The sequence below is a fragment of the Shouchella rhizosphaerae genome (assembly GCF_036700015.1).
Classification (GTDB): Bacteria; Bacillota; Bacilli; order Bacillales; family Bacillaceae_D; genus Shouchella; species Shouchella rhizosphaerae.
Genome location: NZ_CP144921.1, coordinates 1,203,034 through 1,260,704, shown reverse-complemented (window position 1 = coordinate 1,260,704; position 57,671 = coordinate 1,203,034). Strand labels below are relative to the sequence as shown.

The window sequence follows — 57,671 nt, the reverse complement described above, 5'->3', positions numbered from 1 at the left end:
CCGTTTTATGTAAAAGGGAGAGTGGCACAAGTAAAAGATAAACAAAATAAAGGCCAAACAGTGTAGAAGCCACACGTACTGTCCGTTTGTAAGAAGGAGCAAATGTGCGCAAGACGAACAACAAAAACGAGAGCGAGAGCCCGGCGTAAAATAAATATGTCAAGCGCTTATCCCATTCACTGTTTAACGCAATAAAGTAACCGAGTACTTTGTTGTCTGATATTAGGACAGACGCTGCTGCAAAGAAAGCGGCCAATGCAAAGAAGAGGATGCCCTTTTTTGCAGGTTTGATGGCCTTCAAAATACAGGCATATATGGCATGAATGAGCATGATGGCGGCTACAGCCATTTGTAAAAGCGATTCAATAGCATTTTTTCTCTCTATGTTTTCGCTCGGACCAAAATAAAGCGAACGAGGCGTTGGCAGCCAAGAGTGGCGGTCAATCTCTTCCAGTTGAAACGTTAGCCGGATCAGTCCGTTCTCATCAGGCTGGATAGAGGCAAGAACGGTCGGCGACATTTGTCGGTTTTGCGTAGAGGTTTGATACAAGCGTTGCCCATTTGCTGACACTGAAAGAATCCCATGAGGCAAATGAATATAAAATCCATAATAGCGCTCAGTATCTTGTACTTGCAGATCGAGCTGGTACGTACCTTGCAGTTCCAGTTCCGTCGGCCCTGGGATCGTTTTAAGTGCCTGTTCCTCGCTGTGTAAAGGGATAAATTTCCATTCGCCTTCCAGTGACACATAACCAGGTTGGGAAAAAGCAAAATCGCTTAAGTCGAGTACGCCGTTTTTAGCGGTTGGCTGATCTGGCAAACCTGTCATCGCGTTCCACACTAAACGAATAATAAGCAGAGCAAGTAAAAATACACATACGATAAGAAGCTGTTTCTTAGTGGGCATAGGCGACTCCTTCAAATCCAAGCAACTTTCACCTTCTAAAAGGTGAGCCTGTTCATTTGCGATATAGGGATCATTATTCTGTTAGTTGTTTTCTGCATTCGTCATGTAGTTTGATAAGTTCAGGGGAGGGGGCGATCGCAAATTCTTCGTCGAGCATGTGGACGAGCTTATTATATTGCTTTTCGAAATAAAAGGGCTCGTTTAACGCTGCGTAAATTCTCATGAGCATACAATAGCTTTCCTCCAGAAATGGGTACATTTCTTGGATTTTTTGGCCTAGTCTAGCAGCTTGCTCGTATCGGCCTTGTTCAAACAGGTAGTCCGCCACGGCAGTCGCCGTTTCACGCCACAGGTTTTTTAAATGTTCACGTCTATTTTCAGCCCAAAGGTAATCTTCTTCGTGTAAATAATCACCTCGGTATTCATCCAGTAATGTAAGGTAGGCAGGAAGTGTGCTGTCTGAAAGCGCTGGAAGCTGGCTCCATTTCTTTTCCCATTCCAAATAATCAATGTGGATGTCGCCAACTTCTAATGTGTAGCTCTGCTCAAAGTTGTCAATACGAATGGAAGGGAATACGCTAGTAAGCGTTTTTCGGATCAAATAGACAGTCGAATACAGTTGGGCATAGGCTTTTTTGTAGTCGCTGTCTGGCCAAAAAGTCTCGATGATCACGTCTTTGCGGACATGGTGTCCAAGGTGGTGTAGCAAAAATAAAAACAACCCTTTCGCTTTGGAGGTTCGCCAATGGATATGAATCGGTTTTTCTCCAGAAAAGAATTGTAACGAAGGGAGGCAGCATATCGTTGTTTTTTCAGCAGGGATACTTTCCTGCTGTTTTTTCGTTTGTAGGCGTTCAAGCGTCTTTTTTAGTCTATTCTTGCTAATTGGTTTCATGATGTAATCGACTGCATTTAATTCAAATGCTTTGACTGCATATTCTTGATAGGCGGTGACAAACACAATTTGGATGTCAGGGTGTTTGCTTAGAACCGTTTCGGCCAGTTCCATGCCGTTTACATTGGCAATTTCAATATCTAAAAACAACAAATCTGGCGGTGTGCTCAGCACCCAGTCGAGCGCTGTAGAAGCAGAAGTAAATGATCCGGTGATTTCAACATCTCCAACCCCAAGCAGCTGGTTTTCCAAGAAAGTCAGTGCATGAGGCTCATCATCCACGAGCACAGCTTTCATACGGAGCCCCCCTTTTTTCAATGTTTTTTCTTCATTATAGCAATTTCTTCCCAGATAACCTACTGAAATTTGAAAAAACTAGTAATAAATTCGGTGTAGCGAACTATATAGGTTTTGTAGAGATGGGTTTGATACATTTCGTTAGGCTGATCAATGCCTGAAAAGGCGTTTTTTGGTGAAAATGCAAAAAGGAGGGGACAAGAATGAAGAACAAAGCTACTGCGATAGTGCTAATTTTTGTTTTGCTGGTGCAAACATTTATTGCCCAGTTAGCAGGAGCGGTGCAAGTGTATGCACAAGAGCCGGAGGCCAGCACATTTGAAGCTTTGGCTAGCCTTGTTGATGAAAACGGGGAGCCATTAACAGAAGAGGCCACACTAGCAGCAGAAGACCAAGTGCATGTAAAGATTGATTGGTCATTAACCGGACACACACAACAAGAGACATACCACATAAAGTTGCCAGAGCAATGGCAGCCAGACAAGATTGAATGGAAAGACGAAGGACATGGGGACGAGATGGTTACATACTCGCTAAATGGAACAGAACTGACCATGTCTTTCCCTGAGCAGGAGGAAGCTGTACAGGCAAGCGGCACGGTTGAACTTTCTGCTTATTTTTCGCAAGATGCAATTGGTGAAGCCGCGGAAACCGATCTTGTCTTTCTAATTGGAGACACAGCGCAAGTCATTCCAGTGTCTTTTCAGGTAAAAGAAGAACTGGAGCAGGAGCCTGTACAAGAAGAGGCGCCAGCGTCTAGTGAAGAAGAACAAGTAAACGAGGAAGGCGACACGCCTGAATCGAAAGAGCAAGCGCCAGAAACGGAAAAAGAAGAGGAAACGCCAGTGGTAGACGAGGAACAAGTCGCTGCTGAAGAAAAGCAAGAAGATGCAAGGAAGGAAGAACAAGAAGAAGCAAGTAAAGAAAAGGAAGAAAATGTAGAGGCGAATGATCAAGAGGCGGACACGACAGAATCAGCGGAAGCCGATGTAGTGAGCCAGGCAGTTGTCGGGGAAATCGAGAAAAATATTATTACAGGCATCGTCCTTCGGGATGGGGACGGCAATTTGATCAACGCTGATGAAAATCCAGGAAACAAGCCAGCGCTCGGTGATGATGTTCAAATCGAAATCACCTGGGAGCTTCCAAATGGCCATGGTTATGGAAGTGGCTCGACATTTACGTTTTCCTTGCCAGACATTTTCCACGTTTACAATGACGTGAATGGTGAGCTCACATTTGGAGATACAACAGTCGGTTCTTTTACGTTAAAGGAAGATGGCACGGTTGTTATGACATTCAACGAACAAATCGAGGAATTATCGAATGTCCATGGGCTGCTCAACTTTCGGACAATTATTCGTGAGGACCTTGTAGGCGACGTCGATCGCGAAGTCGTGTTTGACGTCAAAGATGAAGTGGTGGCCAACATTCCAATTTCGCTCCAACCGAAGGCAGGATCGGCCATCGATAAACGGGGGCAAGTAAACCGTGCCTACAATGCAACAGAAATTGAGTGGACTGTCGATTTTAACAAACAGTTAAAATCAATCAATCAAGCTGTGCTGAAAGATCCGATTCAACAGCACCAAGCATTGAAAAAAGGTTCAATTGAAGTCTATAAACTGGATGTCCAGCTTGACGGCACTGTTAAGCAAGGCGAGCGGGTAGACCCGAGCGCGTATACGGTCACAGAAGACCCGTTTGACATTCAGTTTGGCGATATTTCTTCTGCTTATCGGGTCGTATTTTCCACAGAGATTACCGACGAAGACGGCACGAACTATGCCAATAAAGCGACATTAACAGGCAAGAATAGTGAGGATCTGTCGGCAGAAGCAAGTGTAACAACAAGACGCGGCCAGGCACTAGCAAAGCGCAATGCAAGCTACGATCCAGCTACACAAACGATTACGTGGGAAATCCATTATAATTACAACGAAAAATCGATTAAACAAGCAGACGCTCTGTTGGTCGACTCGTTTAGCGAAAGCCACGACTTGATTGCCGATTCAATAAAAGTGGAGCGCATTACCCTTGATGAGAACGGCAACGAAAAAGAAGCATCGAACGCAGACAATTATGCAGTAACGCCAGGGCAACACGGTTTTGAGCTGAAGTTTACAGAAGACATCAACGATGCCTACAAGATTACGTACAAGACGAAAGCAAATGAACGGGTCTTGGAAGACGGCAAGATTGATAACATTGTTCAATCAGGTGGAAGAGAAGCAAAGGGAAGCCAAGGAACGAGCCAGCAAGTGCTCCATAAAGGCTATTCCAACATCAACTATAAAGACAAAACGGTCCAATGGCGCATTGACTTTAACCGCGATGGCTATGAAATGAAAGACGTGTTCTTTACCGATTCGTTTACGAACGGTGGGTTAGAGCTAGAAAGAGATTCGTTTAAAGTGTTGCGGAAAGGGACAGAAGTCAATCCATCGGAATATACGTTGGAAGAAACAGATGAAGGCTTTACGCTCCGCTTCCATGAACCAATTTCCGAACCACATCAGATCGTATATACAACGAAGTTCCACTACGACGAGCTGAAAGGTGACCAATTCCGAAACCACGTTCATATGAAGTGGACAACGGAAGACGGGAAAACGTGGGAAAAAGAGGCATCTTCAGGTTTCAAACCGGACACGTATACAACGAACAATGGCTTTAAAAATGGTTCTTATAATGCAGTGACGAAAGAAATCACGTGGACAGTCGGCATTAACTACGACTTAAAGAACTTGACGGTAATGAACGTCACAGATTACATCAAAGGAAAACAAACGCTTGTCGAAGGGTCGATTGAAGTGTATCGAGCCGAATTAACAGGCGGCAACAACGGCATTAGAAAAGGCGAGAAACTGAGTCCAAGCGAATATGAACTAGATTTGCTTTCAGATGAGAAGCCAGGTTTCCATGTGCGTTTTCCAGGCGAACGCGACGACGCTTATATCATTGAATACAAAACAAGTGTGGAAGGCGAGTTAATCGTCGACCGCTATGACAACACAGCTACCCTTAGCAGTGAAGGGCGAGAGCCAGTTGATTTAAACGCCCATGTGACTGTTCAACATGGTGGCAGCTATGTTGAAAAAGGTGGCAAACAGAATGGCAATGTCATTGATTGGAACGTTGCCATTAACGCTGGCCAATCAAAAGTGTCCGATGCAAAAGTCATCGACCAACAACAAGCGAACCAAATCTTGCTTGAAGACTCGTTCCGCCTGTATGCAACAACGGTCAGCGGGAACGGGCAGTTTGCAAAAGCAGAAGAGCTGGAACGTGACAAAGACTATACGCTTGAAATCAACACGGCTGATGACGGATCGCAAACGTTTGTCCTCTCCTTCTTAGAGGACATCACCAGGCCGTATATCCTCGAATACCAGTCTTACATTAATGCAAGCGATGGCGAGGAAATTAGCAATACGATTAAATTTGAAGGCAAACAAATTACAACTGAAAGAACGGACTCAAGTGAAACGATCAAAGTCCGGCTCACTGATGGCGGCGGCAGTGGCTCAGGGAAACGCGGCAGTCTCGAAGTCATTAAATTCGACGCCAACAGCAAGGAAGTGTTGCCAGGTGCACGCTTTACGCTGTATGACAAAGAAGGCAAAATTGCTTTACGCACTGTCGTGACAGACGAAGACGGCAAAGCGATATTCCGGAACTTGCGCTACGACAATTATTTGTTAAAAGAAGACAGTGCCCCTGATGGGTATGTTGTCGGTATCGATGCAAAAATCGTAAAAGTAGACAGCGAAACGACAACAATCACGGTGGAAAACAAGAAAATCACCCGTGACGTTGCGTTAACCAAAGTTGATGAGGAAACAAAGCAAACGCTAGCTGGCGCGGAGTTTGCATTAGAGAAAAAAGCAGGCGACAATTGGGAGACAATCGAGGAAGGGCTTGTGACGAACGAAGACGGCCAACTTGTATTAACCGAATTGGAACCTGGTGACTACCGGTTTGTAGAAACGAAAGCGCCTGTCGGTTATGAACTTGACAACCAGCCAATCGAATTCACGATTGACGACAAACAGACAGAACGAATTCTTTTAACAAAAGACAATGTCATCATCAAAGGCAGCGCTGTTTTGAAAAAAGTCGACGCAGCCACTGGTGAACCACTTGAAGGCGTATCCTTTAAGCTCGTCCAAGACGGAAAGACAATAAAAGAGGGGCTTGTCAGTGACAAAGATGGCTTCGTAAAAGTAAGCGGCCTTCGTCCAGGATCCTATGAACTGATCGAAACGACAGCGTTAGAACATTACAAGCTAGACCCAACGCCGATTCCGTTTGAAATTGAAGCGGGCCAAGAGAAAGAACTCACTATTGGCGAGAAAGAGAATGCTCTTGTCACAGGCGGCATACGTTTGACAAAAGTCGATGGCGATGACAATCGCCTTGCCCTGCAAGGAGCCGTGTTTGCCCTTCTTGATGAAGACGGCAATGTCTTAAGGGAAGGGCTAGAAACAGATGAATCTGGCCAGTTGACGATTGAGCAACTCGCTCCTGGCAACTACCAGCTTGTCGAAACGAAAGCGCCTGTTGATTATGAACTCGATGACACGCCAATTCCTTTTACAATCGAGAAAAGCCAACAGGAAACGATTCAAGTTGAAAGAAAGGTCGAAAACCACTTAATCACGGGAGCAGTCGAACTGAAAAAACAAGATAGCAAAGACGGCTCAGCTTTAGAAGGAGCGGAGTTCTCCCTCTATACAGAAGACGGTGAACTTGTAGAAGAAGGCCTTGTTACCAGTGAGAACGGGACAGTGTATGTTGAAGGCTTGAAGCCAGGCAAGTATTACTTTGTCGAGACACAAGCACCTGCCCATTACCAAGCTGATGATACAAAGCGTCCTTTTACAATTGAACGGAGCCAGCTTGAAAAAGTAGAGCTCATCGTCGAAAACGTACTCATCCCAGGTGCGGCCACATTAATCAAAGTCGACGAAGACAATGAAAACGTCCGTCTAGAGGGGGCCGTTTATACCCTGGAAGATGAAGAGGGAACGGTCATTGAAGAAGGGTTAACCACAGATGAAGAAGGGCGAATTGTCGTCACTGACTTGCCTCCTGGCGTTTACTATTTTATTGAAACGAAAGCGCCTGAGCATTATCAGTTAGACAATACGCCAATCAAAATTGAGATTGAAAAGGGCCAACAAGAGGCCGTTCAAGTCAAAGCGGTTAATACACTCACAACGGGCAGCGTTGTGCTTGAAAAGCATGACAGCGAAAGCAATGCGCTGTTAGAAGGGGCGGAGTTCTCGCTTGTTGACGAAAATGGCAATACGGTCAAAGAGGGACTCACGACAGACGCAAACGGCCGCATTGTCGTTGAAGGATTAAAACCAGGCAAATATGCATTTGTGGAAACAAAAGCGCCTGCCGATTATCAGTTAGACGAAAAGCCAATCCCGTTCGAGATTGTTCGCAGCCAAAAAGAAGCACTCGTTGTGGAAAAGAGCAACACGTTAATTCCAGGTGCCGTTGAATTGCTGAAAGTCAATCAACATGATACAGCCGAGACATTAGCGGGAGCTGAATTTACGTTGCTTGATGGCGAAGGGAATGTTTTAAAAGAAGGGCTAACTACGGACGAAGAAGGCAAGCTGCGCGTTGAACAACTTGCCCCAGGCACGTACCAGTTTATCGAAACGAAAGCGCCACAAGGCTTTGAATTGTCAAGTGAACCGTTGCCGTTTGTGATTGAACGGAGCCAGCAAGAAACGCTAAAAGTTACTGCGTTCAACGAATTAATTCGCGGCAAAGTCGAGTTGAGTAAGGTTGACAGCGATAATCAAACAATCGCCTTAAAAGGGGCCGAGTTTGAACTGCGGACGAAAGCAGGCGAGTTTGTTGCTTTGTTTACAACCAATGATGAAGGCAAACTGTTAATAAACGGCATTTTGCCAGGGGACTATGTGCTCGTCGAAACGAAAGCACCTTTTGGCTATCAACTTGATGCCACACCAATCAATGTAACAGTTGAACGTGACCAAAAAACAGCCGTTTTGGTCACAAAAGAAAACACGCTTATTCCTGGTTCGGTCATTGTGGAAAAAGTTGACGCAGCTGACCAACAATTGCTGTTAGCAGGAGCCGTGTTTAGCCTTTTGGATGAAGCCGGGAATGTGTTGGAAGAGAACCTTATGACTGACCAACATGGAAGACTGGAAATCAACAACCTGCCGCCAGGCGACTATCAACTTGTCGAAACAAAAGCGCCTGAGCACTATCAGTTAGATGCCACGCCGATTGTGTTCACGATTGAGAAAGGCCAGACTGTTACGCCAGTCATAACGGTTGAAAACACGCTTATCCCTGGGGCAGCGGCATTGATTAAAGTGGACCAAGACCATGGCGATATCCGCCTTGCTGGTGCGGAATTTATGCTGACTGATGCAGACGGAAATGTGGTAGCAGAACAACTGGTGACAGATGAAAATGGGCTCGTTGCCGTTAGCGATCTAGCACCAGGCACCTATTATTTCGTGGAAACGAAAGCGCCGCTCCATTACGAGCGTGACGCAGAACCAGTGGCGGTTACAGTAGAAAAAGGGCAAACGGAAGCAGCGGTTGTCAAGAAAAGCAATACGTTGATTCCAGGGGCTGTTGTACTCGAGAAAGTCGATAGCAGCGACCATTCTACGTTGCTTGCAGGAGCAGAGTTCCGCCTCGAAGACGAACAAGGAACTGTGATCCAAGAAAAACTGGTAACGGATGAAACAGGACGGATTATTGTCACCGACTTAAAACCAGGCAACTATCAATTCGTAGAAACAAAAGCGCCAAATGGCTACGATTTAAATGAGGAAGGGCTAGCCTTTACGATTGAACGGAGCCAAGAGGCTGCTGTTGTCGTCAAAGCTGAAAACACGCTCACGCCAGGAAGCGTCGAAATTGTGAAGGTTGACAGCAGCGATGGCGCACGTTTGGAAGGAGCCGTCTTTACCGTGCTAACAGAGGATGGCGACATGGTTGCAGAAGGGCTGACAACCGATGAATCAGGCAGCGTACAGCTTGATGGGTTAGCGCCAGGCACATACCAACTTGTTGAAACAAAGGCGCCAGCTCACTACCAGCTAAACGAAACGCCGATTGCGTTTGAAATTAGCAAGGGCCAAACAGAGCGGCTTGTACTAACAGTTGAAAATACTCTCATCCCACCAGGTGAGGAACCAAAAGAACCACAACCGCCTAACGAGCCAAAGCAGCCACCGACAGAACCAGGCGATGGCCAAACGCCAACTGGGCCACAAAACAATAACGGCGGCACAGGAACAGGCAAGACAGGGACACCAAAAGCAGGTGGCAGTGATCCAAGTCCGCTGCTTTCAAAAGGAGCACAGCCTGCTTCAGGGGGACAATTGCCGCAAACAGGCGAAACCGAAATGTTCATGTTTATGGTTGCCGGATTGTTGCTGATGGCGATTGGCGCTCTTACACTAGTGAACGGACGTTTGGCAAGAAAAAGGGGATAGAAAGAAGGGGCATTTCTTGCGAAAAAGGACACTTTTTATAGGAATGTTGCTCATCATTGCGGGACTGGCGCTTGTCGCTGTCCCGCTAACAAAAGAGTGGCAGCAGGCAAATGGAGTGGCTCAACTAGAAAAAGCGCTAGCCGCTGTCCAAACGGGAGAAACGATTGAAAAGACGGATGATTCACCATCCTCTTGGACAAAAGAACAGTTAGAGGCAGTGATGGAACTGGAAATCCCTGCAATTGACTTAAAGCAGTATATACTTGATGAAACAACGGATGAAAACTTGGCCTTAACGCTAACGCAAATAAAGCAAGAACAAGTGCCAGGAGAAGGAAACTTCGCGGTCGCGGGCCATCGTGGCTACCGAGGCGACAGGCATTTCCGGCAATTGCCAAATGTGCAAAAAGGTGATGAAATTCGCCTTCATACCGATGACGGCAAAACGTATATTTATGTGGTCAAGAGCACGGAAATTATCGAACCAACTGATGTAGATGTGTTAAACGATGGAGAGCAGCCGGAAATTACATTAATTACGTGTACGCTGTCTGGCCAGCAGCGTGTAGCGGTGAAAGGCGATTTGATTGATGTGATTGAAGCGTAGAGAAAGAATCAAACAGACGAGCGACGGTTAGTGCCAACCGTCGCTCGTCTTATTTTTTTAATTCACGTTTCAAATAGCGAATGCCGAGAATAAGAAAATAACCACCAAGCCCAAAGAAGCCGAACAAAAACACGATTGCAAAAATCTGATAAAGGGCTGTTCCGATTGAAAATTGGTCCAATGGTAGACTTCCTTTCCTATCATTTTAAGAAGCAGCGAACAGACAGGCGTTGCACGGGAAAGGCGGTAGCCTGCTCATTGCTGATGAACGAGCTGTTAAGCGCTTTTATCCGCACTGGATCAGCATTAATGGCCTTTTTTCTTTTTAAGCCTGCGAAATAATTCGAGCTGTTCACCTAAAAATTCTTTTTCTTCCTCATCTAAATTCGTAAACGTATAAGCAGAGCCGTTTTCTTTTACTTTGTCTGACGGGGCGGTTTTGATATCTGTCTCTCCCGCAATATACGCAATGGAAACATTATATTTCTCGGCGAGCTGCTTTAATTTGGCAATCGAAGGTTCGTTGCGGCCTTGTTCGTAAAAACCGTATGCACTTTCCGTAATGCCAAGGAACGAAGCGACTTCTTGTTGCGTTAGCTGGTGAGCTTTCCGCAGCTCTCGTAAGCGGTCATTCAGTTCAGCCATAAACAAATCCTTCCTATTTGTTATTGTCACAATTATACAACTAAAAGTTGGGTAAAGGAACAAAACGAACATGAACACTCTGTAAAATTGGGTAAAACACTTGACTCCCTAATTTACGTTGGCTAAACTGACTATAAATGGGAGCGCCTTCCTACATAACTCCATGACTTGCACGTGCTATTAAGGGCATTCGGTACGGCCACTGCCGTGTATCCTCTTACGAATTGAAGGCGCCTCATTTTGAAAAGACTGATTTTATTGACAAGGAGGTGAAGAAGTGGCGGATATTCCCTACAGCGTCTGTTCCTGTTTATACACGGGCATCCAAAAAAGCATTGCTTTTCTGACAATGCAAGCCAATGCCGTGGAAGCATCAAAGGAGTGTGTATGGAAAAGGTATGACGACCAGCTGTATCACGAAGTAAAAGAAGCGTTGCAATGGCACCGCCAACATTGTATGGCTGATACGAGCCATTTAGAAGAAGCGTTACGTGTTTTCGAAAACGCCTATAACCAAGTACATGATAAATAGGAGCAGACGTCTTTCTCTGTAAGGTCGTTATGGTACGACTGCGTATTAATAAAAACGGTACCATTAAAAGCTAGCAAAAGTGGCGATTGCCACAAAAGCCCCACTTCAAGCAATCCGACTGAGCAAGCAGTGGGTCGTTCACGTGTGAAAAAGAGGTTGACTATGAAAGATGCATATCTCATTTTAGCGGTTGTAGGATGGTGGCTGTCCGGATGGTATGGGACCAGTCGGGGGAAACCAACATAGCGAAGAAGAATACCTAGATATAGAGTCGCTTGAAGAGCGCGCTCTGCTGTTGGCTTTTACAATCGAAGCGCTGTCTGCTAAAACGATATAGGAACACCAAATAAACGCAAGCGTCACAGCGATTGAGACGTTTGCGTTTTGCTATCCATTTCATGTTCTCATCAAAAAAGAAAGAAACCAGACAGCGTGTGGCTGCTCATCCGCTGCGGCTCTGCGAAAAGCCTCTTGGACAATTTGCTGAGAAGCTCGGTCAGCTGCTATTAGGTAGAAATCCACTGTATTTTGTTCATCGTTGAATGCAAATGTTAACCCATCCCGATAGTAGGCTGGGCATTCTTCCGTTATCTGTGGTCTTGGCTGTCTGTTCGTCAACTGTATGGCAGAAACGCGGATAGGTGTCTGTCTTTGTTTGTTACTCTTGTTTCTGGTGTGTAGCGTACGCAATTAGGGGGAGACAGGAGCAAGAGCGGGCTTAAAAGAGAGAAATGGTCCCGTGCTAGCAAAGTTTGCGCTAACGATCGATCGAGGAATACGGGTGGGAGCGGGTAAAAAGAAAGGGAGCTGACCAATAAGTCAGCTCAATTACAATAGACCATCTTATCTATATCATCAGGCTAAATAGGTTAGCTTCTCACTGCTTAAAGAAACAAAGCAATAATCAACAAGAGAGAGAAAAGCAGAAAGGCGCCATTTAAAATGAGCCCAATGATTTTGACAGATGGTTTAGCGGCTTTAAACGCGAACAAGACTCCAACAATAGAGAGGAACGTCCATAAGCCAATCGTATATGTCGGTTCAAATTGAAAAAGAGTGCTCACATAATACAAAATAACGTTTAAACAAAACAGGATAATGGCTATCATCAATCTTCACTACTTTCCTTTAAAAGTCTACGTGCTCTTTTAGTTGATCAACTCGGGGGATTCTTTCTTATATAATTGGCGATCGACAAGTTCACGATAAAATTGGTGATGCTCGATTAATTCATCGTGTGTTCCTTCGCCTGTTATTTCCCCGCTTTGGACAACAACCAATTTGTCTGCATGCTGCACGGTCGACAATCGATGGGCGATTACTAGCGTTGTCCTAGAAAGCATGAGTTGATTGAGCGCTTCTTGTACTAAAAATTCCGAATGGCTGTCTAGATGGGCGGTGGCCTCGTCTAACAGTAAAATTTGCGGATTTCGCAAAATGGCTCGAGCGATCGCAAGTCTTTGTCTTTGCCCACCAGATACTAAAATGCCTCTTTCGCCCACTTCCGTTTCTAAGCCGTTTGGCAAAGAGGTAATAAACGAAGTCAAATTTGCTTTTTCTAAAGCTGCGTGAATGTCGGCATCGCTGCTTTTTTCAGCATGCCCATAAGTAAGGTTGTAGCGAATCGTCCCCGCCATTAGCGGAGAATCTTGGGCGACATAGGCGATCTTTTGTCTCCACTCCTGGACATCAAAGTCATTGATTGGTTGGTTGTCGTACTCTATCGTCCCTTCGCTTGGTGGATAAAATCGTTCTATTAATGAGAATAAGGTGGTTTTACCTGCACCGCTAGGGCCGACAATCGCCGTTACTTCACTGGCATTGGCGGAAAAGCTTACATTTTTCAGGATTTGGCTGCCATTCGGATAGGAGAAAGACACATTGGAAAATCGAATGCCATTTACGCGGGCAACTGTTTCTTGATTGTGCGGATAAGATACACTAGCCGCTAATTGAGATTCCAAATTCTCCTCCATAATATAGGTGATCCGTTCTGTGGCGCCTTTTGCTTTTTGCAACTGCGTAAAAAAGTGGCCCATTTGTGAGATTGGAGGGATGATTTGGAACATGTAAAAAACAATCGCAACTAATGTGCCGGCCGATAAAGTGCCATTGGCCACTTGTATGCCTCCGTAACCAAAAACGACGACTAATACCAACAAGGTAATGGTTGTCATCAATGGAGAAATAATGGCCATTATTTTTCCGGTGTCCAATCCATGTTTTAACAGTTGATCGATTCTGTTGTTGCCTTGAGATGTTTCCGGGTCTTCTGCTATAGAAGATTTGACTAATCTAATATCTGACAACACACGCCCTAAATCCCCTTGAAATGATGCTGTCTCATCTTGTAATGCCTTCGACACTTTGTATGTTTTTCTACCTAGTGGTTTTAATACAGCTAGCGACACAGGGACAATTAACAATAAGAGCAGCGTGATGCTCCAATTTAATGCAAACAGGATCATAATCGAACCAATTATTTTAATGGTTCCAGATAAAAAAGGAATCAATTGATCGGTAAAAAAATTTTTAATAACATTTGTGTCATGAGTAATTCTGCTCATTGTTTCTCCGGAGCTGTTCTGGTCATAAAATGAGACTGGCAATCGTAACACTTTGTGCCATAGATCTTTGCGTAATTTTGCCACCATGATCTGACCAATGTAGATCATCATATACATGGAGATGCCTGACAGAATAATTTGTACGATAAAGACGCCTGCGATTAGGGCAGCTGTTGTACCACTGAAATTTGATTCAACAGTTATGTCCACGAGATTCATTGTTAATAAGGGGACAGCAAGAGAAAGCGCTGTTTCCATCAGGACTAAAAACAAAGCTAGCCCAAGTAGCCACAGTGAAGGGCGGTAAAGGCGCATTAGAGAAATGAACTCTTTTAATTGAATCGGTCGTTCAGTTGTAGACCCCATATGATTCTTCCTTCCTGGTCGAAAGTTTGTCTGATAGCAGTTTCTTGAAAGGCAAATTGTTTGTAAAGCTTGCAAAAAAATGCGCTTCCTCGTAGTGCTTTAAAATGTTTTTGAAGGGAACACCTTTTTTTTCTAAACATAGCCCTTTATAATAAAGAAATTGCCCGACATATGCCGTACAAGCATAATTCCTAGATAATTGCAGACCTTGTCCTATATCTTTTAAAGCAGCATCATAGTGGTGGTAGTTCAGTTCAATGATTGTTTTTTGGTACAAAATATAGATTTTTAAGTTTTTTTTGTGCAAATAGGTGTTTTTTCCTTTAATTCCTTCAACCGATGCAAGGCTTTTTTGTAAATAGTCTAACGTTTCGCTATATGAATATGTTTTCATGTGGGAATGGATAATGCCTAAATATAAATGAAACTTTGTTTGAATAGACTGTTCAAATGGCAAACAGCCAGCCATGCATTTTAATTTCATCCATGTGGTTTGAGCATCCTTTTTCCTGCATTGATATTCGGAGAACAGATGATGGATCCTTATATAATCTTTAAACCAATTAGGGAATTCCACCGCCTGGCCACAGTCAATTAATTGTGCAGTTAGCCTGTTCAGTTCCTCGTACTCTTCATGTAAAGAGAGTTGTTCAATCATTTCATAAGTGGTTTCGATGTATTCACCATTGTAGGACGTGCTGAGCGTTAAAAAATGGTCGACAGGCACCCCTAGTTTAGAAGCAATGGCTTCAAGCACGATTATGTTTGGAATGTACTTCCCATTTTCAATTTTGCTTATTGCCGATTGGCTGACAACGCTAGAGCTAATATTTTCTTGCGACATGCCTAGTTTCATCCTTAAGTTTCGGATCTCCATGCCAATTCGATTATCCATCATATGCATCTTCCTTATCATAACCTGTATTAGTTGGTTTTTTTAAGTGAGGATGGTTATCGAAAGATTATCAGGCGTTTATCAGAAATATATCAGATCGACCAAATTTCAACATGTATTTTCCAAAAAAACAGGGGCTATAGTAGTGAGTTTTTCAAAAAACAAACAAAGTTATTCTAATTGTCATAATTTATAAGAGATACTGTAAAAAAACAGGCTCAACATCGACATGGTTCATTTTTAGCCAATTAATGACTGAAAACGATATTTCCATTTTGCTAAAATGTTTTTTACAGTTAATTTGCGCCGGGGATTCCTGGCAAAAAAAATAGGGGAGGAATTATAAAATGGAAAAAGCTTTTGACTTGGATTTGGAAGTAGTACACACGAAAGCGAAGGATGTACAACCAGATTTCACAAGCGTCAGTTTCTGTACTCCTGGTTGCGGGGAAACGGGTAGCTTTAATAGCTTCTGCTGCTAAGCACAAAGACTTTTGATTATTTACATGGGATTGCCCCTCAAAAATCTTGTATTTTTCCAAAATACAGATTTATAAACTTGAGCAAGGGCAATCCTGTTTGTTTTTCATTTGAAAGGGGCGTTCATAGCGATGAGAAAAAGCGAACAATTATTATATGAGCCTGTAGACACAATCATGTTGAGAGCACCGATTTTGTCATTATCGCATGACCATCAAAACGCGTCCAAAGACGATATTATCCCTATTTTAAAAGAATACATAGAACGGCCTGAAATAAAAGAAGCACTAGCGGTTGCCAGCCCTAATTTATTTCAGTCTTTAGATAAAATTCATGGCGATCCCCGTTCCAAAAAAACGAGGAACGCTGTTTCCAGCTTGTTAAAGTTTTTAATAAGGATGTCTAGCCGGCCAACTCCTTTTGGTTTGTTTTCAGGCATTGCTATTGGTGAACTTGGCAATAAGACAGTGGGATCTTTATTAGACACGAAGCAACACCAAAAGAGAGCACGTCCAGATATGGAGTGGTTGCTTGGAGTAGTCAGCAAAATAGAAAAAAACCAAACGATCGCTAAAAAGCTTAACGTTGTTTTTAATGATGCTGTGTATCAGACGGACGATCGAGTCTACCTTCATTATTTTTCTAACTGTGGACAGTTACGAAGCAGTGAAAACCAAGAGCGAAAAGACAATATCTCGATCAGAAAAACAGTGGTGGTGGAGTTTGTCCAATCGGTAGCGAAAAAGCCGATTTCGATCTCTGAATTAATCAATCAGCTTCAATTAACATATACGAGCGCCTCTATAAATGAAATTGAATCGTTTGTATGGAATTTATTCCAACAAGAATTTCTTATCAGTGAATTAAGGCCGCCAATCGTTAACTGTGCGCCTTTATCCTATGTCATACAAATCCTTGAATCCATCCCTGAAGCGACGGAAATAGGGGCGATGTTAAAAGGAATTGAAGCCGATATCGAAACGTATAACCAATTGCCTATAGGGCAGGGATTAGATTTCTTTCAAACGCTAACGGCTAAAATGCAAGACATTCATCCTAGCAAACAGCCGTTGCAAGTGGACTTGCGCTTAACATGCGCAGAAAAGGTTAGGATAAATCGGTCAATTGGCGAACAAGTGGCCAATGCGGCAGAGTGGCTGTGGAGGCTTTCAAAAAATGAGACTGGAGTCGCCCATTTAAGGGAGTACCATGTTGAATTTCTTGAGAAATATGGGGTAAATCGAGAAATTCCTCTGCTAGATTTGTTAAGCGATGAGAAAGGTTTAGGGGCGCCGCCAACGTATAAATACCCGCCTTCAGCAAAAAGTGTCAACCCGCCTCAAATGAAGAGCACTCATCGTTTGTTAATGGAAAAATACATCCAGTGTTTAAGGGAAAATGCAAAAGAAATACCATTGACCGAATCTGACCTGCAAAAGCTAATGGATAACGACACAGATGACGTTTTTGCTCCCAATTCCGGGGAATTATTTGTTGAAGTGCTTGCTTCATCAGCAGAGGAAGTTGATAAAGGAAACTATCAGTTGGCAATAGGAACCAATGTGGGCTCCCAAGAGCTAGGGCAAACATTCGGCCGTTTCTCGGATATGATTGCTAGCGAAGAGAATAGAAATTTGATGGAAGAACAAAAGAAAATAGAGGAAACATGTACGGACGTTGAAACCGAATACGTAGAGTTGAGTTTTCTGCCCCAAAGTGGCCGTGCAAGCAACGTTTCTATTACGCATTCCACACGGAATTTACATACGACTATTGCCACCAATGCAAACGGCCAAAACAAAAAACTGTTGTTAGAAGATATTTTGGTTGGGGCGACACTCGGGAGGTTCTATTTAAAATCGAAGAAGTCGAATAAACGTCTCGTATTTACGTCAAATAACATGTTTAATTACGAGAGTGCACCAAATTGTTTTCGGTTTTTAAGGGAGGTTTCTTTAGAAGATGGAAAGGCGATTCAAGGGGTGAATTTGGGAAGCCTTAGAGAGTTCGCTTTTATTCCTAGAATTACGTCTGGAAAAGTCATTCTTTCACCGGCAATTTGGAAATTAAACGATCAAATAGAAGAATTATCTGATTTTTCTATGCCACTTGAAGAATGGATAGAGCAATTTTCAACATGGATGAAAAAAATGCAGGTACCAGAACAGGTCTTTATGGCTTATGGGGATAACCGATTGTACATCCACTTAAAGAATGCCAACCATATGCAGGAATTAAGGTCGGAACTACGGCGCAGAGGACGGGTACAGTTACAAGAAATCATCGGCGGTTATCGGGAGAAGCAGTGGGTAAAAAGCCCTTTAGGCAGACATAATGCTGAATTTATTGTTCCTTTCAAGAAAAGGCCTCATGTACCCGCAAAACCAACGGTGATGATTAAGCCAGTTGCAGAAGTGCCAATTGAATGCAGGGAAAAAGAACCGGGGACGGACTGGCTTTATTTTAAGCTTTACGGGCCTATCCACAAACAGCAAAAACTGATTTCTACACAAATTCCAACGCTTGTAGCCGAGTTAGAGAATCACAAACTCATAAATAGCTGGTTCTTTATTCGCTATTATGACAGCGAGCCCCATCTGCGGCTAAGGTTTCACGGAGATCCGAAAACCTTGTTGGCTGGTGCACTGCCGGTATTTCAAAAATGGTATGCAGCCCAGCGCCTTGCGGGGAACGTTAAAAAAGTTGTAATTGAGCCATATGAACGGGAAATTGAACGATACGGCGGCCTTTCGCTTATGCCTCTAATGGAGCGATACTTTGAAAAAGACAGTTTGCTGACATCAAATTTGCTTGGATTGAGTAGTAAGCAAGCACTGAAAGAACCGCTAGAATTAATCGCATCCATGTATGTTGTTTATTTTCTAACGGAGTACGGTTGGCACCATGAAAGGCAATTGGAGTGGATTTCCAAGTGGAGTGAGGATCCAGCTTACTCCAAGGAGTTTAGGCCTTATCGGAATGATGTGCTTAAATGGCTAGATCAAGAAGAAAACTGGAAGGCTCTAAAGGAGCAGAAAGGCTTTCTCTTTAAGCTGTTTTCTAAAAACGAAGCAATCATACATGAGCTATCCCATAATATGGAGATAACGCCGATGACCAATACAGAGGAAAGAGTTGTCGGGAGCTTGATCCATATGCATTGCAACCGCTTGCTCGGCACAGACCGTGATAGGGAGAAAAAAGCAATGGCGTTTGTGCGCCAAATTATTGAAAGTCAAAAGCATTGGAACAAAACGAAAGGGCGACCATTAAACGTATGAGGTGATCCACCGTGATAGAGAAGGTAGTTGATGACCAAGAAAAACAAGAAACGAAACGAATTATTGCCCGTTTGACCGAGAAACTAAACGATCCACAAAAAGTGGAAGAGATTGTAATGGATAAGAACAATGTCACGACGATTAGCAAAGTAAATCCGTGGGACCCTGTTTCTTTATCTCATGGTTTTGCAGGAACGATTTTATTCTTCTCTGAATTGCATAAAATGTATCCTGAAGAGAAGTGGGATCATGTGGCCCATAATCATATTGTCTACGCTAGCAACTATCTAAAAAATGGGGTCCATTCTATCTCTTTATTTGGTGGAATTACAGGATTTGCTTTTGCTGTGTTCAATGCATCTGAAAATGGTACAAGATACCAGAACTTATTGGCAAAACTGGATGAAGTGATTCGTAGGGTAGCAGAGAATGAGATCGAAGAAGAAAAACAAAGGAATGGTCTCGGCGCTCTACCAACTTTTTATGATGTGATCCAAGGATATTCTGGAATTGGAAGGTATTTGCTTGAAAGAAGAAAGGATACGCCAGCTTTTAACGGCTTAATTGAAGCGATTTTGCGCCAGTTTGTTGAAATGACTGCCACCATAATATGGGAAGAGCATGAGGTTCCAGGATGGTATGTTACGCAAGAGAATCAATTTTTAGAGAAGGATAAAAAGATTTATCCATTTGGCAACTTCAATTTGGGCCTTGCCCATGGCATCCCAGGGCCGTTAAGTTTTTTATCTTTATGTCTATTAAAAGGGATCGAGATACCAGGGCAAAGGCAAGCAATAACCACGATTGGCAATTGGCTCGTCCGTCATGCGAAAAGCAATTCAACTGGTGCCCCAGTTTGGGCCCATCGCGTAGGTGTGAAAGAAGCTATAGCGAACAAATATACCGTTATAGATGAACGGGAAGGCTGGTGTTATGGCAATCCTGGTGTTGCCCGGTCGCTCTATTTAGCAGGGAAAGCGCTGAACGATCTTCCCTATCAGGAAATGGCGGTTAAGTGTTTCCACGGTATTAAGGAAAAAACATTAGAAGAACTAGACTTGCAAAGTGCGACGTTTTGCCACGGAAAGAGTGGTTTGCTGCAAATCATGGTACGGATGAAAAACGATCTTAACATCAATGATTTTGACAAGCTCATCAATCAATTGGAAAACGGGATTAAGGAACAATATAGGGATCAGCATCCGTTGGGATTTAAAGATTTTGAAATCGGAAGCCGAACAAACGAGTTAGATAAAGCGGGCTTATTGGAAGGGGCAGCTGGCGTTGGATTGGCCTTATTGTCGAGGACCGGTGACGACAGTGATCTCTTCTGGGATAAAGCGTTTTTAATCAGTTAGGGGTGAGGATGTGCCGGAAAAGGAAGAAAAAAACATACTAGTCGGAATTTCTGGATCGATCTCTGTCATAAACATGCCCTCCTATTTAGCTTTTTTTAAACATACGTATGGTCATGTCAAGGTCATCATCACAGAGCAAGCCAATAAGTTGTTTCCTGCTTCCTCTTTGTCGTTGTTTTGTGATGACATTTTTCAGGATCACAATGAAACGATAGATCCAAATACGGCCAGCCATGTCGGGTTAGCTAGGTGGGCAGATCTATTTATTGTCCTTCCCGCTACGGCAAATAAAATCGGCCAAGTTGCTAATGGCTTAGGCATGGATCTTCTGTCATCAACCATATTGGCTTCTACGAAGCCTGTGCTCTTTTGCCCAAACATGAATGAGGCGATGTGGAACAATTTTTTTGTAAAAAGAAATATGGCGTTGATTAAAGAGGGAGGACATATTATCATCCCCCCAGTGGAAAAAGAAGCATATGAAGTGGCTTCGGGAAGCATTCGAAAAAACTTTATTATTCCAGATATGTATACCATCGCTCAAGAGATAGATAAAGCCATGGCTGTAGAAGAAAAAAGCTAGGATGCCGTACGGTACGTCCTAGCTTTTTTGTTGTTTTGGCGGATGTTGAATTTGATTTTTTTCTGATAGGGAAAAGCGATAATCATTTTTAGAAAAAGGAGTGATAGCCGATGGAAAAGATCATTGAAACAAAGAATTTAACAAAAAAAATAAAAGGAAAACCGTTAGTGGAAGAAATCAACCTTTCCATCGCCAAGGGAGAGATCTGTGGTCTTATCGGTCCTAATGGCGCAGGGAAAACGACGATTATGAAGCTGTTGACGGGATTGCTCATCCCTACAAGCGGAGAAGTGAAACTGAACCAATGGAATGTGCATAAGCAGCGAAAGGAAGCGATGCGTTCTGTTGGCGCCATTATTGAGTCGCCCATTTTCTTTGAATTCATGACGGGTCGCGGAATGCTCTTAAACCTTGCCAGACTCCATGGGTTGAACAAACAGGAGCGACAGGAAAAAGTCGCAGAAGCATTGACGATTGTTGGTCTAGATGGCCGCGGCGATGAAAAAATACGGACGTACTCTTTAGGAATGAAGCAACGTTTAGGGATCGCTCAGGCGCTGTTAGGCAATCCAGAGATTGTCATATTGGATGAGCCTGCCAATGGCCTAGATCCAATGGGGATGAGGGAATTGAGGGAATTGATTTTGCAATTAAATAAAGAAAAAAATATCACATTCTTGATATCAAGCCATTTGCTCGACGAACTCCAAAAGATATGCAGCACGCTCGTTATTATTAAGCAGGGAAATGTCCTTTTTTATGGAAAACAAGAAGAGATTTATGACAAGGCAGAGAATAATTTAGAAGATATTTTTATTGGGATGATGACATAATGGGACAACTAATCATTAGTGAATTCGAACGGTTATGGTCGCGATGGTCCATTCGGCTGCTAGTAATGACCTTGCCGCTATTAGTCATTGTTACTGGTGTTTATTTCCAAAACCATAATCGAAACAGGTCAATGGATGCTGTTGATTACGCAACCTCCTTAAATTTCCCTATTCTTAGCATATCGGAGCATTTGTTTATTACGTTCAACATTCTGCTCATTTTTATTTGTGCCTATGTGATAACCGAGGAATATCAGCAAAAACAAATCAAATTAATAGTGCTTCGTGCTTATTCCATGAGCCAAATTTTTCTGTCCAAATTCATTGTGATGGCAACTTCTTTATTTATTTGTTTCTTTCTTTATTATTTGGCTTCCTTCTTCGCTGGGCAGATCATGTTTGAGATGCCTGAAAGGTCAATTCTTTTTGTTTCTGAAGCAGATGTTACAAATACGGAGATGGTTCTTTATGGATTGAACTATTATGGCATTGCCTTTCTTACTAGTCTTGCGGCGCTCTCGTTATTTTGCTTTATCGCGATTTTAATGCCCTCTGTCAATGCTTTATTAGGAAGCGGCATTTGCATCCTTTTCTTTTCCATTGTTGGTCCGCAGCTGTTAGAGCAATCAACCGCTTTTGCCGCAGGGAGCAATATATCTTATGTGGTGTACGCCTCCATAACAAAAATTCAATACACCGGTATCTCGTTATTGCTTTCAGGCGGGGAATTGAGCGGTTGGCTAATAGCCGTTACTTCGTTTTATTTGTTGGTCTTTCTTGGGGGCGCGTATTTGGTTTTTACTCGCCGAAATTATTATGTGTAAAGGAGCCGTATGATGAAATATTTAATCATAAGTGAATTGGAGCGGCTTTGGAAGATGAGAATGATGAAAATCCTCTTGTTGCTGCTCGTAGGCATCTCCTTTTTTTCCGCTTACTTTTTGACTTGGTTCGATCTAGGTCTTTATACTGCAGATAGTGAAACGCCGTTAAATGCTGTTAACTTTTCCTGGTTTTTGTTAAGGGAAGTCTCTTTCTTTGTAACACTAGTCATCATGCCGTTGTTTTGCGTGGTTGTTTTGAACTCACCAATAAAAGCAAAAACGTACAACTTAGTGTTGTACCGTCCATTTCACCGTTTAGAGTTTTTACTGTCTAAATGGGGAACGCTGCTTCTGATTGCTGTCTTCATCACCGTGTTTATTTGGCTCATTGGTGTCATGTTAGGCTTTTTCTTTTACCAAGTTCCAGAATACGTGACTTTTTATGGTGACCTTACACGCTATTCCATACTGAATGGATACATTTATTCAGCTAAGCTCTATTTTTTGTTTTGGGCTGTCATTGCCGCTGGAATTGCTATTGCCAGTGTGATGTCGATTATGGCACCAAACCCGATTATTGCTTACTTCTTATTAATGATTGCCTATGTGGTGCCAATTTATTTTTCAAATGAGCTGACATTTTTTTTGATGCCCACTCAATCCATTTTTATTTCGCTTTCGGAAACGAACATGCCATTGCTTTACATGGTGTTGCCGTTAATTGTTCTGTTTGGCGGAGGGATTTCAAGTTTATTATGGGTAAAGCAAGATTTTAAATAAATGTTTTGTGAGGGGATAAAATGGAGCACATTCTGATTGTCGATGATGAAATTCAAATTACTTCAATTGTGGGAGAGCTGTTACAGGAAGAAGGCTACCAAACAACAGTCGCCAATGACGGAATGAACGCGATAAAGCTGATTAAGGAGCAGGATTTTGACTTAATCATCCTCGATATCATGATGCCTTATGTGAACGGGTTAGATGTTTGCCGTAGCGTAAGGGAATTTACCGATGTTCCGATTTTATTTGTTACCGCTCGAACAAGTATGAACGACCAAATTAATGGGCTAAACATAGGGGGAGATGACTACATAAACAAACCGTTTACCCATGAACAGCTACTTGCTAGAATCAAAACTCATTTAAGGCGGGAAAAACGGAAGCAACAACCTACAGATGAACTCGTCTATGGAAAAATAAAACTCGACCGGCGGACAAATGAGCTCCGCTATGGCGAAACCCCATTGTTGCTCACAAACAAAGAATTTAAAATTATGGAAATGTTAATGAGCAACCCAAGGCAAATTTTTTCGAAAGATCATCTATACGAGACGATTTGGGGAGTAGAAGCAACTGGACAATCACACACGGTGACAGAACATATCCGAAATATTCGGATACGCATTCATAAAATTGATCCAATGGCAAATCTGATCCATACTGTGTGGGGAGTGGGCTATAAACTTGAATAAAAAAAGAACGTCCATTAAACAGCAAATCCGATTAACAATAGCCAAGACGATTTTATTAAGTTTCTTCGCTACCATCATTGTCGTTTTGGCAAGTTGGGCGATTGTCATGAGCATCGATGACCGCTATTATGCCAATTACTATGAGAGCCAAGTCCCCCAAATAACCGATCAAGTACAAAGCTTGAATCGTGAGCTTGTCAATTCGCAAGCGTCGGGGGCCAAACAATTAGAAGAGATCATTCCCACCCCAGGCATGGAATACCAAGTGCTGGACGAACAAGGAACATTCTTGTACGGTTCATTTTCCGCTAACGTCAACCCAGAAGGCGTCCATTTGTTAAACAAGGTCAACAAATCGTTTTTGGAAGAGAACACCGCCACATCGTTTATTCCGATTGTCGACCAAAATGGTACATTTGCTGGCAGTGTCGTACTTCAATATAAACTGGAATCGGAAGTTGAAGCCTTATTTAATATTTTTTTTGTTTGTCTATTCCTCACGCCATTTTTCTTTATTATAATCTTTACCTATTATTATGCGAGCAAACTAGGAAAAAACTATTACGCAAGGATTCAAAAATTGATTGTCGCCACAGAATTGGTCCGAAAGCAAAATTTAGATTTTGAAATCGAGGCTGACGGAAACGATGAAATCACAAAACTTTCGACTTCATTCAATATAATGAAACAAGCGTTGCAAGACGCTCTTTACCAGCAATGGAACTTGGAAAAAAACCGTTCCGAGTTTATTTCGTCTGTCTCCCATGACTTAAAAACGCCATTGACGATCATGAAAGCAAACGCGCAAATGTTGGAGAGAAAGATAAAAGATGAGCAGCATAAAACGTATATTGCGAATATGATCGGCGAAATTGAGAGGACGGAAAAACTCGTACAAGAGCTTGGTACTAAAATGAACGACGAAGAGTCTTTTTTTGCCATTGAAACAAAAACCGTCGAACCAGGTCATTTTTTTAAAACTGAATTTGCAAAGTACAAAGATTTTGTTCAAAACGAAGGACTGACGTTTCACACTTCCGTTCTCGACTACAGAAAAACAGCGAACACGATTCAGATAGATGTGCAAAAAATAACGCAAGTGATAGACAACCTCATATCAAACAGCTTACGCTTCGCCGAACCATATGATGGGCATATTGATTGTCACGCAGAATGCCATGACGATTACGTAAAAGTGACTGTAAGCGACAATGGAAAAGGCTTCACTGAATCAGACTTGCATTACGTCTTTCAAAAATTTTACCAGAATAACGATAGTGCTGACCCTCATAAAGGACTTGGGCTTTACATCGTCAAACACATAATCGAAAAACATGGCGGAAACGTTCAAGCATGGAATGACAAAGGCGCAGTGGTTTCCTTTCAGTTACCTGCTGTCCCGAAAAACAGCCACTAGCATTTTGCGCTAGTGGCATTAACTTTCAGTGGTTTTAATCAAAGCACACAATTCCTTGGTTTTCAATCGCTTCGGCACGGGCATCGCCAATTCCTTTAATTCGTTTCATGTCATTATAAGAGGAAAAGGGCCGGAGTTGAATAATTTGTGCGGCTCGGTCTGGACCAATTTCATAAATCGCTTGCAGCTCAGACTCGGAAGCACTGTTGATTTTCACCGTTCCAGGCCCACAACTATCGGTACTTGCGCTTTCTGAAGACTGTGCAGTCTCTGTTTCAGTGGTAGCGGTTTCATTTCCGTTATTAGTCGAGGCACTGGCCACTTCTTCTTCCAACTTCGAGATAGTCGTTTCCTTCTCTTCAATCGTTTGCTCTTTTTCTTTGATTTTATCGTCTAATGCAGCAAGCTTGTCCTCATAATCTTCACTAATTTCAGCAGTGATGCGTTCTTCCAGTTCTTCCTCGATCTGTTCCCGAAATTCCTCTTCCCATTCGAGTTTTGCTTCCTCTAATTGCTCTTCAAAAGAACCGTCAACGTCGCCTTCTTCCGCCTGTAGGAGCTCCAACTGCTCTTCAGACTCTTTTAATGATTCCTCAGCTTCCTCTAACGCAACAGTCAATTCTTCCATTTCCGTTTCTCTGTCTTGTAAGGATGCTTCTAAGGTTTCGATTTTTGCTTGCGAACGATCTAGTTGGGCGGACTGGGCTTTATTTGGATCTTGCGTACTGTCATGTAAGATAGAAGTAACAATAAGTACTGGAATCACGTATAAACATACTCGACTTCTTGACGGTAGCCGGATCAAGCTCGGTTTAATCAATCCTAGAATAAAAGTAAATAGGGAAAGTGCCGCCAAAATGAAAAATAACGTATTCAAGCTAGTTCCTCCTTTGTGGTGTAATATGGTAATTGTAACAAACTATCAGACTATCGTCATGGGTTAATTTGCGTAGGGGAGGAGTTGATTTGTTTATGAGTTCTTATATAAGGGACGCGCACTATGATGCACAGCCATGTTCTATTCAAAATAAGTATTGTGTGAAACGATTGATAGGTGTACTTTTTTTAAGGACGGTGTGTTGATATGAAAGATTTTCTTTCGAGCGCTTTTCTTATTTGTGGTTGGCTTTGTATGGCTATTAGTGCCTATCTACTGTTTTGGACAGTGGTAACTCCTTTATGGGCCATCATCCCTTTTCTCGTTTTCATTAGTATGGGCCTGTTATGTCTTCGTATTTCTAAAAAACTAAATAATAGAAGACAATGAACGTTTTTCTCTCAATAGTGAAAGATCTAAGGTAGCTAGAAAAACACTAGTGCCGAGTCTCTCATAACTACCTTAATCAATTGGTATAACTACTGGTAACGTTTACTGATTTGAAGTAAACTAATGGAAAATGAAAGTGAATGCGAATGTTTATGATTAATAGTCTATGGTTTGAAACATCGGGAATTGCTTAAATAATTAATAGGAGAAAATGCGTTATGACGATATTAATCCTAATTGTACTATTGGGCTTTTTAGTGGATTTTTGGAAGGCTAGACAACAAAGAAATGAAATAATAAAACAGAACAAAGAGATGATTGCCTTGTTAAAAGAACTAACGACAAAGAAATAATTTTGTGAAAATGGAAAAGTCACACTAAAATAGGAGAGTCTTTGTGTGTAGGTAAAAGTCATTTTGAACCATAAGCTGCCTGTTTCTCACCAAGAGATGGAAAGAACGATTACGGTTACACGCGACTTTGCCGATCTCAATCAGAGAATCATGATCTACGTTAGATCAATTTGAAGTGTTGAAAGAGAAACACTTCACATACCTTGAAAGTAACCAGTGTTTTTTTAACTTACGGTTTAGAAGCAGATGCACAAAGCATCTGCTTCTATTAATCTCGTTACGCATCCAACCCCTCTATAAGCCTCACCATATTCATGCGATTGTGGTACCCAAGGAGGTTGCCCATTTGCCTGCTTGGTTCAGCTACACCTTCCTGAAACATTTCAATCCAATCCTGTTGTCCGTTTTCTTGATACCATCGCGTTCTCTAAGATCGGACATTGCTTTATCGTAATTATAGGAACGAATCAACCAATTTTAGTGTGATACGGTTGTTAAACTAAGCCATCTTGTCCTCTGTGTCATAACGTATATGGAGGTGATGATGAGATGGCAAATAAACTATTGGTATTTGCAGATACTGGGATCGATGATGCGATGGCGATTATTTACGCCTTGCAGCATCCAGACGTGGAACTGGCGGGCATTGTAGGTGATTTTGGCAATGTAAGCCGCGATCAGGCATTGCGCAATGCATCGTATTTGCTAAGTTTGGCCGATCGGAAAGGGGTCCCGGTTATTGCTGGAGCGACTCGAGCGCTAAATGGAGAAGAACCGGAATTCTTCCCGGATATTCATGGAGAAGAAGGTCTTGGGCCGATTAGGCCGCCCGTTCCAGCAGAGCGTTATGCGAATCGAACCAATTTTAGCCGCTTGTTTCAAGTAATTAAAGAGAATCCAAATGAAATAACCATTGTCGTTCTCGGCCGTTGCACGACGCTGGCAATGGCTTGGATGATTAACCCTGCCGTTATGAAACGGGTGAAAGCAACGTTTCTCATGGGAGGCGCATTTTTAGTGCCGGGAAATGAGACTGAATTAGCGGAAGCCAATTTTTTAGGAGATGCCACTGCCGCCAATTTTGTTTGTGCACATGCGCCAAATGTAACCATTGTGCCGTTGAATGTGACGAGGGATGCGTTGCTAACGCCAGCCGACGTCAATTTGATTGACTCTAAAGCAACGACGCCACTGCTTCGTACTATTAAGCCGATGCTTGACTTTTATTATGAGTCTTATCAAGTTCTCGAACCTGGTATTCAGGGAACGCCGCAGCATGATCTAACAGCATTGATGGCGGCAATGGAGGTCCCGAATTTGTTAAGCTATAAACGGCGCAACGTTCAGGTTGAAGATCAAGGCCGCTACTCCTCTGGACTAAGTGTCGCTGATTTTCGCCCTGCCTCAGCCGCATGCAGTGGACCTTACTGCCCACGTATAGCTGTTCAACTAGATTTTTCTGTTTTTCGGGCAAATGTGCTTGATATTTTAACAAGAAGCTAAAGCAGCCCGACAACAAATCGTTGCTAGGCATTACGCATTCTTCTCTTCCAAAAATCAACGTCCATTGTGTTGAAAAAGTGTCACTTACATCACAAGCTCTGATCCTTTTTCAGCTAGAGATGCTTTCTTATAGAGAGGGAAGGGATGCAAATGCTGTTCGATCAATTAAAAGGTTTGAGATTGATAGGGGCGTTGTAAATTGAAGTAGAAAACAGTTAGAGACACGGTCGAGGAGATCCGAGCTGACTTGAACTCTTTTTTCAACCTTCCTTGCAGCCGCATCTCCTCTCATGTTTTTATTTCGGTGGACAAGAGCCTTTCGAAAATGAGTCGCATCATTTGAACAAACGATTTGCCCATTCCGGAGTCTGAAGCACTTTTACGTGAAAAGGGGGAAACCGTTTTTGTTTTTTAGCCTTCAGTAGTCAATTGTGGATAACGATTAAATGAAAGAAATAGTCATTGACAAACAAGCACTTCCGTCATATATTATCTGTAACCGGTTACATGTGTTAGGAGAATGAGTATGACGACAATTAAGGATGTTGCGAAATACGCTAAGGTTTCCGTGGCGACCGTCTCGCGCGTGTTAAACCAAAAAGGCTATGTCAGCAAAGAAGCTGAACAGGCTGTGAAGACAGCTATTGAAACGTTAAATTATAAACCAAACGCTGTAGCGCGTACACTTTATCATAAAACATCAGGAATGATTGGGTTGCTTGTCCCTGATATAGCAAACCCTTTTTTCCCCGAACTTGCCCGAGCGATTGAAGATGTGGCACTCAAGAAAGGCTACACGGTTGTGCTGTGCAATACTGATAACGAGTTAAAAAAAGAGCAACATTATGTCCACGCTCTTCAACAAAAGTATGTAGACGGGCTTATTTTAGCGACTGGCACTGGGACGTATGAACACTATGAGACACTTGACTTGCCTGTAGTTGCGTTGGACCGTTTTGTTAGCGCCAACATTCCGACTGTCGTATCTGAAAACAAAAATGGGGCAAAGGCTGCTACGGAGCACTTAATTGAACAAGGTTGTGCATTTATAGCTCATTTGCGTGGACCGAAAGGCCTGAATCCTGCTGATGAGAGATACGAAGGGTTTAAGGAAGTTGTTGAAGCAAATGGAATTGCTCATATCATCGTGGAGACGGGCTTTCAAATAGAGCAAGCGGAAGAAGCCGTTCGTGCTTTGCTTGAAAAACACCCGACAATTGATGGTATTTTTACAAGCAGTGATGTAGCAGCGGCTGGAGCGATGAAAGCAGCTCATACATTAAAACGCTCGATTCCAGAAGACTTACAAATTGTAGGCTTTGATGGCATTTTATTTGGCAATATGTTGGTGCCTTCGTTAACAACGGTACAACAGCCGATATACGAGATGGGCGAACTGGCGATACAACTATTGGTGCAACTAATAGAAAAAAGGTCTTTGCAGTCGTATTGGCATGAACTGCCGACGACTTTAACCATACGAGGAACAACAAAAGGAGGTGGTGCCTAGTGGTTAAACGAAAAGTGGCTGTCATTGGTAGCATTAACATGGATATGGTGACGAGTACGGACCATGTGCCAGCTCAAGGAGAAACCGTAATGGGAAAGGGCTTTAAAACAGTGCCTGGTGGTAAAGGGGCAAATCAAGCTGTGGCTGCAGCTAGGCTTGGTGCTGACGTCCGCATGATAGGGCGTGTGGGCGATGATGCCTTTGGCGAGCTGCTTAAGCAGGGGCTTCAAGATGAAGGTGTTTGTGTGGATCATGTGGAACCCGTTACACACTGTAGTTCCGGAGTAGCTACGATTCTGCTTTCAGATGGGGATAACCGAATTATTGTCACAGCTGGAGCAAATGAATATGTGAACGAAGCATTTTTATCCACATGTGAAGAAGTGATTGCAGACAGTGATATTGTGTTGATTCAATTGGAAATTCCGTTAAAAGCAGTTGAGTATGCAATTGCCCTTTGTAAGAAACATCAAGTACCGGTCATTCTTAATCCAGCGCCAGCACAGAAGTTATCGCAACAAACGTATGAGAATAGTACATGGATTACGCCTAATGAGTCAGAGCAGGCACAGTTGTTTGCAAATACGAATGTTCATTTAAAAGAGAAACTAATTGTTACCCAAGGTGCTGCTGGTGTGATGTGGACAGAGAATGGGGTGGAACAACGTATTACTGGTCATCGCGTTATGCCAGTAGATACAACAGGTGCAGGTGATACCTTTAACGGCGCACTGGCTGTTGCGCTTGCAAGCGGAAAGCCAATGCGAGAGGCGGTGATGTACGCTAATGCAGCGGCAGCGTTATCGGTACAGTCATTTGGCGCTCAGGGCGGGATGCCGAGTAAAGAAGAGGTGGCTGCTTTTCTGTTGGAAAGACAGTAGTGTCTTTTTGCAGGAAGGATCAACCTATCAAGCATTCAGGAGGATCAACCATGAAGAAATTAGGCATCTTAAATCGTGATATTGCCCGGGTGCTTGCGTCGCTAGGGCATACAGACCAAATCGTCATAGCAGATTGCGGATTACCAATACCGTCTAACGTTGAATGCATCGATCTTTCCATTAGGTTAGGTGTACCAAATTTTGTTGATGTTCTAACAGAAGTATTGGCCGATATGGAAGTGGAGTTAATGATGGCGGCAACAGAAGTTAGAACAGAAAGCCCGTCCATTCATCAGGAACTGGAAAACAGGCAAATTTCGATTCGTTATTTGCCTCATGATGAATTGAAAGCGGAAACAAGTAAAGCGAAAGCAATCATCCGTACAGGCGAATGTGCACCATACGCCAATGTCATCTTACGCGCAGGGGTTATTTTCTAAAGAAGAGGTGTGGCTATGATTGTTGAAATGAGCCAGATAAGCAAGTCATTTAGTGGAAACCACGTGTTGAAAAATGTGTCTTTCACGCTTGAAAAAGGAGAAATTCACGCGTTAATGGGCGAAAATGGTGCTGGTAAGTCTACCCTTATGAAAATTTTAACGGGCATTTATCCAAGGGATGAAGGGGTTGTCCGTGTGAAAGGGAAGGAGGTTGCCTACACGCACCCAAAAGATGCGGAAAAAGACGGAATTGCTGTCATTCATCAAGAACTCAATATTTTGCCAGAGCTGTCAGTTGCAGAGAATTTGTTTCTTGGCAATGAGTACACCGTTGGAAAAACGGGTTGGCTTAAAACGAAAAAGATGAACGAATATGCTGAACAACAGCTGGCCGAGCTTGGTCTTAAAGTAAAAGCTTCGGACCGGGCAGGTGCTTTATCAGTCGGGAAGCAGCAATTGATTGAAATTGCCAAAGCCCTTATGACAAATGCAGACATTATTATTATGGACGAGCCAACAGCAGCGCTAACAGACCGGGAGATTGATACATTGTTTACTGTTATTCGTGGCTTGCAGGAGAAAGGCGTGACTTTCGTTTATATATCCCATCGAATGGAAGAAATCTTCTCCTTGTGTCAACGTATTACAGTCCTTCGTGATGGAAACTATGTGAGCACGAAAGTCATTGCCGAGACGAGTTTTGATGAGATCGTCAAATTAATGGTCGGTCGAGAGCTTGGAGGTCGCTACCCTGATCATGATTTAGAACCAGGTGCGGTAAAACTCGCCGTAAAAAATGTGAGTAGAAAAAATGAATTTGAAAGCGTTACCTTTGAGGTGCGGGAAGGTGAAATCTTTGGTATTGCTGGTTTGATGGGGGCGGGGCGCTCAGAAGTGGTGGAAAGCATTTTTGGCTATCGGCATTTGCATAGTGGCACGATTGAAATCGATCAAAAGCCAGTTGTATTTAAACGACCGGTTGATGCAATTGAGAATGGCATTGCCTTTGTGCCAGAAGACCGAAAAACAAAAGGACTTATCGTTAATTTTTCAGTTCGGGACAATCTCTCCATAACGAACTTAGCAACCGTTTCTTCGGGAAGCATGATGTCTTTTACAAAAGAACAGGCTCTTTATCAAGAACTTGTAAAGAAGTTAGGTGTTCGTACCTCCGGCCCCCACCAAAAAGCGAAATCACTGAGTGGAGGAAACCAGCAAAAAGTGGTTATCGCTAAATGGCTTGGTATGAAGCCGAAAGTGCTCATTTTGGATGAACCAACTCGGGGCGTTGATGTAGGTGCGAAAAAAGAGATCTATACAATTATGAATGAACTGGCCAAGCAAGGTGTGGCAATTATAATGGTTTCTTCAGAACTGCCGGAAATTATCGGCATGAGCACACGCGTTGCCGTGATGTTTGAAGGCAAATTAATGAAAGTACTTGACCGCAATGAGTTATCAGAAGAAACGATTATGCACTATGCGACGGGAGGAGACAAACATGTTCACCAATAAACGAGTCAAGGCATTAACAGCGACGCTTGGTCCATTTATCGGCCTTTTCCTTATCATATTAATTATTAGCATTCTAAACCCAGGATTCTTATCAGCGCCGAATCTCCTCAATGTCCTTCGGCAAGTATCCATTAATGCGCTCATTGCATTTGGAATGACGTTTGTCATTTTGACAGGTGGGATTGATTTATCAGTTGGTGCAATTCTTGCTTTTTCTGGAGCGGTCACTGCAACCTTACTTTCGTCAGGGATGGACCCGATCTTAGCGATCTTAATTGGATTGCTTGTTGGAGCAGCACTTGGTGCAATAAATGGCATAATCATTGCAAAAGGAAAAGTAGCACCATTTATTGCGACACTGGCGACGATGACGATTTACCGAGGCGCGACCTTAATGTTTACAGATGGCAGGCCTGTATCAAACTTAGGTGATTCTACATTGTTCCAAATGCTTGGAGGCGGCTACTTTTTTGGAATTCCAATGCCGGCGATTACGATGATGATTAGCTTTGTTATCTTGTACTTGATTTTAAAGAAAACCACATTTGGCCGTCGCGTATATGCAGTTGGTGGCAATGAGGAAGCATCGATTCTATCAGGCATCAAAGTCGACCGAATTAAGATTTACGTATACTCTCTGACTGGATTTTTGGCAGCCGTTGCTGGTGTGATTTTAACGTCGAGGCTAAATTCAGCTCAACCAACGGCTGGCACGATGTACGAACTTGACGCGATTGCTGCGGTTGTGCTCGGGGGAACGAGTTTAACAGGTGGAAAAGGGTGGATTGTCGGAACGCTTATTGGTGCCTTAATCATAGGAGTGTTGAATAATGGGTTGAATTTGCTTGGTGTCAGCTCTTTTTTCCAGCAAATGGTTAAAGGAAGTGTCATTTTACTTGCAGTCTTGCTTGATCGCAGAAAAACAGCTTAAGGAGTTCTGGTATTAGGATGGCTCTTAACCTATCAATATCAGTTGGTGTTTATGTCAGGAGATAGCTTAACTTTATAGAGGGAGGATTTACAATGGAAAAACGACAATTATCGGTTGCAATGATCGGAATCGCTGCACTAATGGCGGCTTGTTCAATGGAATCTCCAGTTTCTGAGGAATCAGAGCCAGTAGACGGTTCCGATGGTGGTGCAAATGATGGTGAATTTACAGTGGGCTTTTCCATTTCAACAATGAACAACCCGTTTTTTGTCACTTTAGAAGAAGGGGCAAAAGCGAAAGCAACTGAACTTGGGTTGGAAATGATTTCAGTCGATGCGCAAGATGACAATGCCAAACAAATCAATGATGTGGAAGATTTAATCCAGCGGGGAGTAGATTTAATTCTTGTGAACCCAACAGATTCTTCTGCAGTGGCAGCAGCTATTGAGGCAGCGAATGCAGCGGACATCCCTGTGATTACTGTTGACCGTGCAGCTGACAGCGGTGAAGTTGTCACGCATATTGCATCCGATAACATCGCCGGTGGTGAAATGGCTGGTGAATTGTTGCTTGAGCTTGTTGGCGAAGGGGCGACTGTCGCTGAACTTGAGGGCATCCCCGGCTCATCGGCGGCACGTGAACGGGGAGAAGGATTTAACAACGTCGCAGATGGGAATTTACATGTAGCTGCAAAACAAACGGCTAATTTTGATAGAGCAGAAGGTTTGGCAGTGATGGAAAACATCTTGCAAAGCAATCCCGACATTGCTGGTGTGTTTGCCCATAATGACGAGATGGCGCTCGGTGCACTCGAAGCTGTATCCGCTATTGGTCGTGACGATATTGTGGTTGTTGGATTTGACGCCACAGATGACGCTGTAAACTCTGTTGAAAGCGGAGGTTTGGCAGGAACCGTTGCTCAACAACCAACGCTAATTGGAGAAGAAGCGTTGGAGGCTGCATTCTCTGTTCTGAGCGGAGAAGAGATTGATGACTTTATTCCTGTCGAACTTAAATTGGTTCAACAGTAGAAGGAGAAAGGCTCGGTGCGTACGTGCCGAGCTGGTTGATCGCTTGGAACGGCTTAAATAATGGTAGAGGTATTCCACTAAAATACCTTGATTTATTAAAAAGAGATAAAAAGAATTGCAGGCGAATAGAAGCAGATGCACAAAGCATCTGCTTCTATTAATCTCATTACGCATCCAACCTCTCTAGAATGTTCACCACGTTCATGCGGTTGTGGTAGCCAAGGAGGTTGCCTGTTTGCCTGCTTGATTCAGCCCGATCCCGAAACACTTCAATCCAATCGCGGCGTTCGTTTTCTTGATAAGGGAATGGTTGTGAAATGCCTTGGTGTTCTCTAAGGTCGGACAGGGCTTTATCGTAATTAAATGTCAGGGTAGCGAGATCTTGGTGGCTAATCTCTCCTGCCTGATACAACGCAGATGCTAATTCGTTTAACTCGGCAAATGTGGCGTTGCGGATATGATATTTTCCAGTAAGCTCTTTTAAATCAGGACCACTCTTTTGTTGAGGTACTGAAGTGGCTTGCGTTTCTGGCATTGGTCTCGTTGCTTTATAAGAAACCTCGTTTTTATTTGCTGCAGAAGCTCTAGTTAGAACGGAATGTGTGGCATTTGTAATGTGCATCGTCTTCCCTCGCTTTTATTGAATGTAGATAGAAGCTGACAGTGGCCGGGGCGCTTTTTTTGAGATGTGCATTCTTTATATCGGTTACATAAAAAGGGAATTAAACCTTATTATTGTTGGCATCCGACATATTCACAAACACTTTACGTTTCCTTCACCTTTCCTTTATGTGCAGTGCTTATGCTTAAGATAAGCATTAAGAGAGGGGACGATGTAAATGGCGGTTTTTCTCATTGCCATGGTCGCATATCTGGTCGTAGCCGTGTCGCTGTTAAGGCTTCCTCCCAAAAGCCTTTCCTAAATAGAGTGATGGTAAAATGGAAACTACATAACGTTTTGTATCGTCCTGAAATCTGCGGTTTGTTGCGTAACAAATCCCCCTTTAATGTTCAATGGCTATGTAAATCTCAATGTCTCCATTTGGATAATACTTTTCAAAATCGTATGTGTATGCCCTCGTTAATGTACGTGAATCCTCGCTTTCCCAAATCTTTTTCCACGTGTGAACCACACCTTGTTCATCGGTTGTGTCGACAGGGACAATTTCATAGTTTCCGTTCTTTGGTATTTTCAATGAAGGATGGCCTTGGCTATCTTCTATAGCAATGCTTAATGTATAATCCCCCTTATAGTCACTCTCATAATTATGATACACACCATAAATTATCTGATTCTGGTTTAAATGACTTGAAGCTTCCTTCCACAATCCTGCAATCTTTTCCATCAACCGATCGTCATTAAAATTATTGGTCCGCACACTGCTTATGATTGTTAGTTCCATTAGCTTTCTCCCTTCTGACGAAATGTGTCTAAAATCTTCATTCTATTAAACACGTCAATTTCCTTTTTGTTAATCTACCGATTCGTAACATGTTTAAATCGTAATTCATTAAAATTTATAATTAGAGCAGTTGAGAGCATTCATTAAGTGAAGCCATCACACATTTTTGCTTCCCGTCTTCCACGATTTTACACGAGTTTTTCGGTTGGTGTGGTTAACGGCAAAGTGCGGCATGTACGCAAACTACTAGACAGAGAAAAAAACCAACTTATCTAATGAATGAAAGAAGTTGGGTTTTTCCGTGATTTTTCTTGACTTGGTGTTCACTCCAAGTAGTATTCTGTATTTACTATTTTGAAACACAGAAAGGAAGGGTTAAATGAAGGAACATAACAAAGTAGTATTGATCACTGGAGCTAACTCTGGGATTGGATTGGAACTGACGAAAAATCTGCTATTACGAGGCTGGGAAGTGGCTGCTTTAATCCGCTCTGATTTTTCAAATGAACAACCAATCATCATTGATGCTCTTAAAAAGAACCATTTAAGAGTATATAAAGCGGATTTAGCTGATTTCTCAAGCCTTAGAAATGCACTTGACCAGATTAAAAAAAGCGAGGCTAAAATTGACTTGCTTTTCAACAATGCTGGAGTCTCTTTTGCTGAATACAAATATTCCAAGCAGGGGCGTGAACTCCATTTCGAGGTTAATACATTAGTGCCTTTCATCATTACAATGGAACTTAGAGAACTGTTACTAAAAGGGCAGGATAAAACGATAATCAACACATCTTCCAATTCTTTGTTATTTTTAAAGCAATTTGACTTAAATACAATAATCAATCCTAAAACTCCTTTTAAAAAGTTGATAGGTCCTTATGCCAACAGTAAATTGGCCCTATCCTTGTGGACGAATGGAATTGCACCAGAGCTATCGAGTGAGGGAATAAAAATTCGCAGTGTCTGCCCAGGACCAAATAAGACGAGGTTAACTAAAGGAAAGGGAATGCCAAGCTATATCCTTCTCATAAGGAATCTTATGTTTACTCCCCCAAGTAAAGGGGCTTCCCGCTTATACGATGCTGCTTTCAACAACGAGATTACCGGGATTTTTATAAACAAGGGCAAAGAAACTGCTATCAAACTCTCGGGGCATGAGGAAGAAGTACTTAATCGACTGTATGATATTTACAAAAATGAGTTTCTCGTTTTATAAGCTGCATAGTGTGTGGAATTTTAATGAAATGAAAATCAGACAGAGGGTGATGATTTGGGCACGTATTCTATTAAGCAAATTTCCGAGAAAACTGGATTAACGGAAGATGCAATCCGCTATTATGAAAAGATTGGCTTGCTTCCCTATGCAAAAAGAAAACAAAATGGACATCGAATTTACGGTGATGAAGATAAAGAGTTAATGGAATTGATTATTTGTCTAAAAAAAACAGGAATGTCATTAAATGAGATGAAAAAAATTATAAAATTGCCTATTAAGGAAAACATCAATGTTATTCCCGAATTAAAAAGAACTCTTTTAGATTATAAAGAAAAGATTATGACTCAAATACAGGATTTGCAACGTATTGTGGCGTTTATTGATAATAAGCTGGAAAGCGATTCAACTTTATTTCGGTCTAAATAGAGACAACAACGATTGTTCGCAGTTGTTTAAAATAAAGTTGATCAAAATGGCCTTATAAAGACTGATTTAACAAAGAGAAGAGAGCCTACATTTGAAAAATGTTGATCAAAGCAGGCTTTCTTGTATTTGTTTTATATAGCAATATGCCCAGGGGGAGAAGAATGACCCCTCAGCCTTGAAGGGGAAGCATGCTATTTGTTTAATTGACTCATAGGGAAGGGGTTTTGAAGCAGAGAAGCCTCGGTAAGGAATAGTTAAGTAGAGTCACTTGTCGTCCGTAGGTCTTTAGTAGCGCAACAAAAACCGACATAGAGCCTCTTGCAGGAAACAGGGCACACTTATATCCTAACAATAAGAAATATAAAAATAGACAAATAATTAGTGTTTATACATAAGCAAAACCCTGATTCGACAGAAAGGGGAAACGACAGTGAAAAAGTGGCTTACCATAAGTACACTGTGCGCAGTGTTTCTAATTGGAGGGTGCAATACAGCCAATGACCAACAAGAGCCAGAAGAAGAAGTGAATGGAGAAGAGACAGAGGAAAATCCCAGTACTGAACAAACGCCAGAAGATGATGACGCTGAACAGGAAGGGGAGAACGAAGGAGTGGAGAATAACGAAGATTTTCTAGCGGTTGAAGATGAATTTACAAAAGAGTTTTTAGTGTCTACTGATGTCGAGCCGGGTTTTCACCAAATGAGAGGAAAACTTGATGGCTTTGAGATGCTGATTCCGGAAAATGGGATTATTTCCGATCTGCTTCATGATATTGAAAACGATGATGCTGAAACGGTCATTTATACGTTTAATAATTATCGTGAAAAAAAACTATACGATGTTCAAGTTATGTACCAAAGCCATTACCCTGAAGAATTAAAACAAAGTTATTTAAATGTATTTAAACGTGCAAATAATTTCGAAGGAGAATATAAGTATGTGGAAGCAAATGGTTTAGAAATGTATTACGGGAGCTTGGAAGATAAGGATGAGTACGGCCCGTACGTGCAATATTTTAGTTACCTTTTTGCCAAGGATAGGAACCAGGCGATTTCATACTCGTATACGGCGATGTGCCAGGGAGAAGAAGAATGCACTCTTAGTTTTGAAGAGGATATCGCGATGGCGGAGAAGCTAATGCATTCCATTCGTTTGTTAGATCAATAGGAAAGGAGATTTGGGATGAGCAGTGTTTTCGATAATGAGATGGTGCAAATGAGAATTACCAATCTTGAGTATCAATTCCCGAAGATGACCGATGAGGCGATCATTGAAGCAGTTGGACGGATTTACCTGGAGGAAATGGGGGAGCCGCTTGAGGCGAAGATTCACATTGAACGAATGGAGAATTATTCTTTTACCGCAGATGCGAAAGGAACGGCAATTGTCTTGGCTGACAAAGAAGATCCTGATGATGTGAATGAAGTGGTATTTATCTCCCGAGGAAGTGTGTCACCTGAAGATTGGATCGACAATTTGTTTGGTGTTGGTGTCGGCACCGGAGGCGCTCAATATGCAGAAAACACGGAAGCTTTTCTTGAGGAAGTAGGCGAAAAAAATAACATTGATGAAGAGGTCCCCATTTATGCTCTTGCCCATTCCAAAGGCCACAACACCGTATCTGCAATTCAACTTAATAAATCGTACTTCTCAGAAGTGCACACGTTTAATGGCGCACAGGCTAATGCTGTCCAACAAATACGTTATGACAGAGACTTTAGAAGAGCGGTAGAAAGGGAATTTAACCTCTCACGATTAAATACTGAATCTGTCCACTCCATCCCCGCCGCAGAACTCGAAGCGTTTGCCCAGGAATATTACATAGACAAAGGGGCGAATATCCATCAAACCCGCTCCAAGAGTGATTTTTTGTATGCGCTTGATTCCTTTCCAGGGATGTTTGTTGTGGGCAATGTGGCAACGTACCGTACGGACCATGAGAACAAAGGATTCGTCGAAGCTGTGGAAGCGATTCCTCAAGAAGAGTTGCAGGCGTTGCTTCATTTTCTAGCCCCGTATGGCAATGTTTATGGGGAGGAAGGGGTTGCCGGTGTTATGGAAGAGGCGTTTGGTGATGCATTGGCTTATTACAAAGACCACCCAAACGCTGAGCCGCTTGATATTGGGGCGATGAAAACGACAGTTGCTGTACTCGTCGATGAGTTGGGGGAAGCGGGGTATTTGTCTGAGGAAGATGCCCGGCAGCTGAAATGGCATTTGCAAATGGTGCTGACGGAAGTAGGGGCGATCTATGAGCGGATTCATGAAGGAGAAGGACTGTCAATTGGCAGGATGATAGAAGATGGCCTGTTTGCTGGGTTATTGTATAAGTTGTCGATGGAGGATCGGATCGCAACGATCAATAAACTGTTTGACGGAATCGCGAAAGCGGCGGAAGAGCATCATAGCCTTGAAGCACTCATGAATGAAATCGCTGAAGGCAAGTCTTATCAAAATGGCGATTTGTATTTGGAAGGTTCTGCTGGTGGGGACGAAATTAAGCTGAATTTGAGCAAAACGTTAGACGCGTATGAAGCTGTAAAAAAGGTTCTTGATCAACAAGATACACTGCTGGAGCGCTATTTGGCAGTGGTTGAGCATGAGTACATGGACTTTTACAATCATAAGAAGAAACAACTGGCTGCCAAAATGAGCGTTATGGAGAGCAACTACCGGGCTTACCAGCATTTGTTGCCTAGTTCTTATGGCGGGCTCATCACCAATTTGCGTTTTCGTGAATCGTTTTTGCCGCTTGAAGGCGCGCCACTTGAAGGCGTTGCTTGGTTGGTCAAGCAAAACCGGGAGTCAATCGGAGAGAAAGCGGAGGCGATGCGCCAAGCAGTAGAAGAGATGTTTGATGTCGAACACAATGTGGCCGGCATGTTTGCTTATTTATCAGGATAAGGGAAGTGGGATTGATGAATACATTTGGTTTTAGTGGAACATATACGCTTGAACAGGCACGAACACACGACGAGAAACGAAACCTCGTGGTGGAATTGTTGCAAACGAAAATGGACATGCTTGGTGAATTGAAGCAGGAAGTGAAAGGCATTCTGGACTCGACCAAAGGGGAAATCATCTTGGCGTCGATTGAAGCGTTGGAGTCTGAGGCGGTAAAAGGACAGGAACGGCTGCAAACGGCGGTTGATGAATTGATTCGCTTTCATTGGAAGTTTGAAGACGTAATCGATCATGCGAAAACGCAGCCGTTTACGATGACGTATGCAGAAGTTCCTAAGGATTAGCGATTGGCTTTAAATAGCTGTTGGCTTGTTGGGACATCTAGTTTAAGTGCCATTCTTCTATAAAGTTAGCCGCTTTCGTCTTTGAAGACGCATAAAGGAGAAGCGTTTTGCCATTTCCTCGGCACGTCTATTCCTATAGGCTCATCGTTTGTCCGAGTCCACTGCTCCAAAGACAAAAAGCCTACCTAACAAGGTGCAGTCTATCACAGGCAGGCCTTGGCCACAGCTTCTAATTCTTTTTCTAACCCCTCCAATATAGCAGCCCGCTCTGTTGGCTTTTGTTCGTCAAACAGCAGTTGTTCAAGAAATTCCCAAATATCTTCGAGCTTCCGTCTGCCTTGATAAAAGGCCAAGCATTCTTGGTCAATGACATAGTCGGGATGGCGCTTGCGATAGTGATCCATAAACGCATTGTTGTAACATTCATCGACGACAAACATCATGTCCGCTTCTACTGGCGCGAGCTTCAGCCCTTCCCAGTCAATTAAAACCAGTTCTCCTTGTGACGTCATCAAGTTCCAATGATGCAAGTCGGTGTGGCATAATGCATAGCGGAGCGGCCGCTGTTTAAGTGTGTTAGCCCGTTTTTCGGTCGACTCAATCAATGACAGAAGTGGTTGTGAAAAAGGCGCAATGATTGTTTGAATGTCATCAGGCAACATCGCAAGCTGCTCTGTCAGCAGTTTGTATAAGGAGACGGCAAAAGGCAATGAGAAGTCTTCCTTTATCTGTGCAGTCGCAATAGGCGCTGTTTCCTCTCCGATGGCATGGAGTGCGGCGATGATTGTAGCCAATTGCTCCACTTGGTCGTTTGTTAGTTGTTGGGTACCGATTGTTTCGCCTTCGATGTGCTCGTAAAGTAGAAAAATGCCTTTGCCGTTTTCGCATTTGCATTGGCCATTTTTGGTAAGGATCGGCACTGGCACTTTGCCGTTTAAATCGTTTTGCTCGTTGAGCCAAATGAGGGCGGGCACGTATTCATCAATGAGTGCTGTCCATTTTGGCGTGGATGTTCTGCTCTTTTCGTACATTTTTAAGAAATAAGTATGTTTCTTTGTTTCGACTCGATACGCAAGTGCTGCCCAGCCGCCCTTTTGCGGAGAAATCGTTTGTGCCTGTAATTGGTACTGTTCCTGCAATAGTTGTTTTAAGCTGTCCATTGGGTACTCCTTGCACGATTTGACTTTCTTTGTTCATCATAAAAGGAAGTGGCTCGTTGTAGCAAGGCCGGCGGTGCTGAATGCCTATGGTTCAATTCGCACTCTCGTTCCGATCGGGACAGTGGCGGCGAGTTCTTCGACATCTTCATTGTGCATGCGAATGCAGCCATGGGAGACAGACTTGCCGATTGAAGAAGGATCATTTGTGCCATGGATGCCATAATGCAGTTTGGAAAGCGACATCCACATTGTTCCAAATGGACCTCCTGGGTTGGGCGCTTTGTTGACGATGACAAAATTTCCGGTTGGTGTTTGCGTCAGCATTTTTCCGACCGCAATGGGATAGATTTTTACGACAGAGCCATTGTGGAGCAAAGTCAACTGATGCTGGGAAAGGGAGACATGAATTTCATACGGGATCGTGTTTGGATTCGGAAGGCCAGGGATGACAATCGATTGGCCAATGAATAGTTGATTCGGGTTGATCGTTGGATTGGCTTGAATAAGATGGGACAAAGAAATTCGATAGTCAGCGGCAATGGACGATAACGTTTCGCCTTGCTGGACGCTATGAAAATACATTGCTTATCCTCCAATCAGTTTTATGTTGCTTCTCTATGAGTCTACGCATTCGATCCTGTCCTCTTGCATGCCCTTGTTTGGTTATGGAAAGGCTCACGTTGTTCGCTCGTAATGGAAGGCAGAAATCATTAGAACGGCTGTACACTGTTCGAAAGGAAAAGATGATGGTTAACAAATTTGCAGATAAACGCACGGAATGGAAAGAACAAATCAATGAGCAACTCATCCCTTTGGATGAAGGGGAGTGGAAGCAGTTAGATCGGTTTTTAGAAGGGAAGCAGATCGTATTACTCGGTGAAAATTCACATTGGGTGAGCGAATATTATACAAATAAAATAAAGCTCGTTCAATATTTACATGAGAAGCATGGCTTTCGTGTGCTCGTGCTTGAAAGTGGTCTTGTCGAAGCGAGCACAACTGAATTTTTTGGAAATCGAAACCTTGAATCCGCGATGAAAAACGGATTATTGGGTATTTACCATAATGAGGAAATGACTACGCTTTTTACGAATGAGGGCTTAAAGGATTTGACGATTGCGGGAATGGATGTACAGCCGATTAGCAACGACTGTTCGCAGCGTATCCTCTCGTGTGTGGAAAAAGAAATAGGCGGCCATGTGGCCAATAAACTAAAAGACGTCGAAGCGACGTTCTTTGAATTAGAACCACAAATAAGAAATGAGGTCAAGTTGGCGAAAGACACGAAGAAGCAGCTGAAACAATTGGCCGAGGGGTACGAAGAGGTGATCTCGTTAATGGAGAAAGAGATGCAAGCAGGAGTGTACTCTAAAAGGCTGCAATTGATTTATAGGGGGATCGTGAACCGAAAGCAGTGGTTGCTCGTTAACTTAAAAGGACGTTTTCGTTCGGGAAGCTTGAGAGACGTGTTTATGTATGAAAACCTCGAGTGGTTGTTTGACTACTATAAAGGCGAGAAAATCATTGTTTGGTCACACAACTATCATATTCGCAAAAACCGATCTCTTTTATTAAAAGGATTAGGAATCAAGACGGTAGGGCATTTGCTTGCAAAACAATACGCTCATTCTTTGCTTTCGGTCGGCTTTTATGCGGGCAGCGGTACGTGTTTGTCCCCTTACAAGCAACCATACGACATTTCCGTCAAAAATCAATACCATCTTGAAAAACTGCTAATGGAATTTAATCGCGACGTGCTGTTTTTGCCAGTGAATGTTGATGCAATCGGCCAAAAACGTCCTTGGTCCAAACAAAACTGGTGGCTGCTTGAAATGAAATGGCTAGGAATGGCCCCGCTCGTTATCAAGCCATACAAGTTTTATGATGCGATTTTTTTTGTTAAGCGTGTAAAACCACCAAGATATTGGGAGGATCAGGACTAAAGCTTGCTTCCATCTGTTAAAGAGCTGTTTTTCTTTCGCCAGCGTTGATAGAACGCTGGTTTTTATTTTGCTGTGGTTGCTCGTTTTTGTGCATGTTCTTGTTTCATTATCGTGTGAAAACGAGCGATGGAAGCAATTTTGACGTAGTACTAAATTCTTAAGTCATTCGATTCATTTCTGCCTTTTCTTGTCCGATAAGAAAAGAGAACTAGCCATGTATGGCGTGTAGCTAGCCAATTTTAACAACTTAGGAGGGAACAGGAAATGGAGAGGATTTCTCAACTGTCTTTACGGCACAAATTAGCGATTCCGATTGTCGCTTTAGTCATAATTTGTTTTGTGATTCTGACATGGATGAGCCAAAGTACGTTAAGCGATCAGTTGCACCGCGACTTGGAGCGTGAATTGAGAAGCGTTGGCCTGTTAACAGCATCTTCGCTTGATCCAAGTGATGTAGAGGCGGTTATGGGCGTTACCGATGAGACGGATGAAGCATTTGTCCACTTGCAAAACCAGCTAGAGACGATTATGGAAAAGCAAGGCATTATGTACTGGAGTTACATTTGGCAAATGGAGGGGGACAGCGTTATCCCACTCGGCTTTACGAAAAATTTAGAGGACGTTTATAACGTTGGCGAATCGTTCGATAACTTGGCATCGATTCATATTGAAGGCGGGCATCAAGCGATTGAATCAGGGGAACCTGTCGTCACCGATGTCTTTGAAGATGACTTCGGTACGTGGAGCACTGTCTTTAGCCCAATTGAAAACGAACATGGCGAAACAGTTGCTGTCATTGGCATCGACTACTCAGCTGAGTACATTGACAGCATTCTCGGCGAGCTACAACTTAGCCAATGGTTGACAGCCATTATGGGAACGCTCATCGTTGCCTGTCTCGTTTATTTTGTCGTGAATGGCCTCTTAAAACCATTAAAACAAGTCGTTCAAGTGACAAATAAAGTGGCTGATGGAGACTTGGCTGTTCCATCTTTAGAGGTACGCAGCAAAGACGAAGTGGGGCAAATGGCTACGGCGTTAAACCAAATGGTGCAAAGTTTGCGTGCCCTGATCCAGAATATGGCTTATGCGTCTGAACAAGTAGCAGCGTCATCGCAACAAGTGGCAGCGGCCTCGAACCAAACAGAGCAAGCTGCAAATGAAGTGGTCGCAGTAATGGGCGACATGGCGGAAGGGGCACGGGTTTCCCAGCAAGCAGCAGAAGATACGGCTAAGGCTACGGAAGAAAACGCCCAAGGGATTCAGCGTATCGCTCAATCGTCAGCAGTCGTTGCCGAGTCTGCCCAAAAGACAGCGGCAGAAGCGAGCCAAGGCAATGACATTATCCAAAATGTCGTAAAACAAATGCAGTCTGTCAGCTCGTCGGTCAATCAAGCAGGAAAAGAAGTGCAAGAACTTGGCGAACGGTCTAGTGAAATCGGAAAAATTGTTGAGCTTATTACGAACATCGCCAACCAAACGAATTTGCTTGCACTGAATGCGTCGATTGAAGCAGCGAGAGCAGGAGAGAATGGCCGTGGCTTTGCAGTCGTGGCAGGAGAAGTCGGCAAATTGGCTGAACAATCCGCAGCCTCTGCTAAACAAATTACTGATATTATCGCTGAAATCCAAACGGTCACTGAGCGTTCCGTTGAATCGATGGCTACGGGGACAAAAGATGCGGAAGAAGGGCTTGCCAGCGTTAATGAAGCAGGAGAGGTATTCCAACGGATTTTAGGAGCTGCCCAACAAGTCGCGGCCCAAGTAGAGGAAGTGTCTTCTGTATCTGAACAATTATCGGCTAATTCGGAGGAAGTGGCCGCCTCTGTCCAAGAATTAACCGGATTTGCAGAGGAAACGACCAACCGAACAGACAATGTTACGACCGTTTCTAAGGAACAGCTCGCTGCGATGAAGGAAATCGCCGCAAGTTCTGATTCACTGACACAAATGGCGGAACAACTGCAAGAATCGATGAATCAATTTAAGCTTGAGCAGCAAAAGGACGTGTTGGAATGAACGCCCTAAAAGGCAAAACAGCCGTTGTTACAGGAGCGAGCAAAGGCATTGGCCGGGCTGTGGCGTTGGAGCTGGCTAAAGCTGGTGCGGACGTGCTCGTTAATTTTATTGGCAATCCGGAGGAAGCAGAAAAAGTGTGCGCGATCGCCGCTTCCTATGGCGTACGTGCGATGAAGTGGCACGCAGACGTCAGTGATCCCCAGCAAGTGAGGGATATGTATGCCCTCGTTGATCGGGAATTTGGCAAAATCGACATCCTTGTCAACAATGCAGGAATTGCAGAAGAGGCGCCTATCATAGATATGACGGATGAAGGCTGGGACCGAATGATCCGCGTCCATCTGTATGGGACCTTTCACAATTGCCGCGAAGCCGCAAAACGGATGACGGAAGCGAAAGCTGGAAAGATCATTAACATTTCCTCTGATCTGGGGCATCTAGGTTGTGAAAAGTTCTCCCATTATTCAGCGGCAAAGGGAGCCATCAACGCATTTACAAAATCATTAGCACGTGAATTGGCTCCTCATGTGTTAGTCAATGCTGTGGCCCCTGGCGGCACATGGACCGATATTCTTGCTTCGTTTGGCGACGATTATGCAGAAGAGGAAGCGCAAACATACCCATTAAAACGGCTTGCGAAACCAGAGGAAATTGCCAAAAGTGTGCTGTTTTTAGCTTCTGATGACGCCAATTTTTACACGGGGCAAATACTTGGGCCAAACGGTGGGGCTGTCATGCCATGATAGGAGAGGACACGCAATGGAAGGAATAATCATTTTTCTCATTTACTTAGTTTTTATTTACTATATGGGCTATAAAGGTTACCAACGTGTGAAAACAGCAGAGGATTTAATCGTCGCTGGCTGGAGTATGCCCCTTTATGTCGTAACCGGCAGCTTAGTCGCGGCTTTGCTCGCTGCCCCATTCTTTTTTGCCGCAGTCGGCTCTGGCTACACAAGCGGCGGCTTCGAGGGAACCGCGACAATGGCTGGTTTAGGGACATGCATGATTCTTGGGGCCCTTATTTGGACGAGACCGCTCAGGCGCTTGCGCGGTTGGACGATTGCAGACTATTATGGTTTGCGGTTTGCCAGCAAAAAACTTGGTGCTTATACAGGCTCCGTTATGGCCGTTGCATTTGGCTTTTTTAATGCAGGCGCACTGACCGTTGGCGGAACATATGTCATTCAAACGATTTTTGCGATCGATTTTATTCCGGCCGCTTGTCTGTTTGTGTTGTTAACCGTTGTTTATTCAGCAATTGGCGGTCTATGGGCCGTTGCTTATACGGAAATTGTGCAAGGGGTTGTCGCCTTAATCGGCATTTTAGGAATTGCAGGCGTGGTCCTGTTTACGCACGGCGATTTAACCTTTCAGCCAGACTGGTGGAATGTAAGCAATTTGTTTGAAAAAGGCGGCGTTGAATTTTGGGCGCTCTATTTGGTGCTCGCCCTCGGAGACATTCCCGCTGCGGACCTTGGCCAACGTGTTGCCGGCGCCAAGAGCCCACGTGTTGCGTACTTGAGCATGATTATTGCTGGAGTGATTGTCATTAGCATCAGTTGGATACCAGGCATGTTAGGCGAAGCCTTTAAAACGATCTTTCCAAACAGCGACAATCCAGAAATGCTCATGATTATGTTCGCTGATGGCTATTTCCCGCCAATCATTTCAGCGATCTTTCTTACATCGTTGGCGGCGATGGGCATGTCAACGCTGGCTGCTTGTTATGTGGCATCGGCTGGTATTTGGACGAAGAACATTTATCTTGATTTAATCAACGACCAGCCTGATCCGAAAAAGTTGCTGCTCTTTTCTCGCATTGCCATTTGTGTGAGTGCGGCGCTGGGGCTTCTACTCGCATTAGGTTTCCAAAAAGTCATTGATCTCGCCTATTTAGCTTGGGATGTCGTGTTTGTGACATTGTTTTGGCCAATTGTCCTTGCGCCATTTTGGGGGCGTGTTAGCACAAAAGCGGTTTGGGCCAGTGTGACGCTTGGGCTCCTTTCTTACGGGGTGACGACGTTTACCGGCGTTCCCGGTCCTGAAGTAGCCTCAACAGGTATTATCGGTCTGTTAGTGGAACTGTGGCATTTGCCCGTCTTTTTCGGTGTTGTCATCTCAGGCTTGACGATCGTTATCACAAGTTTGGTTTCCCCAGCAACACCTGAAGTGCGGAACATGCATGAACTTGAAAAGATACCGACGGCAGATGAATAGCGGTAATCGCGCCCTACACACTGTCATCAATAGAAGGCTTGTTGCTTTTTTGGCAACAAGCTTATTTTTTCCTATTTAGGTTGTCTCTCCACTCTGCTATTGCCCTCTGACTAAAGGCAGCGCTGCACAATGGATGCCGCCGCCAATTTTGCGGATTTCCGTCGTGTCAATCGTCTTTGTGCGAATGCCTGCCTGTTGTAGTTGTTTAATCGTACCTGGATATTCAGAAGCAATCAAGACATGGCCAGGTGCTAAGGTGAGGCAGTTGGCGGCACGGTCTGGATCATTGGGGTCTGTATAAATCAGGCGATAGCCCCGTGATCGTAGCTCTTTCAAAAACCAATAAGGAAGCCGCTTTGGCTCGACTAGAGCGGTTTTTGTGTCGACAAGCATAAACAGCTCATCTAAGTGGATGCGGTCAGCAGGCAAGTCGACGACGATCAACTCCATTTCTTGCCATGCTAAAATGGTACGGAGCTGGTCAATGCCTGCTTGGTTCACGCGGACCGAGCGGCCAACGACAGCAGATCGTTCATCTAGCATGGTAAAGCTGCCGCCTTCGATAAATCCGTTGCCTTGAATCGTGGCCAAGACTGGCATGCCCAATTTGGCAAAAGTACGGTAAGCCGCTTGTTCTTCGCCTTGACGGATGCCTAAAGCGAGCCTTGGCAAGATGACGCCACCAGGAACAACAAGGCCTAAATCATGAACATAGATTGACTTCGGGTGATTTGGTGAAACAAAATCCAAGTCTATAACTTCTGCACCGCTATCTAGCAAAGCTTGCCGCAACTGATCATGTTGGCGATGCAATAACGCCACATCAATCGGATCTGTTCCAGTCAAATCGTTGCCGATGACACCTTGATTGTCTTGTAAAATTTGGTCGTCTATATACGTTTCATAGCTTTTGTTGTCTAGTTGTCGCAATTCATTACCGGGACGGTGAATCAGCACTTTTTGAATGGGGCCAACTGGAGAGAAGGCTCCCCATAGGCCGCCCCACACCGCTTGTTGTGCGTCTATGTCGTAAAAGGAATCGACAACCAATCGTTGTCCAGGCAAATGGTTTGAAGGCAATGGCAAGTAACATCTCTCCTTAATGTTTAAGCTTCTTTTCCTAGTGTCGACAAACGAGAATGCAGTAATACGTAAAATAAACGGAAGAGACATGGCCCAAGCTTGCGCAATTTGGATCAAAAAAAAGAAAAGACGGTTTGCTATGATAAAAGGGCGAGAGGGGGGAGGACGATCGATTACAACAAAAGCATCCAAACGAGCATTGCCTACATTGAGAGCCATTTACAGGACCCCATTTCGGTTGCGGATGTGGCAAAAAAGGCGGGCTATTCGCCGTATCATTTCCACCGTGTTTTTTTACAGGAAGTTGGGCTGAGCTTGTCTGAATATATAAAACGACGCCGCCTTTGTTTTGCAGCGAAAACATTATTGCATACAGACACACCTGTTATTGAAGTGGCATTTTCCTGTGGCTTCGAAAGCCAAGAAGCGTTTACACGCGCGTTTAAACGGCTATATGGCTTGCCACCTGCCCGTTATCGCACTCGATTTCAACCACATCAATTCATTCAGGCAAATGGAGGGAACATGATGGATTTGCAAACATCTCCGATAAAACACTGGTTTTTAAGCGGCAGTCAGCCTGCCGAATACGAGTATGGATTGGACACCGAAACCGTTCACCAAGGCAGCGTATCGGCTTATTTGAAATCGTACGCCCTTCAAGAAGAGGACGATTTTGCAACGCTGATGCAGCAATTCAATGCCAAGAACTATGTAGGCAAACGTGTCCGTTTTTCCGGTTTCGTCAAAACCAAAAATGTCACCAATTATTGTGGCTTATGGATGCGAGTCGATAACAATATGAACGATGCGCTCCAATTCGACAACATGTCAAACCGCAAGATTGTAGGAACGACCAACTGGAACCGCTATGCGATTGTGTTAGATGTCCCTGAAAACAGTGCCGTTATTTCCTTTGGCCTTTTGTTGTCAGGCAAAGGGCAAGCATGGCTCGATAGCTGCTCCTTTGAAGTCGTTGACAAAAAGGTGCCGTCGACAAACATAGAGATGAATTTTACGATGTATGATGAACCATTAAATTTGTCTTTTCAAGAGTAAGGAGTAGTAAAAAAGGAGCCTTTGCACACCGCAAAGGCTCCTTTTTTGTGTGTGGAAAAATGGGCATTGACAAAATCGTTATTTTTGTATATATATGATATATACAATATGAACAAAGTATACATTGAGATGTCGGTTACTTCAATGTATCAACGGGTAAAAAAACGGCGGGCGTTGGCACAAGTGCTTATCGGTTGGCAAACGCAAACTCAAGCTAATCGATTTGCACAGCGGATTGACTATCATCTTACAATCAAGAAGGAGAATGGATATGTCGTTTATTTTAGAAGTAGACAATTTGAGAAAACAATATTCCGATTCGGCTTTTGCCTTAAAGGGTGTGTCTTTTTCGATACCGTACGGCTCGATTGTTGGATTTATCGGAGAAAACGGGGCAGGGAAGTCGACTACAATGGGGTCTATTTTAGGAACACTCCAGAAAGACAGTGGCACCATTCACATTTTTGGAGAAGAGATGGCACCAGACAAACTACATCTAAAAGAAAATATCGGCGTTGTGTTTGATGACATCAAACTGCCTGGGGACTTAAACATTGTGAAACTAGGAAATGTCTTTCAGCGGATTTACAAGCAATGGAATCAAAAAACGTTTGACCACTATGTTGATTTCTTTTCCTTGCCAAGAAACAAGAAAATTAGAGGGTTTTCACGGGGAATGTCGATGAAACTCTCCGCTGCCGTTGCCTTGTCCCACGATGCCAAATTGTTAATATTGGATGAAGCGACAGCAGGCCTTGACCCGACGGGAAGGGATGAACTGTTAGATGTATTAAAAGGATTTGTTCAAGACGGAAAGCGGGGGATTTTGTTGTCGTCCCATATTACGAGCGACATTGAAAAAATCGCCGACTCTCTCGTTTTCATTAAGAACGGAAAAATTTTGTTAAACGTTAAAAAAGCCGAATTGCGGGAGAAATACGCGATTTTGCAATGCAGGCAAAATGAGTTTGATCTTATTCAGCAAAAGTTGATTCTCACATATAAAAAAAATGAAGACACCGTCGATGTGCTTGTGTCTGATCGGGAACAAGTGCCTTCTTCGATCACGAAAAAAGACTTTACTATTGATGATATGACGCTTTTGTTAATGAGGGGTGAAACAGCATGAAAGGCCTAGTCTTAAATCAATACTACTCTGTAGGAAAAAGCTTCTGGAATTATATCGCGTTAAGTGTGGTCATCACCGCGATTTTGCTGTTTACTCAAAATGAGATGCTGATGCAGTTTGCAGCATGGTTGCCGCTCTTTTTTATGGTTACGCCAGCCCTAGAAGTTTTAAAGCATGAGTCGATGTCAGGCTGGAGTAAATTTGTGCTTACGCTGCCTTTAAAAAGGAGGGAAGTCGTACAAAGCCACTATCTTTTTTACTCAATGATGATTGTCATTGGCATAGTCATAACGGTTGCTCTATTTATGGTTGCCGATTCCTTGATTGGCCAAGTCATGACCGATTCCGCGGTGAATAAGATAATGAATGGTGTCGGCATCGTTCTTATTTCAGGCTTGCTTAACTATCCATTGACGTACCTGCTAGGGACTGAAAAATCGGATGGCATCCTTGTTTTTAGCATCATGGCTGCAGTCGGGTTGTTTTTACTAAGTTCTTGGCTATTTGAAATTTTTCTAGGCGCTGTTTCCTTTGATGCACTACAAGGGATGAATCTAGACAAGCTGTTCTCTGGAAGTTTTTTAGCGGTCACGTTTGTGCTATTCATGGCCTCCTACGTAATTGCACTGCAAGTGTATAAAAGGAAAGAATTCTAAGCGAGTAGGTGCGAACCCCAAGCGCACATGAAATCCCAGGGAGGTTCGCACCAAAATGCACTTTTAATATGTAATAATGTGTGTAAAAATGAATTAATGTGAGTGGGACCACATGGTAAAATAGGAGAGAAAAACGAAATTCACGCTTTTTTGGATGTTTCATTCCATAAATTCGTTGAAATTCGCTGTCGCACTCTTTGTGAGTGCGTGGATTGAAATATTTGCGCGAATTGCCATCATGAGAATAAAACGGTCGCACTCTTTGTGAGTGCGTGGATTGAAATCTTGTAGCTCTCCCAAGTGGATTGCATCGACTCCGTCGCACTCTTTGTGAGTGCGTGGATTGAAATCGTTACTCTCAGCAAATCAAAACAATAGAGAAGCAGTCGCACTCTTTGTGAGTGCGTGGATTGAAATTTAAAATGTGGCGTCCTAGCGGCGCCTTATACACGTCGCACTCTTTGTGAGTGCGTGGATTGAAATGCTAGTTTAGCTCGCTCAGACAGAGATAGAAATACGGTCGCACTCTTTGTGAGTGCGTGGATTGAAATGAATGCTGAAAAGTAGTAATTCCAAGCGGGTAATCGTCGCACTCTTTGTGAGTGCGTGGGTTGAAATGGCTTTACGTGGTGGATATGGACGCCTATTCCGGTCGCACTCTTTGTGAGTGCGTGGATTGAAATTAGTTATGAAGGCTTGGTTTTACCAAAATAAAAAGGTCGCACTCTTTGTGAGTGCGTGGATTGAAATTTGTATAATCCTAAACATTTCCGGCCAGAGGTCACGGTCGCACTCTTTGTGAGTGCGTGGGTTGAAATTCCTTCTGAGGCTGAACAGCTGGCGTCTGCCATGTCGCACTCTTTGTGAGTGCGTGGATATGAATCGCGCTCTTCTCAGCTGCCAAACGTTGGTAGTCGCACTCTTCATGCGTGCACACATGAAGAGAAGAACGCCCGGTTAGACTGAATCATCACCATCTATACAGCAGCCAAAACCCTTATTTTACAGCGTTTTGGCTGTTTTTTTATTTGTTTTGTTGGGCTGCTTGACAAGGTATGGCTATGTTCTGTAAAGTAGTTATCACACTAACTACTTAGAGGTGCTGATATGGAAGAGGCAGTCATTCAGGAGCTGCAAAAGCACGGTTTTTCCAAATATGAGTCAAAAGCGTATATTGGGTTATTAAAGGCGCCAGCGATTACAGGTTATGAATTAAGCAAGCGCTCAGGCGTGCCTCGGTCGATGATTTATGAAGTGCTTGGCAAGTTGCTCGATAAAGGGGCTGTGCATACCGTGCCCGCTGACCCAATTGTCTATAAGCCAGTGGACCCGCGGCAGCTATTGACGAAAATGAGGGAAGATCTTGATGCTTCTTTGACCTCATTAGAGGATTCGTTAACCACTTTAGAAAGCGACCAAAAAATCGATGTGGTGACAAGGATTGTCCAGTATGACCATATCATTAGCGAGATGCGCTCCATGATTCGGGCGGCGAAAAAAGAGTTATGGTTGTCAATTTGGTCGCCAACGGTGGCAAGCATTGAGGACGTGTTAAAGGAAAAAGAAACGGACATTCCGATTTTTACTGTGCTGTTTGGCGATGAGAGCAAGTCATTTGGGCATACGTACCACCATAACTATATGGCACCTAACATTGTCAGTGAACGAATGGGTGGCTCTTTGACCATTGTCATTCGTGATGAAGAAGAAGCGTTAATTGCAAAATTTAGCGATAAGGGTTCAGAATGGGCTGTTAAATCAATGGACCCTGCTTTAGTGCTCATTGCTACAGAATACATTCGCCATGACATTATGGTAGAAGAAGTGACCAACGCATTTGGACCAGAGAAGCTCGATGCTTTATGGAGAAAACGTGAAGATTTGATTCACGTTATGACCGGAAAAAGCAGCTTGTGATAAGCGTAATGCTCAAAGCAAGCTGTTTATTTTGGAGGAATTTTTAGTAGTTAGTAGTATAACTTCTAGGAGATGTACGATGAATGCACATGTGAAATTTAGTTTGGCTATGGCGATTTTCGGTTCAATTGGATTGTTTTCCGTAAAGGCTGGTTTACCATCGTTAGAGCTTGTATTTGTTCGCTGTTTGTGTGCGAGTGTGATGCTAGGCGCAGTACTATTGTTAACGAATAGGAAAGGAAGAGAGGAACAGCCGCCAAGAAGTGAGTACGGAAAGGTTTTATTATGTGGCTTGTTTCTTGTGCTTAATTGGCTCTTCTTTTTCCGTTCATTCGAAGTCATGCCGATTACGGTAGCAGTGTCGATCTATCATCTAGCGCCACTGCTTATCTTACTTTTAGGTTCATTGTTGTTTAAAGAAAAGTTGACTTGGGCAGGCATCGCCTCGATTGTGATTTGTTTTGTCGGTGCATTGCTCGTCGGCAAAGCGTATAGCCACGGCCATGTTTCGGACTTTTTGCAGACAGGTATTGGCTGGGCATTTGCTGCTGCGTTCTTCTATGCATTAACGTCGCTTGCAGGAAAAAGCATCACGGTTTTATCACCAACTAAAACAACACTAATACAAACAATGCTTGGTGCTGTATTATTGGCGCCATTAGTCGATTGGCACTTATTTTCGGGACTTTCCGCCGAGAACTGGCTGTTTATTCTTATAACAGGATTTATCCATACAGGTGTTGTCTTTTATTTTTTCTTTTCCAGTTTAAGAGAATTGCCTGCTTCGACGATTGCTATATTGGTTTTCATCGACCCGATCGTTGCAATTTTGCTAGATGTCGCCGTTCTTCACTATCGCCCCGATATCCTGCAACTTGTAGGGATTTTGCTAATTTTTTTGGCTATGGGGTACCGCCCGAAAAAATACGAACAGAAAAAGGCATGAGCGTTGTCCTGCTGCAAATAAAAGGATGGCTAGTTAATAGTGTTGGAGAGCTAAACATCAGTGTAAGTTTCCGAACGAGTTTTTGAATTAGATGGGGGCGTATGAGGGGGAAGCAGGGTTTGCCAAATGAGTTTACGAGCTGAAAAGAGGGCCTGTGATGGCAGGCCCTGTTTATTAGGAAAGGGAACCGATTAAATAAACCCATTTTCAGCTAAACATTCTAGGTAAAACTGATAGTCAGTGTCGGTCATGTCGCCTTCCTTCATGCCCTCAATCCCGATTCGGGCAACTAAGTACGTAACTAGATGATGGGCAAAGCCATATACCTACGTAAACTGTTTCGGCTTTCGCTGGCCTGTCTTTTACCGATTGGTATGAATGGCCTCCATTTCTTGATCGTAGGCGGTGCGGCAAATGTCGATGACGCCTGGGCTAATGTTGCAAAAGGCTTGAGCGCCTTGTATGACTTTTTTTACACGGGGCTCTGAAATCACTGAAGCAGGGAAGGCAAGAATTTGTGAAATGGTGATCGCCAAGTTTTGTGTCAGCTTCATGCCGTTGCTTGTCGTCATTTCTCCGTCTACGCCTTCCCAAATCGCTAAGGCAATCGAGAAAGCACAGCTGATCGCCCCTAAAAGCGTTTCGCCTAAATCAAGAAGGAGCTCGTAGGCCAGTTTGGCAATGCCTTTGTTTTTAATCTGGTTGCCCAAAGCGAGTCCGTCTTTAAGGTTAAAACCAATTTGAAACAAAGCATAAACATTTCAAACCCAAGTCGTTTTTCGTACGGTTTGTACGCCCAATCAAGGGCGTGTTGCCAGGCGCTCCATCCAAGCAGAAATTGCTTCTCCATGATAGACTCTCTATACTAGACGGTAGAAATGATCAATAGAGAGAGGGAAGCCCATTGGCTACGATAAAGGAGATTGCTGAAAAAGCAGGTGTCTCTATTACGACAGTTTCGCGAGTGCTCAAGCAAGACCCCACTTTATCTGTGACGCAAGAGACGAGGGAAAAGGTGTATGAAACCGCGCAACGGTTAGGCTATACAAAGAAACGATTTAAACATTCGTTAAAGAAAATTGCTTTCTTGTATTGGATTACGGAAAAAGAAGATTTGCAGGACGTTTATTTTCAAACAGTGAAGAAAGGCGTTGAGGAGGAGGCAAACGAACGGCAGCTTAACTTAACAACGTATTCGATCGGTGATGGAATTGAGGCGATCGACCCGCAAACAAAAGGCGTTATTTGCCTTGGGCGCTTTAGCAAGCGTGAGCTAGATTATATCCGTACGTTAACAAACGACGTGGTGTTTATTGATACCTCGCCTGATGAAGACCATTTCGATTCTGTACGGCCCCATCTCCGCAGGATGATTGAACGGATGATTGATTACTACTTGGAAAATGGTCATACAGCGATTGGTTATATTGGCGGCAATGATTTTGATGCCGATTGTGGCGGTTATATTCCCGATCGCAGAGAGCGTGCTTTTAAAGAATATATGGAGAAAAAAGGGCTTTTCGATGAACGGTTTTTGTTTGTTGGCGACCAATATGCTGTAAATGAAGGCTATGCTTTGATGAAACGAGCGATCCACTCCCTTGGCGACCAGTTGCCGACAGCATTTTGTGTAGCAAGCGACTCTCTTGCCGTTGGCTGTTTGCAAGCCTTAAATGAGGAACGGATTGCGTTGCCGGAGCGGGTAAATGTTTTTAGTATAAATGACGCCAGCATTGCCCAATATGTTTCTCCGCCGTTGACAACTTTTCGGATTGATGTAAAGCTTTTGTGCCAAACGGCTATTGACTTGTTATTAGAACGGCTCGTCGATAAAAGGACTTCTCCAAAAACGGTGCTCATGTCATGTAACCCCATCTTTCGAAAAAGTACTGGCTAAAGTGTTTCTCTATCAGCCTGAGTGTAGTAATCGACTTTGTCGACAACCTCTAGAGTCCTAAAGGGCTCTTTTTTTTGTTATTAAGTAAAATATTTTACTAAATATAGATATACAAATAAGTTTACTTTTTTCGTGAATGTTGTTATTTTATAAGAAAGCGGTTACTTTTTTGATTGAGGGGATGACAAATGAAAACGAATTGGCGAATGGTGTTGCTTAGTGGAGCAGTTCTGACCGTTGTCGCTTGTGGACCACAAGAGGACGGCGATGCTGGGGAAAGTGCTAGTGGGACATCTGCTGATAAATTGGTGATTTGGGAAGACGCTGAAAAAGCAATTGGCATTGAAAAGGCTGTTGCTGCTTTTGAAGACATGCATGGAATTGAAATTGAAGTGATTGAAAAAGAGTATGGCGGGCAGTTAGAAGATTTGCGTTTAGATGGCCCTGCTG

51 protein-coding genes and 1 CRISPR repeat array (2 of these 52 only partly in view) are annotated in these 57,671 nt (G+C 43.4%); of the genes, 36 read left to right on the top strand and 15 right to left on the bottom strand.

The window, feature by feature from the left end; translation table 11 throughout:
- Both V5G21_RS06470 and V5G21_RS06465 read right to left on the bottom strand, forming a co-directional pair.
- Window positions 1-907, bottom strand: partial view of an ATP-binding protein gene (locus V5G21_RS06470; RefSeq protein ID WP_095236534.1) — the beginning only. It extends 2,057 nt beyond the left edge of the window; 907 of the gene's 2,964 nt are visible here — the first part of the coding sequence; it begins with the start codon at window positions 905-907; the stop codon falls past the left edge of the window.
- A gap of 73 nt (window positions 908-980) precedes the next feature.
- On the bottom strand, window positions 981-2,099 hold the full coding sequence (locus V5G21_RS06465) for a response regulator (RefSeq protein ID WP_051881181.1): 1,119 nt from the start codon (window positions 2,097-2,099) through the stop codon (window positions 981-983).
- Between the two features lie 203 nt (window positions 2,100-2,302).
- On the opposite strand from V5G21_RS06465, the gene V5G21_RS06460 reads away from it, so the two are divergent.
- Together V5G21_RS06460 and V5G21_RS06455 are read left to right on the top strand one after the other, a co-directional pair.
- A complete protein-coding gene (locus V5G21_RS06460; protein ID WP_338465401.1) occupies window positions 2,303-9,604 on the top strand; it encodes a SpaA isopeptide-forming pilin-related protein in 7,302 nt (2,433 codons plus the stop codon).
- A 16-nt stretch (window positions 9,605-9,620) separates the two neighbouring features.
- Entirely contained in the window at window positions 9,621-10,211 is a 591-nt protein-coding gene (locus V5G21_RS06455; protein ID WP_338465400.1) for a sortase, read from the top strand.
- 49 nt (window positions 10,212-10,260) lie between these two features.
- Here the strand turns inward: V5G21_RS06455 and V5G21_RS06450 are convergent, their stop codons facing one another.
- Together V5G21_RS06450 and V5G21_RS06445 are read right to left on the bottom strand one after the other, a co-directional pair.
- Entirely contained in the window at window positions 10,261-10,392 is a 132-nt protein-coding gene (locus V5G21_RS06450; protein WP_257006945.1) for a hypothetical protein, read from the bottom strand.
- 125 nt (window positions 10,393-10,517) lie between these two features.
- On the bottom strand, window positions 10,518-10,856 hold the full coding sequence (locus tag V5G21_RS06445; RefSeq protein ID WP_011248401.1) for a helix-turn-helix domain-containing protein: 339 nt from the start codon (window positions 10,854-10,856) through the stop codon (window positions 10,518-10,520).
- Window positions 10,857-11,133: 277 nt separating this feature from the next.
- On the opposite strand from V5G21_RS06445, the gene V5G21_RS06440 reads away from it, so the two are divergent.
- A complete protein-coding gene (locus V5G21_RS06440) occupies window positions 11,134-11,388 on the top strand; it encodes a hypothetical protein (RefSeq protein ID WP_041824137.1) in 255 nt (84 codons plus the stop codon).
- 396 nt (window positions 11,389-11,784) lie between these two features.
- Here the strand turns inward: V5G21_RS06440 and V5G21_RS06435 are convergent, their stop codons facing one another.
- The 4 genes from V5G21_RS06435 to V5G21_RS06420 form a co-directional block, all read right to left on the bottom strand.
- Window positions 11,785-11,910, bottom strand: a complete 126-nt coding sequence (locus V5G21_RS06435; RefSeq protein ID WP_338465399.1) for a hypothetical protein — start codon at window positions 11,908-11,910, stop codon at window positions 11,785-11,787.
- 362 nt (window positions 11,911-12,272) lie between these two features.
- Window positions 12,273-12,497 carry a hypothetical protein gene (locus V5G21_RS06430; protein WP_095254353.1) on the bottom strand — a complete coding sequence of 75 codons (225 nt, stop codon included), beginning with the start codon at window positions 12,495-12,497 and terminating at the stop codon, window positions 12,273-12,275.
- Between the two features lie 39 nt (window positions 12,498-12,536).
- On the bottom strand, window positions 12,537-14,321 hold the full coding sequence (locus V5G21_RS06425; RefSeq protein WP_338465397.1) for an ABC transporter ATP-binding protein: 1,785 nt from the start codon (window positions 14,319-14,321) through the stop codon (window positions 12,537-12,539).
- Entirely contained in the window at window positions 14,305-15,216 is a 912-nt protein-coding gene (locus V5G21_RS06420; protein ID WP_167369566.1) for a helix-turn-helix domain-containing protein, read from the bottom strand. Before V5G21_RS06420 ends, V5G21_RS06425 begins: the two co-directional genes overlap by 17 nt.
- 347 nt (window positions 15,217-15,563) lie before the next feature.
- Here V5G21_RS06420 and V5G21_RS06415 point away from each other — a divergent pair, with 347 nt between their 5' ends.
- From V5G21_RS06415 to V5G21_RS06375, 9 genes are all read left to right on the top strand, one after another.
- Window positions 15,564-15,698, top strand: coding sequence for a gallidermin/nisin family lantibiotic (locus V5G21_RS06415; protein WP_073304601.1), 135 nt, complete (start codon window positions 15,564-15,566; stop codon window positions 15,696-15,698).
- Window positions 15,699-15,827: 129 nt separating this feature from the next.
- Window positions 15,828-18,977 (top strand): lantibiotic dehydratase, encoded by a 3,150-nt coding sequence (locus V5G21_RS06410; RefSeq protein WP_338465396.1) that lies wholly within the window; start codon window positions 15,828-15,830, stop codon window positions 18,975-18,977.
- A gap of 11 nt (window positions 18,978-18,988) precedes the next feature.
- Complete coding sequence (locus V5G21_RS06405) at window positions 18,989-20,335, top strand: lanthionine synthetase C family protein (RefSeq protein ID WP_338465395.1); 1,347 nt, start codon at window positions 18,989-18,991, stop codon at window positions 20,333-20,335.
- A gap of 10 nt (window positions 20,336-20,345) precedes the next feature.
- Window positions 20,346-20,918 (top strand): flavoprotein, encoded by a 573-nt coding sequence (locus tag V5G21_RS06400; RefSeq protein WP_035203438.1) that lies wholly within the window; start codon window positions 20,346-20,348, stop codon window positions 20,916-20,918.
- Between the two features lie 110 nt (window positions 20,919-21,028).
- Window positions 21,029-21,751, top strand: a complete 723-nt coding sequence (locus tag V5G21_RS06395) for an ABC transporter ATP-binding protein (RefSeq protein ID WP_095254350.1) — start codon at window positions 21,029-21,031, stop codon at window positions 21,749-21,751.
- On the top strand, window positions 21,751-22,575 hold the full coding sequence (locus V5G21_RS06390; protein WP_338465394.1) for an ABC transporter permease: 825 nt from the start codon (window positions 21,751-21,753) through the stop codon (window positions 22,573-22,575). The genes V5G21_RS06395 and V5G21_RS06390 overlap by 1 nt, the downstream gene beginning before the upstream one ends.
- 12 nt (window positions 22,576-22,587) lie before the next feature.
- Window positions 22,588-23,355 carry a hypothetical protein gene (locus V5G21_RS06385; protein WP_338465393.1) on the top strand — a complete coding sequence of 256 codons (768 nt, stop codon included), beginning with the start codon at window positions 22,588-22,590 and terminating at the stop codon, window positions 23,353-23,355.
- 20 nt (window positions 23,356-23,375) lie between these two features.
- On the top strand, window positions 23,376-24,050 hold the full coding sequence (locus V5G21_RS06380) for a response regulator transcription factor (protein WP_011248391.1): 675 nt from the start codon (window positions 23,376-23,378) through the stop codon (window positions 24,048-24,050).
- The gene (locus V5G21_RS06375) at window positions 24,043-25,467 is read left to right on the top strand and encodes a HAMP domain-containing sensor histidine kinase (RefSeq protein ID WP_338465391.1); all 1,425 of its coding nucleotides are present in this window, start codon (window positions 24,043-24,045) and stop codon (window positions 25,465-25,467) included. The genes V5G21_RS06380 and V5G21_RS06375 overlap by 8 nt, the downstream gene beginning before the upstream one ends.
- Window positions 25,468-25,501: 34 nt before the next feature.
- Here V5G21_RS06375 and V5G21_RS06370 read toward each other — a convergent pair whose 3' ends face one another.
- Window positions 25,502-26,344 (bottom strand): ComEA family DNA-binding protein, encoded by an 843-nt coding sequence (locus tag V5G21_RS06370; protein ID WP_338465389.1) that lies wholly within the window; start codon window positions 26,342-26,344, stop codon window positions 25,502-25,504.
- Window positions 26,345-26,952: 608 nt separating this feature from the next.
- On the opposite strand from V5G21_RS06370, the gene V5G21_RS06365 reads away from it, so the two are divergent.
- The 8 genes from V5G21_RS06365 (at window position 26,953) to rbsB (ending at window position 34,898) form a co-directional block, all read left to right on the top strand.
- On the top strand, window positions 26,953-27,087 hold the full coding sequence (locus V5G21_RS06365) for a hypothetical protein (RefSeq protein ID WP_255222650.1): 135 nt from the start codon (window positions 26,953-26,955) through the stop codon (window positions 27,085-27,087).
- 549 nt (window positions 27,088-27,636) lie between these two features.
- Window positions 27,637-28,590, top strand: a complete 954-nt coding sequence (locus V5G21_RS06360; RefSeq protein WP_095326493.1) for a nucleoside hydrolase — start codon at window positions 27,637-27,639, stop codon at window positions 28,588-28,590.
- Window positions 28,591-29,116: 526 nt separating this feature from the next.
- Window positions 29,117-30,100, top strand: a complete 984-nt coding sequence (locus V5G21_RS06355; protein ID WP_011248387.1) for a LacI family DNA-binding transcriptional regulator — start codon at window positions 29,117-29,119, stop codon at window positions 30,098-30,100.
- Window positions 30,100-30,981 (top strand): ribokinase, encoded by an 882-nt coding sequence (gene rbsK, locus V5G21_RS06350; protein ID WP_035203411.1) that lies wholly within the window; start codon window positions 30,100-30,102, stop codon window positions 30,979-30,981. Before V5G21_RS06355 ends, rbsK begins: the two co-directional genes overlap by 1 nt.
- Before the next feature lie 50 nt (window positions 30,982-31,031).
- Window positions 31,032-31,421 (top strand): D-ribose pyranase, encoded by a 390-nt coding sequence (rbsD, locus tag V5G21_RS06345; RefSeq protein ID WP_011248385.1) that lies wholly within the window; start codon window positions 31,032-31,034, stop codon window positions 31,419-31,421.
- A gap of 15 nt (window positions 31,422-31,436) precedes the next feature.
- Entirely contained in the window at window positions 31,437-32,936 is a 1,500-nt protein-coding gene (locus tag V5G21_RS06340; RefSeq protein ID WP_095326490.1) for a sugar ABC transporter ATP-binding protein, read from the top strand.
- A complete protein-coding gene (locus V5G21_RS06335) occupies window positions 32,902-33,867 on the top strand; it encodes an ABC transporter permease subunit (protein WP_372513872.1) in 966 nt (321 codons plus the stop codon). Before V5G21_RS06340 ends, V5G21_RS06335 begins: the two co-directional genes overlap by 35 nt.
- 92 nt (window positions 33,868-33,959) lie before the next feature.
- Complete coding sequence (gene rbsB / locus V5G21_RS06330; RefSeq protein ID WP_011248382.1) at window positions 33,960-34,898, top strand: ribose ABC transporter substrate-binding protein RbsB; 939 nt, start codon at window positions 33,960-33,962, stop codon at window positions 34,896-34,898.
- A 166-nt stretch (window positions 34,899-35,064) separates the two neighbouring features.
- Here rbsB and V5G21_RS06325 read toward each other — a convergent pair whose 3' ends face one another.
- Window positions 35,065-35,520, bottom strand: coding sequence for a hypothetical protein (locus tag V5G21_RS06325; RefSeq protein ID WP_338465387.1), 456 nt, complete (start codon window positions 35,518-35,520; stop codon window positions 35,065-35,067).
- A gap of 382 nt (window positions 35,521-35,902) precedes the next feature.
- A complete protein-coding gene (locus V5G21_RS06320) occupies window positions 35,903-36,301 on the bottom strand; it encodes a GyrI-like domain-containing protein (RefSeq protein ID WP_338465386.1) in 399 nt (132 codons plus the stop codon).
- Between the two features lie 379 nt (window positions 36,302-36,680).
- Between V5G21_RS06320 and V5G21_RS06315 the strand changes: the two genes are divergently transcribed.
- From V5G21_RS06315 to V5G21_RS06295, 5 genes are all read left to right on the top strand, one after another.
- Window positions 36,681-37,517 carry an SDR family NAD(P)-dependent oxidoreductase gene (locus V5G21_RS06315; protein ID WP_338465385.1) on the top strand — a complete coding sequence of 279 codons (837 nt, stop codon included), beginning with the start codon at window positions 36,681-36,683 and terminating at the stop codon, window positions 37,515-37,517.
- Window positions 37,518-37,571: 54 nt separating this feature from the next.
- Complete coding sequence (locus V5G21_RS06310) at window positions 37,572-37,943, top strand: MerR family transcriptional regulator (protein ID WP_338465384.1); 372 nt, start codon at window positions 37,572-37,574, stop codon at window positions 37,941-37,943.
- A gap of 430 nt (window positions 37,944-38,373) precedes the next feature.
- Window positions 38,374-39,111 (top strand): hypothetical protein, encoded by a 738-nt coding sequence (locus V5G21_RS06305; protein WP_338465382.1) that lies wholly within the window; start codon window positions 38,374-38,376, stop codon window positions 39,109-39,111.
- 15 nt (window positions 39,112-39,126) lie between these two features.
- A complete protein-coding gene (locus tag V5G21_RS06300; RefSeq protein WP_338465380.1) occupies window positions 39,127-40,848 on the top strand; it encodes a DUF6792 domain-containing protein in 1,722 nt (573 codons plus the stop codon).
- Window positions 40,849-40,862: 14 nt separating this feature from the next.
- Window positions 40,863-41,192 (top strand): hypothetical protein, encoded by a 330-nt coding sequence (locus tag V5G21_RS06295; RefSeq protein WP_338465378.1) that lies wholly within the window; start codon window positions 40,863-40,865, stop codon window positions 41,190-41,192.
- A 203-nt stretch (window positions 41,193-41,395) separates the two neighbouring features.
- Here V5G21_RS06295 and V5G21_RS06290 read toward each other — a convergent pair whose 3' ends face one another.
- Both V5G21_RS06290 and V5G21_RS06285 read right to left on the bottom strand, forming a co-directional pair.
- A complete protein-coding gene (locus V5G21_RS06290; RefSeq protein ID WP_095326484.1) occupies window positions 41,396-42,352 on the bottom strand; it encodes an aminoglycoside phosphotransferase family protein in 957 nt (318 codons plus the stop codon).
- A gap of 84 nt (window positions 42,353-42,436) precedes the next feature.
- Window positions 42,437-42,934: a L,D-transpeptidase family protein gene (locus V5G21_RS06285; RefSeq protein ID WP_269029471.1), complete on the bottom strand. Its 498-nt coding sequence runs from the start codon at window positions 42,932-42,934 to the stop codon at window positions 42,437-42,439.
- 164 nt (window positions 42,935-43,098) lie between these two features.
- On the opposite strand from V5G21_RS06285, the gene V5G21_RS06280 reads away from it, so the two are divergent.
- From V5G21_RS06280 to V5G21_RS06265, 4 genes are all read left to right on the top strand, one after another.
- Complete coding sequence (locus V5G21_RS06280) at window positions 43,099-44,295, top strand: erythromycin esterase family protein (RefSeq protein WP_338465377.1); 1,197 nt, start codon at window positions 43,099-43,101, stop codon at window positions 44,293-44,295.
- A 264-nt stretch (window positions 44,296-44,559) separates the two neighbouring features.
- Complete coding sequence (locus V5G21_RS06275; RefSeq protein WP_338465376.1) at window positions 44,560-46,314, top strand: methyl-accepting chemotaxis protein; 1,755 nt, start codon at window positions 44,560-44,562, stop codon at window positions 46,312-46,314.
- Complete coding sequence (locus V5G21_RS06270; RefSeq protein WP_338465375.1) at window positions 46,311-47,057, top strand: 3-oxoacyl-ACP reductase family protein; 747 nt, start codon at window positions 46,311-46,313, stop codon at window positions 47,055-47,057. The genes V5G21_RS06275 and V5G21_RS06270 overlap by 4 nt, the downstream gene beginning before the upstream one ends.
- Window positions 47,058-47,073: 16 nt before the next feature.
- Window positions 47,074-48,534, top strand: a complete 1,461-nt coding sequence (locus V5G21_RS06265; RefSeq protein ID WP_035203373.1) for a sodium:solute symporter family protein — start codon at window positions 47,074-47,076, stop codon at window positions 48,532-48,534.
- Between the two features lie 96 nt (window positions 48,535-48,630).
- Here the strand turns inward: V5G21_RS06265 and V5G21_RS06260 are convergent, their stop codons facing one another.
- The gene (locus tag V5G21_RS06260; protein ID WP_041824123.1) at window positions 48,631-49,620 is read right to left on the bottom strand and encodes a dimethylarginine dimethylaminohydrolase family protein; all 990 of its coding nucleotides are present in this window, start codon (window positions 49,618-49,620) and stop codon (window positions 48,631-48,633) included.
- A gap of 165 nt (window positions 49,621-49,785) precedes the next feature.
- Between V5G21_RS06260 and V5G21_RS06255 the strand changes: the two genes are divergently transcribed.
- The 5 genes from V5G21_RS06255 (at window position 49,786) to V5G21_RS06235 (ending at window position 55,324) form a co-directional block, all read left to right on the top strand.
- Complete coding sequence (locus tag V5G21_RS06255; protein ID WP_035203700.1) at window positions 49,786-50,676, top strand: helix-turn-helix transcriptional regulator; 891 nt, start codon at window positions 49,786-49,788, stop codon at window positions 50,674-50,676.
- A 271-nt stretch (window positions 50,677-50,947) separates the two neighbouring features.
- On the top strand, window positions 50,948-51,805 hold the full coding sequence (locus tag V5G21_RS06250) for an ABC transporter ATP-binding protein (protein WP_035203367.1): 858 nt from the start codon (window positions 50,948-50,950) through the stop codon (window positions 51,803-51,805).
- A complete protein-coding gene (locus V5G21_RS06245; RefSeq protein ID WP_035203364.1) occupies window positions 51,802-52,461 on the top strand; it encodes an ABC-2 transporter permease in 660 nt (219 codons plus the stop codon). Before V5G21_RS06250 ends, V5G21_RS06245 begins: the two co-directional genes overlap by 4 nt.
- A 187-nt stretch (window positions 52,462-52,648) precedes the next feature.
- A CRISPR array of direct repeats spans window positions 52,649-53,344; the repeat unit is 32 nt; unit sequence GTCGCACTCTTTGTGAGTGCGTGGATTGAAAT.
- A gap of 224 nt (window positions 53,345-53,568) precedes the next feature.
- Window positions 53,569-54,378, top strand: coding sequence for a TrmB family transcriptional regulator (locus V5G21_RS06240; protein WP_338465374.1), 810 nt, complete (start codon window positions 53,569-53,571; stop codon window positions 54,376-54,378).
- Window positions 54,379-54,457: 79 nt separating this feature from the next.
- Window positions 54,458-55,324: a DMT family transporter gene (locus tag V5G21_RS06235; protein WP_338465373.1), complete on the top strand. Its 867-nt coding sequence runs from the start codon at window positions 54,458-54,460 to the stop codon at window positions 55,322-55,324.
- 362 nt (window positions 55,325-55,686) lie between these two features.
- On the opposite strand, the gene V5G21_RS06230 is transcribed toward V5G21_RS06235, so the two are convergent.
- Entirely contained in the window at window positions 55,687-56,034 is a 348-nt protein-coding gene (locus tag V5G21_RS06230; RefSeq protein ID WP_338465372.1) for a hypothetical protein, read from the bottom strand.
- A 194-nt stretch (window positions 56,035-56,228) separates the two neighbouring features.
- Between V5G21_RS06230 and V5G21_RS06225 the strand changes: the two genes are divergently transcribed.
- Complete coding sequence (locus V5G21_RS06225) at window positions 56,229-57,221, top strand: LacI family DNA-binding transcriptional regulator (RefSeq protein WP_011248359.1); 993 nt, start codon at window positions 56,229-56,231, stop codon at window positions 57,219-57,221.
- Window positions 57,222-57,409: 188 nt separating this feature from the next.
- Window positions 57,410-57,671 carry the start of an extracellular solute-binding protein gene (locus V5G21_RS06220; RefSeq protein ID WP_011248358.1) on the top strand. Its footprint extends 998 nt past the window's final position, so the window shows 262 of its 1,260 coding nt (coding positions 1-262); its start codon is at window positions 57,410-57,412; its stop codon lies beyond the right edge, outside the window.

What these genes read in the sequence shown, in the direction of transcription:
- V5G21_RS06265 (WP_035203373.1), top strand. Translation starts at nt 47,074, where the DNA reads ATGGAAGGAATAATCATTTTTCTCATTTACTTAGTTTTTATTTACTAT.
- V5G21_RS06395 (WP_095254350.1), top strand. Translation starts at nt 21,029, where the DNA reads ATGGAAAAGATCATTGAAACAAAGAATTTAACAAAAAAAATAAAAGGA.
- V5G21_RS06445 (WP_011248401.1), bottom strand. Translation starts at nt 10,856, where the DNA reads ATGGCTGAACTGAATGACCGCTTACGAGAGCTGCGGAAAGCTCACCAG.
- V5G21_RS06360 (WP_095326493.1), top strand. Translation starts at nt 27,637, where the DNA reads ATGGCAAATAAACTATTGGTATTTGCAGATACTGGGATCGATGATGCG.
- V5G21_RS06290 (WP_095326484.1), bottom strand. Translation starts at nt 42,352, where the DNA reads ATGGACAGCTTAAAACAACTATTGCAGGAACAGTACCAATTACAGGCA.
- V5G21_RS06335 (WP_372513872.1), top strand. Translation starts at nt 32,902, where the DNA reads ATGCGACGGGAGGAGACAAACATGTTCACCAATAAACGAGTCAAGGCA.
- V5G21_RS06340 (WP_095326490.1), top strand. Translation starts at nt 31,437, where the DNA reads ATGATTGTTGAAATGAGCCAGATAAGCAAGTCATTTAGTGGAAACCAC.
- V5G21_RS06425 (WP_338465397.1), bottom strand. Translation starts at nt 14,321, where the DNA reads ATGGGGTCTACAACTGAACGACCGATTCAATTAAAAGAGTTCATTTCT.
- V5G21_RS06280 (WP_338465377.1), top strand. Translation starts at nt 43,099, where the DNA reads ATGGTTAACAAATTTGCAGATAAACGCACGGAATGGAAAGAACAAATC.
- V5G21_RS06300 (WP_338465380.1), top strand. Translation starts at nt 39,127, where the DNA reads ATGAGCAGTGTTTTCGATAATGAGATGGTGCAAATGAGAATTACCAAT.
- V5G21_RS06355 (WP_011248387.1), top strand. Translation starts at nt 29,117, where the DNA reads ATGACGACAATTAAGGATGTTGCGAAATACGCTAAGGTTTCCGTGGCG.
- V5G21_RS06420 (WP_167369566.1), bottom strand. Translation starts at nt 15,216, where the DNA reads ATGGATAATCGAATTGGCATGGAGATCCGAAACTTAAGGATGAAACTA.
- V5G21_RS06245 (WP_035203364.1), top strand. Translation starts at nt 51,802, where the DNA reads ATGAAAGGCCTAGTCTTAAATCAATACTACTCTGTAGGAAAAAGCTTC.
- rbsD (WP_011248385.1), top strand. Translation starts at nt 31,032, where the DNA reads ATGAAGAAATTAGGCATCTTAAATCGTGATATTGCCCGGGTGCTTGCG.
- V5G21_RS06385 (WP_338465393.1), top strand. Translation starts at nt 22,588, where the DNA reads ATGAAATATTTAATCATAAGTGAATTGGAGCGGCTTTGGAAGATGAGA.
- V5G21_RS06315 (WP_338465385.1), top strand. Translation starts at nt 36,681, where the DNA reads ATGAAGGAACATAACAAAGTAGTATTGATCACTGGAGCTAACTCTGGG.
- V5G21_RS06295 (WP_338465378.1), top strand. Translation starts at nt 40,863, where the DNA reads ATGAATACATTTGGTTTTAGTGGAACATATACGCTTGAACAGGCACGA.
- V5G21_RS06285 (WP_269029471.1), bottom strand. Translation starts at nt 42,934, where the DNA reads ATGTATTTTCATAGCGTCCAGCAAGGCGAAACGTTATCGTCCATTGCC.
- V5G21_RS06235 (WP_338465373.1), top strand. Translation starts at nt 54,458, where the DNA reads ATGAATGCACATGTGAAATTTAGTTTGGCTATGGCGATTTTCGGTTCA.
- V5G21_RS06390 (WP_338465394.1), top strand. Translation starts at nt 21,751, where the DNA reads ATGGGACAACTAATCATTAGTGAATTCGAACGGTTATGGTCGCGATGG.
- V5G21_RS06415 (WP_073304601.1), top strand. Translation starts at nt 15,564, where the DNA reads ATGGAAAAAGCTTTTGACTTGGATTTGGAAGTAGTACACACGAAAGCG.
- V5G21_RS06460 (WP_338465401.1), top strand. Translation starts at nt 2,303, where the DNA reads ATGAAGAACAAAGCTACTGCGATAGTGCTAATTTTTGTTTTGCTGGTG.
- V5G21_RS06275 (WP_338465376.1), top strand. Translation starts at nt 44,560, where the DNA reads ATGGAGAGGATTTCTCAACTGTCTTTACGGCACAAATTAGCGATTCCG.
- V5G21_RS06250 (WP_035203367.1), top strand. Translation starts at nt 50,948, where the DNA reads ATGTCGTTTATTTTAGAAGTAGACAATTTGAGAAAACAATATTCCGAT.
- V5G21_RS06320 (WP_338465386.1), bottom strand. Translation starts at nt 36,301, where the DNA reads ATGGAACTAACAATCATAAGCAGTGTGCGGACCAATAATTTTAATGAC.
- V5G21_RS06365 (WP_255222650.1), top strand. Translation starts at nt 26,953, where the DNA reads ATGACGATATTAATCCTAATTGTACTATTGGGCTTTTTAGTGGATTTT.
- V5G21_RS06270 (WP_338465375.1), top strand. Translation starts at nt 46,311, where the DNA reads ATGAACGCCCTAAAAGGCAAAACAGCCGTTGTTACAGGAGCGAGCAAA.
- V5G21_RS06240 (WP_338465374.1), top strand. Translation starts at nt 53,569, where the DNA reads ATGGAAGAGGCAGTCATTCAGGAGCTGCAAAAGCACGGTTTTTCCAAA.
- V5G21_RS06380 (WP_011248391.1), top strand. Translation starts at nt 23,376, where the DNA reads ATGGAGCACATTCTGATTGTCGATGATGAAATTCAAATTACTTCAATT.
- V5G21_RS06410 (WP_338465396.1), top strand. Translation starts at nt 15,828, where the DNA reads ATGAGAAAAAGCGAACAATTATTATATGAGCCTGTAGACACAATCATG.
- rbsB (WP_011248382.1), top strand. Translation starts at nt 33,960, where the DNA reads ATGGAAAAACGACAATTATCGGTTGCAATGATCGGAATCGCTGCACTA.
- V5G21_RS06325 (WP_338465387.1), bottom strand. Translation starts at nt 35,520, where the DNA reads ATGCACATTACAAATGCCACACATTCCGTTCTAACTAGAGCTTCTGCA.
- V5G21_RS06465 (WP_051881181.1), bottom strand. Translation starts at nt 2,099, where the DNA reads ATGAAAGCTGTGCTCGTGGATGATGAGCCTCATGCACTGACTTTCTTG.
- V5G21_RS06430 (WP_095254353.1), bottom strand. Translation starts at nt 12,497, where the DNA reads ATGATAGCCATTATCCTGTTTTGTTTAAACGTTATTTTGTATTATGTG.